Raw genomic sequence first — 56,224 nt, 5'->3', positions numbered from 1 at the left:
TCCTCACCGGCTGTTCGGGCGGCGGTGACGACGCTGCGGAGCCGTCGTCGTCGCAGGCCATGGCGTCACCGACGACCACACCCGCCCGCACCGCGGCCCCTGGTCAGGTCGGCGTCTCACCGGCCGGGGTGACGACGGCCGTCGGCGCCCCGGCGGAGTCCACCGAAGACGAGTACTTCCAGGCCTGCAACACGGCCCGGCTGTGGATGGCCGAACGCGGCGGCGACCTCAAAGCCCAGCTCGAGCCGTATCTCGCCGACCTACAGAAGTCCGATGCGCCGGGGCCGGGCACCTTCGGCGAGCCGTGGTCGAAGCTGAACCCTGCGCGTCAGGCCGCCGTGATCGTCGCCGCCGAGGCCGCCGCCGACGAACTCTGCGGCTGAGTTCGAATCACGCTGCGCGAAACGGGCGGACAATGGCCCCATGAGCAAACGCGTCGCTCTGGTACTGGGTAGTGGCGGCGCCCGCGGTTACGCGCACATCGGCGTCATCGAGGAACTGCGGGCACGCGACTACGAGATCGTCGGCATCTCGGGGTCGTCGATGGGCGCGCTGGTCGGCGGTCTGCAGGCGGCCGGCAAGCTCAACCAGTACTCGGAGTGGGCGAAATCCCTGACCCAGCGCGCGGTCCTGCGCCTGCTGGACCCTTCGCTCACCGCGCCCGGCGTGCTGCGCGCCGAGAAGATCCTCGACGCGGTCCGCGAGATGCTCGGTGAGGTCTGCATCGAAGACCTGCCGGTGCCGTACACCGCGGTCACGACGGATCTGATCGCCGGCCGATCGGTGTGGCTGCAGCGCGGTCCGGTGGACGCGGCGATCCGCGCGTCGATCGCGATCCCCGGCGTCATCACGCCCCACGTCCTCGACGGACGACTGCTGGCCGACGGCGGCATCCTCGACCCGCTGCCGATGGCACCGGTCGCCGCGGTCAACGCCGACGTGACGATCGCGGTGAGCCTCGGCGGCAGCGAGTCCGGCGGCTACGAACCCGACGTCAGTGAGGGGAATTCCACGGCCGACTGGCTGGACCGCCTGCTGCGCAGCACCACTGCGCTGCTGGACACGAAGTCGGCGCGCAGCGTGCTCGACACCCCGGCGGTGCGGTCGATGTTCAACCGCTTCGGCACCACCCCGGTGGACGAGGACGGGGAGACCACCGACGAGCACACCGAAACGGACGGCAGCGCCGACCAACTCGTCGACTCCGCCAAGGAGGTCGCGGTGCCGAAACTGGGCAGCTTCGAGGTGATGAACCGCACCATCGACATCGCCCAGGCGGCGCTGGCCCGCCACACCCTCGCCGCCTATCCGCCCGACCTGCTCATCGAGGTTCCCCGGTCAGCTTGTCGCAGTTTGGATTTCCACCGCGCAGCCGAGGTCATCGAGGTGGGCAGGCAGTTGGCCATCCGGGCGCTCGACCAGTTCGAGCAGCCGCGGTGCGCCTCGCCGCCTCAGACCTGACCGGCGAGGAAGCCGGCGACGTCGGCGGCCACCCGCCGGCCCTGCGCCCGGCCGGCCTGCGCGGACGGTATCCGGCACGCCGGGTCGAGCGGATTGGCGCCGAACGCCTCCAACGCCTGGTCGTCGGCGAAGACGCCGAACGTGGGAACCGGGAAGCCGTCCACCTCGGCGACGGCGCCGCTGCCGAACGGCGACGGCGACGACCGGCCGGACGGCACCAGCACCACCGCGGCGTCACAGTCCGCGGCCACGGCCATGTTGACGGTGCTGCCGACGCCGCCGTCCATGTAGCGCCGCGACCCGATCGTCACCGGCGGCCACACGCCCGGGACGGCGCAACTGGCGGCGACGGCGTCGACCAGGCTCACGCCCGAGGTCCGGTCGAGGGTGACGAGTTCCCCGGTGGCGGTGTCGATCGCCGTGACCCGGAGCTCCCGGTCGGGCCAGTCGTGGCTGGGCAGTCGCTGTTCGATGACCGCACGGCGCACGTCCTCGGCGACGGTCGGGGTGGACAGCGCGATCTCGCCGATGCGTCGCAGCTTCTGGGCGGTCGTCGCGTCCGGATCGGTCATCGCGGCCATGAACACGCCCATGATGGTCTCGATACTCACCCCGGGGTCGATCTCGGAGGACTCCGGGGTCGACTGCCGGTCGTACAGGGCCTCGATGCCGAGGCCGCTGCCGATCTGCGCGGCCACTGTCGACCCGGCCGACGTGCCGACCAGGACATCGCTTGCCAGCAGCGCCCTCGCGGTGTCCGGCGCCTCGTCGGCGATGCCGCGCAGCACCCCGGTCTCCCACGCGATGCCCGCGATGCCGCCACCGGCCAGCACCAGTGCTCGCTTCGTCACAGGCAGGCAGTGTGCCACGCATCGCACCGCCCTACCCTGTACGGGTGTCTCGCGTGCTCAGTGTCAACGTCGCCCGGCCGCGGCCGAACCCGGCTCGGGCCGGGAAGGTCACCGGTATCGACAAGGTGCCGACGGACGACGCTGTCCACGTGCGGGCGCCCGGCCCGCTGCGCACGGGGCTCGGCAGCGGTCTGCCGGGCGACGTGATCGGCAACCTGAAGCTGCACGGCGGTGATGACCAGGCGGTGTACGCCTATGCGCGCGAAGACCTCGACCACTGGCAGGCCGCGCTCGGAAGGCCGTTGATGGACGGCAACTTCGGCGAGAACCTCACCACCTCCGGCGTCGACGTCACCGGCGCGGTGATCGGCGAGCGGTGGCGGGTGGGTGGCGACGGTCTGCTCCTCGAGGTCACCTCGCCGCGGACGCCGTGCCGGACCTTCGCCGCGTTCCTCGGCATCCGGGGGTGGATCAGGACCTTCACCGAGGCCGCCGTTCCCGGCGCCTATCTGCGGGTGATCGAACCCGGCTCCGTGCGGGCGGGCGACGGCATCGAGGTGATCGAGCGGCCGGACAGTGAGGTCACGGTCGGTCTGGTGTTCCGCGCGATGTTCGGCGAACCGGACCTGCTGGCCCGGCTGCACGACGTCGACGCGCTTCCCGACGACATCAGGAAGCGCGCGGCCCGCGTCTGACTCAGCGCAGCGCTCCGGCCGCCCGTCCGCTGATCAACGGCAGATCGAGGTAGGTGGCGATGCCGGGAGCGGCGGCGCACACGGCGGTCACGGAGTTCACGCAGTGCGCGGCGGTCGCCACGATGCCGTTGTTGCTCTCCAGGCCCGCTTCGACACTGTCGGGTTGAAAACCCTTGACCGTCACCGTGAAATCCGGATTGCCGCGGACCTCCATCTCGTAGCGCTCCCCCGCCTCGCCGAACTCCCACGCGGGATCGAGGTTCTCCTCGCCCATCAGCCAGTTGACCGTCACACGGACGACGACCTCCCCGTCGACGGTCGCCTCCCAGTGGAACCGCCGCGCCGCGACCTGCCCGGGTTCGATGGCGCCGATCGGCGACTCGATCGCGGCAGTGGCGACGGCGATCTCCTGCGACGAGCGGATCACCGGGTCCGCCCGGAATCCCATCTTGTCGACGACCATGCGCACGGACTGGATGAACCCGCCGTCGAGCAGTTTCTGCATCGGCCCCGACAACGCCTTCTCCGGGGTGTCGCCGAAGCCCATCACGTAGCGCACCACGTCGGGGGCGTCGTAGGTGCGCAGGTCCGAGAACTCCTCGGCGCGGACGAACGTCACGCCCGTCGACATGATCGACATGACGAGCGGGAACTTCTCGCTGATCCCGCCGGGGGCGATCCCGGTTCCGTGCAGGGTGACGCCGCCCTCGATGGCGGCGGCGCGCAGCGGTGCGGCCTCCTTCTCCCCGGGGTAGAACCAGCCGACGGGGGTGACCACGTTCTTGCCCGATCGCAGCAGGGCGGCGACCTCCTTCGGGTCGGGCAGCAGCGGCGAGTAGATGACCGCGTCGGCGTCGAGAGCGAGGATGTCCTCGACACTGTCGGTGGCGGTGACCCCGACCGGGTCCGTCCCGATCAGCTCACCGACGTCCTTGCCCGCCTTGGCTTCCGAGTGCACCCAACAGCCGACGAGTTCGAGGTCCGGGTGCTCGAGGACACCGTTGATCGCGGCGACGCCCACGCCTCCGGTCGCCCACTGCACCACTCGTAACGCCATGGAACCTCCTCTTGACCCCGGAACTAGAACGCGTTCTATTGTGGTCTACACCACTTTCTGCCATCAGCGAAGGGAACGCCATGAAGGGCAACCGCGTGTTCGTCGTCGGGGTCGGGATGACGAAGTTCGAGAAGCCCGGCCGCAGGGAGGGTTGGGACTACCCGCAGATGGCGAAGGAGTCGGGCACCAAGGCGCTCGCCGACGCCGGCATCGAGTACTCGCAGGTGGAGCACGGCTTCGTCGGATACTGCTCGGGTGACTCCACCTCGGGTCAGCGGGCGCTCTACGAACTCGGCATGACCGGCATCCCGGTGGTCAACGTCAACAACAACTGCTCCACCGGGTCGACGGCGCTGTACCTGGCCGCTCAGACGATCCGCGGTGGCTTGGCCGACTGCACCATCGCGCTCGGCTTCGAGAAGATGCAGCCCGGATCGCTGGGGGGCGGGGCGAGCGACCGGGAGTCGCCGATGGGCCGCCACGTCAAGGCGATGGCCGAGATCGACGAGTTCGCGATGCCGGTGGCGCCGTGGATGTTCGGGGCGGCCGGCCGCGAGCACATGCGTCAGCACGGCAGCACCGCCGAGCATTTCGCGAAGATCGGCCACAAGAACCACAAGCATTCGGTCAACAACCCGTACGCCCAGTTCCAGGACGCGTACACCCTCGACGACATCCTGGGCGCGCGGATGATCTCCGACCCGCTGACCAAGCTGCAGTGCTCACCCACCTCGGACGGCTCCGGTGCGGCGATCCTGGCCGGCGAGGCGTTCGTCGACAAGCACGGACTCGCCGGGCAGGCGGTGGAGATCGTCGGCCAGTCGATGACCACCGACTTCGAGAGCACCTTCGACGGCAGCGCCAAGAACCTCATCGGCTACGACATGAATGTCAAGGCGGCTCAACAGGTCTACGAACAGTCGGGTCTCGGCCCCGGCGACTTCCAGGTGATCGAACTGCACGACTGCTTCTCGGCCAACGAACTGCTGCTGTACGAGGCGCTGGGCCTGTGCGGTGAGGGCGAGGCGCCCAAGCTGATCGACAACGAGGACACCACCTACGGCGGGCGGTGGGTGGTCAACCCGTCGGGCGGCCTGATCTCCAAGGGCCACCCGCTCGGCGCGACCGGTCTGGCGCAGTGCGCCGAGCTGACGTGGCAGCTGCGCGGCACGGCCGACAAGCGCCAGGTCGACAACGTCACCGCGGCGCTGCAGCACAACATCGGCCTGGGTGGTGCGGCGGTGGTCACCGCCTACCAGCGCGCCGACCGCTGAAACTGCGTCAGTTCGAACCGGCCGTGCCCCGATTCCGTCATCAGGGCAGGTCCGCCACGAGTCGGGGAAGCTTTCCCTTCCCACGAGCGATGTAGTGGGTGGACAATGAAACGGATCTGATCGGAGATCGGCCATGCGAACGAAGTGGGCAATCGTCACCGCGGCCGCGGCGGTGTGCGGGGTCATCGCGGCGCCGGCGGGCGTTGCCTCCGCGCAGGAGTCGGCACAGGACACCATCAACCGGTTGCAGCGGGAGGGATACACGGTCAACATCGACCGTGTCGGCAGCGCCCCACTGAGCGAATGTGTGGTGGCCAACATCCGTAATCCCCGCACCGTCACGTCGTTCAACCCGATCGACCGCATCGGCCTCGACGACGACATCACCGTGTTCGACCCGGTGGTCGTCAGCCGGTCGGTGTCGGTCACGCTGAACTGCGCGGGCTGAGACGCCGGAAGACCCGACCGGGAGCGGACACCGGTCGGGTCGTTCCGGGCGCGCGCTATGCCGGCGCGGGGACGCGCTCCTCGGCGCGCCGCTCCTCGACGGGGTGGTCGTCGACCATGGTGAGCTCGTCGAAGGGATCCTCACCGCGCAGCACCGCGTCCACCCGGTCCTTGTCGATGGTCCTGGTCCAGGAACCGACCAGGATGGTGGCCACCGCGTTGCCCGAGAAGTTGGTCACCGCACGGGCTTCCGACATGAACCGGTCGATGCCGACGATCAGGCCGACGCCGTCGAGCAGGTCGGGACGGTGGCTCTGCAGGCCTGCGGCGAGCGTCGCCAGCCCCGCACCGGTCACCCCCGCCGCGCCCTTGGAGGCGACGATCATGAACACCAGCAGCCCGATCTGCTCGGTCAGGGCGAGCGGATCACCCAGCGCGCCTGCGATGAACAGCGATGCCATGGTCAGGTAGATCGCCGTGCCGTCGAGGTTGAACGAGTACCCGGTCGGTACGACGACGCCGACGGTGCTGCGCTCCACTCCGAGGTGCTCCATCTTCGCGATGAGCCGTGGCAACGCCGACTCCGACGACGACGTGGAAACGATCAGCAGGTATTCGCGGGCCAGGTAGCGGACGAGCTTGAAGATCGAGACCCCGGCGACCGCCCGCATCAGCACACCGAGCACGCCGAAGACGAACACCGCGCAGGTCACGTAGAAGCCGAGCATCAGCGTGAGCAGTTGCGTGACTGCCGCCCAACCGGTTTGGCCGACGACGTTGGCGATCGCGCCGAATGCGCCGATGGGCGCCAGCCAGAGGATCATCACCAGGACCTTGAACACGAGCTTCTGCAGGTGCTCGACGCCGCGCAGGATCGGCTCACCCGGACGGCCCATCGCCTGCAGTGCGAAACCCACCAGCAGCGCGACGAACAACGCCTGCAGCACACTGCCCGCGGTCAGCGCCGACACCAGGGTGTCGGGGATGATGCCCTGCACGAAGTCCATCAGTCCCCCGGACTCGTGGGCCTTCTCGGCCAGTTCGACACCCTTGCCCGCCGCGCTCTCCGACAGGTTCATGCCGGTCCCCGGGTGCAGGATGTTGCCGACCACCAGGCCGATCGCGAGCGCGAAGGTGGACATCGCCAGGAAGTACGCGAATGCCAGCCCGCCGACCTTGCCGACGGTGGCCGCCTTGCGCACCGATCCGATGCCCAGCACGATCGTGCAGAAGATCACCGGCGCGATCATCATCTTGATCAGGTCGACGAACATGGTGCCGAGCACGCCGACGCTCTTGCCCACACCCGGTGCCAGGATGCCGACCGCCACGCCGGCCACCACGGCCACGATGACGGCGATGTAGAGCCAGTGCGTGCGGTCGCGCCGGGGCGTGCGGGTCTCGGGTGGTGGGTCCAGGGCGGCGGTCATGATTTCCTCCAGGTCGACATCGGGTGCGGTCTGCAAGTAGGTTCGGCCACGACGTGAGCCAGGTCACGTTTTAGTTCATTTCGTTCAGGCGGAGGTGGCGGTGACCCGTCCGTGGCCCCGGTGGATCGGCCGCTCGCGGCCCACATCGCTCGCTGGGCAGGCGATCGCCCTGCAGATCGTCGTGATCGCCGTCATCGTGCTCGCCGGCAGCACGCTGGCGCTGATCGACGCGCGGCGCGACGGCGACGAGGCCGCCCGCCAGCAGGTCGTCGGTATCGCCACCGCGCTCGCCGACTCGCCGTCGACCGCGCAGGCCATCGAATCCGGAAGTGCGACAGCGGTTCTGCAACCGGTCACCGAAGCGGTCCGCACGCAGACCGACATCGCGTTCATCACGATCATGGCGCCGGACGGCGTCCGGTTCACCCACACCGATCCGCAGCAGATCGGCGGCCGCTACCTCGGCACCACGGCACCCGCCCTGCGCGGTGAGACGTTCAGCGAGTTCTACACCGGAACGCTGGGCCCCTCGATCCGCGCCGTCGCACCGGTGCGCGACGACGGCGGACGCATCGTCGGCCTGGTGTCGGCGGGGATCACCCAGCAGACGCTGGCGCAGCGCTGGCGCGCGCAGGTGCCCACGATCGCCGCGGTGACGCTTGCGGCGGTGGCGATCTCGTCACTCGGCACATGGCTGATCCGGCGACGCCTCATGCGCCAGACGCACGGTCTGCGGCCCGACGAACTGCGCGTGATGTACGAACACCACGACGCGATCCTGCATTCGGTGTCCGAGGGGCTGATCGTGCTCGACCGCGACGGGGTGGCACTGGTCAACGACGAGGCCCGCCGTCTGCTCGGGTTACCGCCGGGGCCCATCGACACCACCGCGCTGCCCCGGTTCCTGCAGACCTCCGATCCCGGGGTTCGGGACGAGGTGCACGTGACCGACGAACGGGTGCTGGTGGTCAACCGCTCCAAGGTGGCCGGCTCCGATTCGGAGGTGGTGACGATCCGTGACCGCACCGAATTGCAGGGCGCGCTCGGCGAACTCAGCTCACTGCAGGTTCTCGCCGACTCGCTGCGCGCGCAGGCGCACGAGGCGGCCAACAAGCTGCACACCGTCGTCACCATGGTGGAGATGGGCCGTTCCGAGGACGCGGTGCGCTTTGCGACCCACGAACTCGAGTTGTCGCAGCGCCTCGTCGATCGGCTGTCGGAGGCCGTCGCCGAACCCGCCCTGGTGGCGTTGCTGCTGGGTAAGACGGCGCAGGCCGACGAACGGGGTATCGCGCTGACCGTCACCGAGGACACCCATCTGCCGTCGCACAGCGACGCTCTGTCGGGCCAGGAGATGGTCACCGTGCTGGGCAACCTCGTCGACAATGCGATGGACGCCTGCGATCGCGACGACCCGTGGGTGGAGGTGACGGTCAACCAGAACGAGGAGCGGTTGCTGATGCGGGTGGCCGACAGCGGTGCGGGGATGGACGCGGACACGTTCGCGCGGGCCATGCAGCGCGGGTACTCGACCAAATCGGGAGACGGGCAGGCGCATCACGGGCTGGGGCTGGCGCTGGTCGCACAGGTGGCGGCCCGGCACGGCGGTACGGTCACCGCCGACGTCACCTACGGTTCGGTGGTGACCGTGACGGTGCCGGTGGGGGCCTCGTGAGCGCACCGCCGATCTCGGTGCTCATCGTCGAGGACGATCCGTTGATCGCGGAGGCGCATCAGAGCTACCTGTCCCGGTTGGCCGGATTCGCCACGGCGGCGGTCGCGCACACCGCCCGTGACGCGATGCGCGCGGCGTCCGGTGCGGCCGCGGGTGCGCACCCCATCGATCTGGTGCTGCTCGACCTGGGCCTGCCCGACGCGACCGGCATCTCGCTGGCGTCGGCGCTGTCGGGATTGCGCCCGGCACCGGACATCATCGCGATCACCTCGGAGCGCGACCTGGAGATGGTGCGCGCGGCGGTGTCCCACGGCGCACTGGCGTATCTGCTCAAACCGTTCACGTTCGCCGCGTTCCGGGATCGGTTGGAGCGGTACCGGCGCTATCGCGAGGCGCTGCACGCGGGCATCGATGCGGCCAGCCAGGCCGAGGTGGACCGCGCGCTGGCCGAACTGCGGGGTTCCGCCGAACGTGCCGCGACACCCAAGGGCACGGCGCCCGGCACGAACGACGAGATCGCCAGGGCGGTGCGCGATTCCGACGAGGGGCTCACGGCCGACCAGGTCGCCACGCAGGTGGGCGTCTCCCGTGTCACGGCGTGGCGCTATCTCGAGCGGCTGGCCGACGACGGCACCGTCACCCGCCTCACCGACTACGGCAGGGCCGGCCGCCCGAAGACCCGCTACCAGTGGCGCTGACCGCTAGACGGCGGGCGTCAGCTCCCGCAGGTCCGGCCGGGCGATCGGATCGGTCGCGGCGGTCGCGGCGAACTGCGGGCGCGTGCGCGGTGCGGCCGACGGCACGGCCAGCGAGCTCATCACCCCGGCGAAGTCGGCCACAAACAGCCGGCGGCCGTCGTCGCGCACGGCCACGCAGGCCATGGTGGCGTCGCCGGTGATCTCGTCGATGACCTCGCTGGTCATCGCGTCGAACACGGCGACCCGGTCGTAGTCGACGACGTACACGCGGGCCTTGTCGGCGCTGACGGTCAACTGCGTGGGCGCACCGCCGATCGCGACCGAGTCGATGACCATGTTGGATCCGAGGTCGACGACGTCGATGCTGCCGCCGTGGCGACGGTCGGAACGCAGCACGTACGCCAGACCGTCGCGGCCGAGGGCGAGGTCGCGGATCGGCGAGAGCAGCCGCAGCCGCCTGACCACCCGTGCGGTCTCGGTGTCGATCGTCAGCAGCGCGCTGCCCGCCAGGCCGGTCGTGGCCGCGTAGAGCCGTCGTCCCGTGGCGTCGACCCGCACGGCGTCCACCGTGGTGCCGGGCCGGTAGGCGATGCCGATGGTGCCGAAGCGTTCCGCCGCGGTGTCGAGCACGGCGACGTCGACGTCGTGGTCGCCGGTGCGGCCGATGTAGAGCCGCTTGCCGTCGGGCGTGATGGTCATCGCCGTCGCGGTGAAGGCCAGCGGGTAGCGCGCGATGACGGCGCCCGCCCGCGTGTCGACCACGGTGACCGCATCGTCGTGCAGCGACGACGTGGTGACGTAGGCACGATCCTCGGCCACGGCGACGAGGCCGGGGTCACCGCCCACCGGAATCACCTTCGCGGAGCCGAGGGTGTCGGCGTCGATCACCGAGATCGAACGGTCCGTGGGGTTGGTCGTCACCACGAAGCCGGATGCGCTGTCGACGGCGATGTCGCCGACGGGTCCGCGTGGCAACACCGCGGCGTCGAGCACCGCGACCTGCGGGTCGTGTGCGGTCAGACCCGTCGTCGTCGCCTTCGGGGCGGCCACGGGCGTTTTCTTACGCGTGAAGATATTTGCCATGGTTCTCGGCACCTCCGCCGGCATGACGTGCACCGGCCGTTGAATTCAGTCGTTCATCGCGCCAGGACGGCGCGGTCCGAGCCGAGTCTAGCGACGGCGCAACCCACCGAATCCCGGCGATTTCGTCCTCTGTCCACCCGGCTTGCGCAGACTCTCAGAGCACGCTTAGGAAACTCTTCGTTACTGCGCTGTGACCTTTTCGTGGCGAATTGCATAGGATCGGTGACCTGCAGGTTAACGCGTTCGGCAAAACTCTCATGATCAAACATCCCGATGCCCGAAATCACGGTTTCTTACCTTTTCCGCCGAAAATGAGCGGCAGATCACACCGGGACACCCCAGCAAATTCGTCGCTGGCGCCCCGCTGGACGGCCCCGCCCCCGGCGCGCACCCGCGACGTGCCACGGCTGCCTCCGCGCCCGGTCACCGGGTATTCGCTGGCGAGACGGGCTACCGGATCTTCGCACCGCACCGCCGCGGAGCCGGCGGGTCGATCTCGAGGTGTCCGCCGGACCGCCGGTCTACTTGCGGCACATGTCCGGCGAGTCGCCGCGGACCGGTGCGCCGACGGGCACCGTGTAGGTGGCGACGACCCCGGCGTCGTGCGGTGCGGTGTTGGCCACCCGGTGCGCGAGGCCGGCCGGGATGAACACGGCCTGCCCGGCCCTGTACGGCACGACGGCGCAGTCGGCGGCGGTCTGCAACTCGACCGTCCCGTCGGTGATCACCGAATGCTCCGGACCGGGATGGGTGTGCCAGCCACTGCTCGAGCCGGGCCGCATCTGCAGATCCTGCACGAGCAGCGTGCTCTGCTGACCGGGCGCCGTGGTTATCGACACCGACTGTCCCGTGTCCCCCTTCGCGATGTCGGTACGCACCACGTCACCTTCCGGTGGTGTGGCGGCGGCCGAGCCGGGCAGCGCCGCCAGGCCGATCACCGCGGCGAATACCACACCCCAACTCCGACGTCCGTCCATCACTTCCCCCTTCGGCGGTCAGGCTCCGGGCAGCGCGGGCACCGGTGACACGCCGGCCGGCGGGACGGCCGGTGGAACGGCCGGCGCCGGGAGCACCGGGGCGGCGGGCGGGGGTGGCGGCGGAGCGACCCCCACCCCGAGCACCCGCAGCAGGTCCGGTTTCATCGCCTGCAACTGCGAACCCCAGTATCCCCAACTGTGGGTGCCCTTCGGAGGGAAGTTGAACACCGCGTTGTGCCCACCGGCGGCCAGGTACTTCTGCTGGAACTCCTTGTTGGTCGACAGCGTGATGTTCTCCAGGTATCCCGCGCTGAAGTTGCCGCCGAAGTCGGTGCCGGTGTCGAGATCCGAGGCCACGCCGCCGCCGCAGTAGACCCACAGCGCGGTGCCGTTCGCGGCCAGCCTGCCGACGTTGACCATGGGATCGTTTCGGCGCCAGGCGACGTCGCTGGTGGGCCCCCACATGTTCTTCGGGTTGAAGCCGCCGGCATCCCTCATCGCGAAACCGATCAACGTGGGCCACAACCCGGCGGACGGGTTGAGATAGCCCGACAGCGAGCTCGCGAAGATGAACTGAGCCGGATACCAGGTCGCCAGGTTCAACGCCGCTCCACCCGACATCGACAGTCCCACAACGGCATTGCCGCGCGGGTCCTGACCCCGGTTGGCCGCCAGCCAGCCCGGCAGCTCCTGGGTCAAAAAGGTCTCCCACTTGTAGGTCACCGGCCCGGCGTTGCTCGCGGCGGGCTCGTACCAGTCGGCGTAGAAGCTCGACTGCCCGCCGACCGGCATCACGACCGACACGCCGGACTCGTGGAACCACTCGAACGCCGCGGTGTTGATGTCCCAGCCGTTGGCGTCCTCCTGGGCGCGCAGCCCGTCGAGCAGATACACCGAATGCGGTCCGCCGCCCTGGAATTGGACGCGAATCGGGCGTCCCATCGCCGGTGAGGGCACCTCGAGGGTCTCGATGGGCAAACCGTCGCGGGAGTACGCGGTCGCGGCCGGCGCCGTCGTCAACGACACCGACAGCAGTGCGGTGAGCAGCACCGCACCCAAGACCCGTGTCCATCTCCTGCCGTCGAATCGCTGTGCCACCGCTTCTCCATCTCGTCTCCGGACGTCGGCGACGCTAACAGCGGCCCGGCGACGCATCGCCGGTGAAGCGCGGGCCTTGACCCGCTTGTTATCAGACCTTGCGGAGACTGTGAGGTTGCGGTTCGACGGTGCCGGTGAGGCCGAGGTCGCCCAGCGCCTCGGTGACGACCTCGCGCAGTGCGTCTTTCGCGTTGCGTCCGCCGGGCCGCCAGGCCGCCACCGTGACCGACACCAGCCCACCCAGCCGGCAGGAGCCGACGAACAGCAGGCCGCCCGATTTGTCCAGAATGGTCGTGGTGATCTTCGGTTCGACGATGCGCGGCGCCATGAAGGCGGCGTCCGTACCGTCCGGCCGGTTCACCACGGGGTTCAGGTCACCGAGGTTCGAGCATCCGATCGGGGCGCCCCGTTCGACGATCATCGACTCGAGCCTGCGGACGAGCAGTCGAGGTGTGAGCGGCGTCAGCGGAAGCGGTTCGAGCAACTCGTTGGGCTTCTCCCGCAGCGCGGCGAATTCGCGTTTCATGGTGGCGCGCAGTTCGGTGAGATCGGTGGTGACCCGCACCGGGTCCGCCTTCATCCGCGCCTCGGTCAGGGCGTTGCCCCGGGTGTCGCCTGCGACGCGTTCGCTGACGGGATAGGACAGTGTCACCAGACCGGCGTCGTCGGTGCGGCCCAGCAGGTGTCCGAGGCGTGCGGCGAAACCGGCCAGCAACGAATTACTGTTGCCGCCCAACTCTTTTGCGCGGGCATCCCACTGGTCGGTGTCGACCAGCGTCACCACGCACGGCGCCACCACCGTGCGTGTCTCACCGGTAACCGTCTGCGCGCGCGCCGAGGACATCGACGACGCCAGGTCGTCGCGCTGCGACCGGGCCACCCGCACGGTGGCGGCCACCGCCCGCCCCATGTCGGGGAGGGCCCGGACCGCCTGTCGGGCGTCCTCGGCGATCGCCTGCCTCCGGCTGCGCGACGACGGTGGCGGGTATCCGAGGTCGCGCCGCACACCGGTGGCCGCATCGGAGACCGCCTCGCAGATGGCCAACCCGTCCCCGGTGGTGTGTGACACCACCAGGCTGACTGCCGCACCCCCGCCGACCAGCGGTTGGACCCCGAGGTGCCACTGCGGTCCGAACTCGGGGTCGATGGGCATGGCGGCCCGCTCGTCGGCCCACGTCCACACGTCGTGGCGCGGCCGGTCGTCGGCGGCGATGTCGAGGTCGACGGGTCCGGTGGACGCCACCCAGCGATGCCTGCCGAACGGCAGCGGCGAACGTTCGACACGGCGGCCCAGCAGACCGTGGCCCAGGTTGCGGTGGAACCGGCGGAGGCCTTCGATGTCGACGGGGCTGTCGTAGACCCAGGTGAACTGGATGAGAGGCCCCCGGCCGAGCGCCCGCAGCCCGAGAAACGATGCCTGGTCGATGTAGGCGAGCGTGTTGTCCACCCACGTCACTCTAATCACGGCGGCCCGCGGGTCATCGGACATCACCCGATGACGCGCCAATCAGGTTGTGGCGCTTGGCCTCAGGACGAGGCCGACTTCGCAGGAGCCGCGGTGCGGATCAGGCTGCACCGCCACGGAGTACCGGCGGCCCGCTCGAGCCGCGTTGGCGTCGACGACCTCCTGGATCAGTCCCTGTTGGATACCGCGCACGACCTCGGGGGAGTCGACGGCGATCTCGGCCAGCGGGCAGGCGCAGATCTGGATGGTCACCTCCCCGAACGCGTCGGTGACCGAACGGATCTGGAAGCCGAGCTGGCCCAGTGCGCCCACGACGACGTCGACGACGGAGTCCTCGCCGGCGACCTCGGTGAGCCGGACCCGACGGGCGAGATCCGCGCCGATGCGCACGGCCCGCTCCTCCCGCTCGCCGGGGGTGCCGCCCAGGTGGGTGGCGAACAGAGCGACGATGTCGGCGTAGTCGAGCCTCGGCGCCAGTTCGTAGGTGAGGCGCGGACGTCCGACGCCTCCGCTGCGCGCCCCTCCCCCGCGGCGGATCGCCCCCTGACGCTCGAGAGTGGTCAGGTGGAACCGCGCTGTGGTGACGTGGATGTCGAGGGCGTCGGCCACCCGTCTGGCGTCCACCGGCCCGCCGGCGCTGCGCACCAGGCTGAGGACCCGCTGCCGCTGCAGACCGGCGGCGCGCTCCGACGCCGACTCAGTCGACGGTCTGTCGACGCCGCTGCCGGGCAATCGCTCTCCTCGGTCGCTCACCAGGAATGCCGGTGACATCCTCCCACGCCGGGCACAGTCCCATCAGGGCAGGAAGGTCACCAGGATCGAACTCGGCCGCACCGCGACCACGGCGTGCGGGACGTTGCGATCGACGAACACCAGCCCGCCCGCGCCGAGCGAATCGGTGCGTCCCTCACAGGTGACCTCGATCTCGCCCGAGAGGACGTGAACGTAGATCGGGTGCGCGGTCGCGTGTTCGGACAGCGCGGCCCCTTCGGCGAGCGCGATGTTGACCGCGCGGACGTCGCCGGCCTGGTGGACCACCTTGCTGGCGGTCGACCGGCCCTCCTCCTGCGGTGGGGGCAGGTGTTCCGCGCCGCCTGCGTAGACAACGTCGTAGGTCATGGCCGGCCGGCCTTCGGCTTGACGGCGATCACGCCGACAGCGGTCAGGTGGTCGCGGTAGTTCGTGAAGGTGCGCCTCATCGACAGGACCCGCTTGCGCGCGGCGCCCCGGGTGATGAGGTTGCCGACGATGCGCAGGACGCCGAGGAACCCCTCGTCGGCGAGTACACGAGCGGGTTGCAGCAGCGCCATCGGCGCCCGGTCCACGGTGATCACCCGGAAGCCGGAGGCGGTGAGCAGATCCGTCCACTCCTGGACCGTCAGCGGGCGGGCGTTGACCTTGATGGACCGGGCGAGGTCGCGCCGGATGGCGTCTTTGGTCTCGACGGCGAGCGTGTCGGGGGTCAGGCCGAGTTCGTGGATCGCGTACCGACCGCCGGGCCGCAGGATCCGGAACGCCTCGTCGAGGATCGCCTTCTTCGCCTTCCCGCCCTGCATCGTCAGCATCGCCTCACCGATCACGACGTCGGCGCTGTCGTCGCCGAGCCCGGTCGCGGCCGCATCCGCCACCACGACCCGGCCGCCGGCGGGGGCGACGACCGCCTCGACCGTCGACATGGAGGCGGCGTTGTCGTCGACGCCGACGTAGGACTTCGGATTCGACGCGACGATGTCGCGGGCGGTCCGACCCAGCCCGGGACCGAGTTCCACCACGTCGGCGCCGGTGATCTTCGCGGCGGCCAGCACGCGCGAGGTCAGTTCCAGACCGCCTGGGCGCAGCACCCTCTTGCCCAGCCGCGCCAACAGCCAGTGCCCAGGGACGTCGGCGTCGGAACGCTGGGCCAGGGGTAGCGAACTCTTGTCCGTCATCGATTGACCACTTTCTTGTCGGGCAGCCCGGGGGCCACGGGGACGAACAGCGTCCACAGCCACGGGGTTTCGGCGGTGCTCACGGCTTCGGCCCGCACCGCGTCCGGGGCCTGGGTGGCCACGAGCAGGTGGATCTGGGCGCTCAACTCCTCGAGCGTCGGCACCGGAGAGGTGAGCGCGAACCCGGGTTGCGCGTGCGCCGGCTGCGCCACCGCGGCCATCACGGTCAGCGTGGCCACCGTCGCCGCGATCACCCGAAAAAACGCTCTCACCTGCGGCTCCTGCATTTGAAGGAAGATTGTCCTCCGAATGGTAGGGGTGGCCCCAGGGGTCGACAAGACCTACGTCCGCGCCTCAGCGGGGGTTCGCGCGCAACCGTGTGGGGTGATCACGGCACCCGGCCGGGCCGTCAGTCGTGCTCCCCCAACCGGACGACCAGCGGTTCGAGGTCGGCGAGCTGTTCACTCATCCGCTGCAGGGTTTCCGTGACCGGCGGCCTGCCGCGGTGTTCGTCGCAGGCTTTCTGCCAACCCAGCCGCCACATGCGCGCGGCCAGCAGATCCCCCGCGTACGGGCAGTCGATGGTGTGGGGAAATGCCGCCTGCCCCTCGCGATAGATGCGCACAAGTCGGTGACTCATGGAACGGACGCTAACGCCGTCCTGTGACATCACGTCTGCAGTCGCCGCCCGCGGACGGTCTCCAGCGCCAGGTAGGTGGTTGCCGCGGCGATACCGCCGGCCAGCCACGACAGGTCGACGCCGCCGAGGGCGGTCGCGATCGGTCCCTGCAGCAGCGGCGTCATGCCGTACATGAACATCCAGGTGAACAGGATGCCGACGCCGAGCGCCAACAGTGCCGTCGGCCGCACCGTCGGAAGGAGCCCCGCGCCGGGCGGAGCCAGGAGCGCCTCGGGGTCGACCTGCCGCCGCGCGATCACGAACCAGTGCACGAGGACCACCGCGGCCCACGGCGCCACCCAGCCGACGATGCCGATCAGCCAGCTGTCGATCATCAGCGCGAAGTCGCCGTTGTACACGAAGAGCACGACCCCGGCCATGGCGACGGCGCCGATGACGAGGTTGAGGATCCGGCGGTCGATGTGGATGTCGAGCGCCTGGGTCGAGACCGTGCACGTGTAGATGTTCAGGATGTTCGTGGCCAGCGGTCCGTGCACGACGAGCAGCAGGACCGGGATGGCCAGTACGCCGTAGGCGTCGACGATGATCTCACCCGGGTCCGCGGACGAGCTGAGCGTCGCCAGCGTCGCGCCGAGGGCGCCCAGCCAGACCACCGGGATGAACTGGCCCAGCGCACTGGCCGCGAACAGTTTGCGTGCGGGCACGGTGGTGGACACGAATCGCGAATAGTCGGCCGCGTAGCCGAACCAGGTGACACCCCAACCGATTCCGATGGCCGTCATCACCGCGGACAGGGCCGCGATGTGCTCTCCGGTGGTCAGCGTCGCGTCACCGGCGTACCCCCACTCGACGTCGAGGCCGAACCAGGCGACCGCCGTCATCGCGACCAGGATCGCCACGGTGGGCGGCACGGTCCAGCGTTCGAACGCCGCGATCACCCGGTAGCCGAACCAGGCGATCACCACCTGGATCACCATGATGGTGGCGCCCACCGCGATCCGCGGACCGTGGGCGGTGCTCTCAGGATCGACGATGCCGATGCGGCCGAGCAGCGCCATCACCAGGTCGAGCACGATCCAGGTGTTCACCGCGCACCACCCCATGCACACGATCGCCTGCACGGCGGCGGGTACGTAGGCGCCGCGGCGTCCGAAGATGGCGCGCGACAACACCATTCCGGTCACCCCGGTGCGCTGCCCGATCACGACGAAGATGCCGAACAGCGACATCCCGATCAGGTTGCCGACCGCGAGCACCGCGATCGTCTCCCACAGGCCCAGGCCCATCGTGACGCCGAGGGCGCCGAGCACCCAGTTGATCGGCGCGATGTTGGCACCGGCCCAGATCCAGAACTGCCCGCGTACATCGGTCGTCCTGCCGGACTCCGGGATGACGGTGAGGTCGGATTCGAGGCGCTCGGTGACCTCGGGGGTCGGCTCGCCGGTGGCGACAGCGGACATGGCGGTTCCTGTTCTCCGATGAGAGGCCAGCCGCGCCGTTGCGGTGTCCATCCTTCAGCGATGTGGTGACGATCCTCGATAGTTTTACATCGCCCGTTCACTTTCCGCTCACCATCACGCAGCGCGCTGTCGGTTCGGATGCTGCAATGGGCGCATGCCGAAAACACCGACGGGCGTGCTGCGGCTCGCAACCGCCGCGGTCCTGGCCGCGGTGGTGGCGGCACCGGTCGCTTCCGCCCAGCCCGAGCCGACGGCACCGGCGGATTTCGTCTCGCTCGGCGACGTCGATCCGTCGATCCTGTTGGACATCCGCTACGTCACACCGCACAACTTCACCGGCGCCCCGGTCGACGGGTACCGGGCTCCGCTGTGCCTGCTCACCCGCCCGGCGGCCGACGCGCTGCGGCGTGCACAGCAGGAGTTCACGGCGCAGGGCTACTCGCTGAAGGTCTACGACTGCTACCGGCCGCAGCGCGCCGTCGACCAGTTCGTCGCCTGGGCGAACGACCTGCCCGATCAGCGGATGAAGGCGGAGTTCTACCCGCGTGTGGACAAGACGCGGCTGTTCGCCGACGGTTACATCGCCGACAACTCGGGGCACAGCCGGGGCAGCACCGTCGACCTCACGCTCGTCGCGCTGCCCGCGCGAGAGCAGCTGCCGTTCCTGCCGGGACAGCCACTGGTCGACTGTGCCGCACCGGTCTCGCAGCGCTTCGGAGACAACACGATCGACATGGGCACCGGCTACGACTGCTTCGACACCCTGGCGCACACGCTCGATCCGCGGGTGCAGGGTGAGCAGTTGAAGAACCGGCTGCTGCTGAAGGAGGGGCTCGAGGAGCAGGGGCTGGTGAACTACGAGAAGGAGTGGTGGCACTTCACGTTCAAGCCGCAGACGTATCCGGACACCTACTTCGACTTCCCCGTCGACCCGTCCTCGCTGACGGGTTAGGCCACCGGCAGGAGCACCGACCGCGTCGGCTGCCACAGCGACACCGGGATGATCGCCGGCCGCGAGGTCGCCACCGGGGTGCCGAGGACGGTGGCGGTGGCGCGGCCCTTGCGGGTCGGGATCTCGACACGCGAGCCGGGTAGCCCGTAGATGCCGGTGCAGTCGGCGCCGGTGCAGGTCCCGGTGTCGGCGTCGATGCGGCCGGCGAACATGTCGTTGATCCAGCCGGCCATCAGATGCTGTGCGGCAGGCGGGTTCTGGGGTTCGGGGAACCCGGCGACGAGGTAGGCGGACAGCTGGATGACGGGGTTGCCGCCGAGCATCGAATCCATGTGCACGCCGCCGTTGAGTTCGACACCGTGGAACTTCCCGGCCCGGCCCGCATTCAAGGCCTGGGTGATGTTGCTGGTCGAGTTCAGGTAGTTGGTCGGCGCGTGCAGTTCGAGGAACGGGACGTAGGTGCCGGTGGCGTCCAACGCCTGCAGCGAGTTCCCCACGATGTCGGTGCGCGGCGGGACACCGTCGAGGGAGATCACACCGGCGAGGTGGTTGGCTTCCCCGTTGGCGGTGACGAACCGGGCGTAGTGACCCGAGGCCCCGGCCACCAGGCCGCCGCCGAGGGAGTGGCCGACCAGGACGAAGTCCTGCGGGAGGGTGGCGGTGGCGCCGTAGCGGGTGGTGTAGCCGGCGGCCACGGCGCTCGCGTTGAGCGCCTCGCGGTCGCCGGTGAACAGTTCGGCGACGGCGCGGTACATGGGGTCGCCCCCGAGCCAGAAGTCGTCGGTCCGAAACGGGTTCGAGGTCAGCGTGGGTGCGACCACGACACTGTTGGTGCGCTCGGCGAGGTAGGCGGCGGTGTGGCTGTACATGGTGCCGTTGGCGAGGAACCCGTGCTGCAGATAGATGATGCGCGTGGGCGGTTCGTCGGTGTCGGGGAAGTACCAGTCGGCGCTCACCCGGCGGCCGTCGGCGATCTCCAGCGTCGACGTGCGGACGGTCACGGTGCTGCCCGGCGGCAGTTGCGGCGGCCCGGTGATCACCTTCGTGACGGCGCCGAGGAAGTCGAAGACGACGGAGCCGAACGCCTTGACCACCGGCGGCAGCTGATCTATGAACCCGAACGGTGACGGCAGCGGGGACGGCAGCGCCGGGACGGTCAGTGGTGCGACGAAATCGTGTGCAGGAGCATCAAATTCGTCCTGCCGACCCACCCTCGCCGCGGCGGAGTCCGCTTCGAACATCGCGGTCGCTGTCGGCTCGAGTTCGTCCGCCACGGCGACGTCGTCGACGGGTAAGTTCCCGACGGGCTCGTTCTCGACGGGCTCGTTCTCGACGGGCTCGTTCTCGACGACGGGGTTCGTGTCCGTCGGCTCGTCGGCGGGTTTCTCGTCGCGCGGTTCTGCATCGACCGGTTCTTCGCCAACCGGTTCTTCGTCAACCGGTACTTCGTCGACCGGTTCTTCGTCAACCGGTTCTTCGTCAACCGGTTCTTCGTCGACCGGTTCTTCGTCGACAGGCCGCTCGTCGAGCGTCTCTTCGTCTTCGGCTTCTTCAGCTTCGGGCTCGGGGTCGTCGTCGAGGGTGGTCGTGTCGTCGGCGGCATCCGGGCCGGGATTCGTCTGCTCGGAACTCGAGGCGGGGGACGGACCAGGACCGTCGGCCTCCGTCTCGGCGGCGGCAGCCCCCGCGCCGGCCAGCGCAGCCGCCGACACACCCGCGGTGACCACACCGATCCCCAGCCAGATCGGAATGCGCTCCATCCTCAACCCCCGTCTCGCGGCGTCCGCCGAGACGGATGGTGGCACAGGTCAGCGTGGTGGAGGGGCGGTTTCGCGGGGTGGGCGGCGCCGGATCAGCGACCGCCGTCGCAGCAGGCCTCTCCGCGCCAGGCCTCGCGGCCTTCCTTGACCGCCACGGCGGCGATCACCAGCGCGGCGACCGGGTCGGCCCACGACCACCCGAAGGCGCTGTTGAGCACCAGTCCCGCCAGCAGGACCGCCGACAGATACGTGCACAGCAGCGTCTGCTTGGAGTCGGCGACGGCCGAGACCGAACCCAGTTCGCGACCCGCTCGCCGCTGGGCCCAGGACAACACCGGCATGATCGCCAGGCTCACGGCGGCCAGCACGATGCCGACCGTCGAGTGCCGCGCTTCACCGATGCCGAACAGTGCGCGAACGGAGTCCACCGTCACGAACGCCGCCAGCCCGAAGAAGGAGAACGCGATGACGCGCAGGGCGAGCTTCTCGCGCGCTTCGGGATCACGGCCGGCGAACTGCCAGGCCACTGCCGCGGCGGACGACACCTCGATGACCGAATCCAGCCCGAACCCGATCAGCGCCGACGACGACACCCGCGCACCCTCGGTGAGCGCGACAATCGCCTCGACGACGTTGTACGAGATGGTCGCCGCGACGAACCACCGGATGCGCCGCGCCAGGAGGTCGCGCCGGTGTGCCGTCAGAATCCGATCGGCAGGCATCAGCAGCACTCGCACCCGTTGCCGTCGTCCCCGGCGCAGCAGCAGTTCGGGTCGACGGCCAGCACCAGTCCCATCAGATCGTTGAGCGCGGCGCCGATCCGCCCGTCGGCCAACTCGTAACGGGTGCGCCGCCCTTCCGGCACCGCGGTCACCAGACCGCAACCGCGAAGGCAGGCCAGATGATTCGACAGGATCTGGCGGCTGACGCCGAGCCGATCGGCCAGTTCCGAGGGGTAGGCCGACGATCGGTTGAGCTCGAGCATGATCCGCGTTCGAGTGATGTCCGACAGCGCATGCCCGAAGCGCGCCAGGGAGTCGGTGTGGGTCAGCGTCGGCATGCGCCGACAGTACATCCGAATCTGTACAGTTGTCACCCTCCGCACACCCGCACGCCGTGGGAGTTCGGGCCGCGTCACATGTGGGTATGCCGGAGCAGAGCGAACGGGTCCGACGAGGAGGCGCGCAATGGTGGGTCTGGGTGTGGTGTTGCTGATCTTGGCCGCTGTGGCCGTACTGGTCGGCCTGGTCTTCTACGGCAACGGTGTGGGGACGGTCCCCGACCAGCCCATGCGTGACGCGACCGCCACCCGGCGGGGCGTCTCCCGGATCGCGTGGTCGGATCTCTTCTCGACGATGAAGACCTCGGTCAAGGGAGCCACCGATTCCGATGCCGACCGGCGTCAGCGGTCGGCCTCGATGGGGGCGTTCCTCGTCCTCGTCGGTTTGATCCTGGTGGTCCTCGCGATCGTCTCGTTCCTCACCGCCATGCTGTGACCACCGGTTGACCGGGTCAGCCGTTGGCCGGAGGGTTCGGGTTCTCCGGGCTGGGGCTGACGGTCGTCGTCGTCGGCGGTGTCGTCTCGGTGACCGTGGTGGTGGCGGTGGTGGTCGGACTGGGGCTCGTGGTCGGCGGCGGAGTCGTCGTCTCGGTGACCGTGGCGGGCGGGACGGGCGCGACCGTGGTGGTGACCGTCGACGTGGAGGTCGACGTCGACACCGACGTCTCGGTGCTCGCCGGGCTGATCACGCCGCAGGCGATGCGGGTGTCGGCGCCTTCGGTCGAACCGGGCATGTCGGAGCCCTGGTGGAGGAGGATCGACGAGCCGTCGGGGCCTTTGAGCTGCTCCTCGGTGAACGCGTCGGTGGTGGCGACGAGCTTGCCCGCCCCGTCGGAGCGCACCAGCAGGGGCGGCAGGTCGCCGCTGGCCGGCATGCCGGTCCTGCCCTCGGCCTGGAAGTGCTCACCGGCCGAGGCGAAGTCCCCCGTCGGTCCGCCGTTGGGTGCGGGCGAGTTCGGCTCGCACCGGCCGAACTGGTGGATGTGCAAACCGTGGAAGCCCGGCGACAGGGTGCCGTCGCCGACGGTTTCCACAGTCACGGTGGCGAATCCGCCGGCGAAGTCGATGGTGGCGTCGGCGACCGCGTTGCCGTCGGTCGTCTTGATCTGGGTGGTCAGTGCCGCCGGGGCGGCCCCTGACGTGGTGGAGGTGGACTCACCCTCCCCCGATTCGTTTCCGCAAGCGGTCAGGACGGCGGCGGGCGCGGCGAGCAAAGCGATGGCGACGGTGACATGCTTGTTCATGGTCGGTCTTCTACCCTTGCGACGACGCAAAGAAACCGCCGATGGGCTCGATCCGCGCCGGCGACACCAGCGCCAGGTTCATGGCCGCAGCCGTTGCGGGGCCGACGATGCCGTCGACCTTGAGTCCGTGAGTCCGCCGCTGGAACTCCCTGACGGCAGCCTCGGTCTGCGGGCCGTAGATGCCGTCGGCCGCCAGATGTCCCGCGTACGCGGAGTAGTTCGCCTTGAGCAGGCGCTGCAGCCGCGCCACCTGAGGTCCCCGGGATCCGCGGGTGAGCAGGACGTCGGCGTACTGACCGACCGGAACGGGCGGTCTCGGCGTCGGCGCCGGATGGGGGATGCTGCCGATGCGGGCCTGGATGTCGGCCCGGAGAATGGTCATGTCGATGGCGCCCGGATCCCATTTGCCTTGCGCGCGGCCGGCGTACTCCTTGTGTCCTATTGTGCGACTCGAATTCTGCGCGAGCCGCCGATTGATCGCGGCACAGCACCGGACGAGCGCGTCGTACTGGGCGTCGGGCCAATTCGTGCGGTGCGGCGCCGTTGGGCTGGTTCCGCTGTTGGCGCACTCGATTCCCACGGTGTGCCAGTTGCCCATGTTGGTCGGCAGCCATGGGTACATTCCGACGCCCGCATGCCACGCGACTCCGGCCGCCACCACGGTCACGGTGCCGTCCCGTGCGATGTGCAGCTGCGACAACGGCCCACGGAGGTCGGGCCTGCCGTCGGCGATGGAGGCGGCGCTGGCGGTGTCGGATCCGGTGTGATGGACCATCACGCCACGGATGTCCTTCATGTCACCGTGGCCGCGATCGCGCCAACCGGGATACTCCACGAGCCGAACCCCCTCGGCGCGCAGCACGTCTGCGAGCCAGACCGGGTCACCGGTCCACGGTCGTGCCTCGGCCACGGGATTCCTCTCGCCTCCGCCGGTACCAGTGCTCGACTCCAGCGTAGGCCGGTCGAGGAGGCCGGGCCGTTCCTCGTGATCACCAAATGGGTTGCCTCGGAACGCTACCGCGCATGACGGGCAAGTCGTAACGTTCATAGTGCCGGCGCGTCCTTCGACCGAAGGAGCGAACACATGGTCAGAACACACACGGTCGCCGCGGGAGAGACGCTGTCGGCACTGGCACTGCGCTTCTACAACGATGTGGAGCTGTACCGGCTGATCGCCACCGCCAGCGGGATCGCCGATCCTGATGTCATCAGCGTGGGGCGACGGCTGATCATGCCCGACTACACGAAATACACGGTGGTCGCCGGTGACACGTTGTCAGGGCTGGCATCGCGTTACTACGGCGATGCCTCACTGAACTCGCTGATCGCCGGCGCCAGCGGAATCACCGAGACCGGCACCATCAAGGTGGGTCAGCGGCTCATCATCCCCGACATCGCCAGATACTCAGTGGCCGAGGGCGACACGCTGGAGGCGTTGGCGTCACGGTTCTACGGCGACGCGTCGTTTCATCCGCTGATCGCCACCGTCAACCGCATCGCCGATGCCGATGTCATCGACGTCGGACAGCGCCTGGTCGTCTTCGTCGGACGCAGCGACGGCTTCGGCCTGCGGATCGTGGACCGCAACGAGAACGACCCCCGTCTGTGGTACTACCGATTCCAGACCGCGGCGATCGGGTGGAATCCCGGTGTCAACGTTCTGCTGCCCGACGACTACCGCACCAGCGGGCGCACCTATCCCGTCCTCTACCTGTTCCACGGCGGGGCCGCCGACTTCCGTCAGTTCGACTTCTTGGGCATCCGTCAACTCACCGCAGGAAGGCCGATCATCGTCGTGATGCCCGACGGCGGGCAGGCGGGCTGGTACTCGAACCCGGTCACCTCCTTCGTCGGTCCGAGGAATTGGGAGACCTTTCACATCGCCCAACTGCTGCCGTGGATCGCGGCCAACTTCCGGACGTACGCCGACTACGACGGCCGTGCGGTGTGTGGGTTCTCGATGGGTGGCTTCGGTGCGCTGAAGTACGCGGCCAAGTACTTCGGCCACTTCGCCTCGGTGAGCAGCCACTCGGGACCGGCGAGCCTGCGCCGTGACTTCGGCCTGGTGGTGCACTGGGCGAACATCACTTCCGCGGTGCTGGACCTGGCGGGTGGGACGGTCTACGGCGCACCGTTCTGGGATCAGGCCAGGGTGACCGCCGACAATCCGGTCGAGCGGATCGACAGCTACCGGAACAAACGAGTGTTCATGGTCGCCGGCACCAGCCCGGACCCGCTCAACTGGTTCGACAGCGTGAACGAGACCCAGGTGCTCGCCGGCCAGCGGGAGTTCGGCCAACGCCTGAGGGCGGCCGGGATCCCGTACGAGTCACGAGAGGCGCCCGGCGGGCACGTCTTCCGGCCGGACGTCTTCCGCGTCGACCTCGACGGCATCATCGCCCGGCTGCGGCGCGCCGCGCTCTAGCAACCTACGGAAATCGCATTCTCGAATTCGATACGCGATTTTCGACAAATGCTGGGTGCCTTCTCCGCCTCGGAGAGTACGTTTCCCTCATGCAGACGGTCCGCAGTTTCTGCCGGATCTGCACCTCGGTGTGCGGCATCCTCGTCGACGTCGACGGTGACCAGGTCGTCCGAGTTCACGGCGATCAAGATCATCCGTTCTCCCGCGGCTACACCTGCGGGAAGGGCCGGGCGCTGCCCTTGTTGCATCATCATCCGGACCGGCTCGAGCGGCCACAGATGCGGATCGACGGCACACTGCAGGACACCCCATGGGAGGTGTGCCTCGACGACCTCGGCGCGCGGCTCAAAGACATCATCGACCGGCACGGGCCGGAGTCGGTGGCCTTCTATTTCAGCACCATGGAGAGCGCCGGCTTCCGGATGGCCGAAGCGCTGCACGCAGCCATCGGCACGCCCGCGAAGTTCAGCCCGCTGACCATCGACGGCACCGCCAAACCGCTGGTCTCCGATCTTGTCGGCGGGTTCATGGGCCTGTCCGGGCGCACCGATTTCGACCACGCGGACTTCCTGATGCTCGTCGGCGTCAACCCGGTCGTGTCCCACGGCCACGCGATCTCCATGCCCAACCCGACCGGGACGGTGCGTGCGATCGCCAAGCGCGGTCAGGTGTGGGTGATCGACCCGCGCCGCACCGAGACCGCCCGGCTGGCCACCGGCCACCTCGCGCCGCGGCCGAGCACCGATCACGCCGTGCTGGCGTACCTGGTGCGCGAGATCCTGCGGGACGGCATGAAGCCCGACGTGCCGGTGCAGGGACTGGACGATCTCGCGGCGGCGGTCGAGCCGTTCACTCTCGAGCACACCGCGCACCTCGCCGACGTCGACGCGGACGAGTTGACCCGGCTCGTCGCGGCGGTACGCGCCGCCGACTGTGTGGCGATCGAGACCGGCACCGGTGTCACGATGACCGCCGACCGGGCCAACGTCACGCAGTGGCTGGCCTGGGTGCTGATGATCCTCACCGGCGCGATGAACCGGCCCGGCGGCACCTGGTTCCACCCCGGATTCGCCTATCAGCTCGAGGCTTTCGGCGATCTTCTGCCGGTCACGCCGATCGAGGGCGCATTCGGACCCGGCCCACGGAGCCGGCCCGAGGCCCAGGCCTTCATCAACGAGTGGCCGTGCGCCGTCCTGCCCGACGAGATCGCCGCGGGCAACATCCGCGCGCTCATCAACGTCGGCGGCAGCCTGGTGACCAGCTTCCCCGAGACCGGCAAGCTGGTGCCCGCGCTGCAGTCGCTGGAGGTGTTCGCCACCACCGAGATCGTCAACAACGAGACGACGCAGTTGGCGACGCACGTGCTGCCCACCAAGGATCCGTTGGAGCGTCCCGACATCACGATCCACGACATCCTCAGCGCACGGGTGTCGGTGCAGTACACCCCGGCGGTGGTGGAACCGGTCGGCGAACGACGCTCGATGTGGTGGGTGTTCGCCGAGATCGGCAGGCGCCTCGGCTACGACCTCGGGAGCCTCGGCGACCCCGCGACCAGCACCGACGATGACGTGCTGAGCGTCCTGCTCGCCGGTGCACGCTCGAAGTACGACGAGGTCGCCGCGACCGGCTATGCCGATGCGGGCCGCGAGCTTCCTGCGGCATGGGTCGACGCGCACATCGACCGGATGGGCGGCTGGCGGCTCGCCCCGCCGCTGCTGGTCGATCAGCTTCGCGCGCTGGACCCGCCGCCGCCGTTGGTGATGGTGCCGCGCAGGCAGCGCAAGAAGCTCAACGGCCAACTCGATTTCCTCGGGGAGCCACCCGAGATCCTGATCAACCCCGACGACGGGGCCGCCGCGGGTGTCGTCACCGGCGCGCCGGTCACGGTGCGCAGCGCCAACGGGGAGATCACCGGTGTCGCGAAGCTCGACCAGTCGATGCGGCGCGGCGCGGTGTCCATTCCCCACGGACATCACGTCGCCAACGTCAACCGGCTCACCAGCAAGGACGACATCGACGTCGTGACCGGCATGGTCCGCTACTCCGGGATCGCGGTCAGCCTGCATCCGGCCTGACCGCAGCGCGTCTCGCGGGGCGACATCGCGGGGCGGTCACATCGCGGTGTCGAGTTGGCTGTCCGATGGACGGATCGCGATCCGCTGTTAGGGTCGGGGCCATCGTGCGGTGCAACGACGCAGTTCTTCAGAAGCGATGGCGCCCAGCCGTCGCGCTGATGCTCGCGCTCTGGCTCGTCGCGGTCGGATTCGACTGGACCCCGCCCAGGGCCGACGAGCCGCACCATGGACCGCACGCCCTGGCTGCCGGTCTGCACGGCGACCCCGCCGTGGTGGCTGACCACGCGCACCTGGAGAACGGCTCGACACCCGTCTCTCCCGACACGTTCGCCGACGCGGTGCGGCCGCGCGCCACCGTGGCCTTGATGGCGCTCGGCCTGCTCACCGCGATGGTCGTCGTCGCCGTGTTCTACCGGGGGACGACGCTGGCCCCCATCCGCGGCCCACCCCGCAGCCTCGCCGCACCCCTGACCGGTCGGGTCCTGCTGACCCGGCTCTGCATCTCGCGCCGCTGATCAGGCAGCGCCGGCCCGTGCTCCCCATGAGCCCGGCCGGCCGAGGCTGCCCCCCGTCAGCGCTGCGCGGCACGCCGTCGCGGCTCGAACCGAAGCGACGCACGCTATGAACCCTGTCCTGTCCCTACGCCCATTCACCCTGTCCCCGTCCCGGCAGCGCCATCTCGGCCGCTATGAACGCCCGGGCACGATGGTCGGCGACACCCCGGTGCTACGCATCGGAGCACCCTTCACCCCAGACGAACGCGGGTTCTGGGCCAAACTCGAAGGCTTCAACCCCGGCGGGATGAAGGACCGGCCCGCCATGCACATGGTCGAACGCGGTCGAGCCAGGGGCGCCCTGCGGCCGGGTGCCAGGATCGTCGAATCCACCAGCGGAACGCTCGGACTCGGGCTGGCACTGGCGGGGACGGCGTACGGACATCCCGTCACCCTGGTCACCGACCCCGGCATGGAACCCATCATCCAGCGGATGCTGACGGCGTTCGGCGCTCGCATCGACCTGGTCACCGAACCGCACCCCGTCGGGGGCTGGCAACGGGCGCGTCAGGAACGTGTGCAGCAGATTCTGTCTTCCGATCCGCACGCCTGGTATCCCGACCAGTACAACAACCCCGACAACGTCGAGGCCTACCGGCCGCTGGCACTCGAGTTGCAGGCGCAGCTCGGCCGCATCGACGTTCTCGTGTGCTCGGTGGGCACCGGCGGCCACTCGGCCGGTGTGGCCCGGGTACTGCGCGAGTCCAATCCCGGCCTACGGTTGATCGGCGTGGACACGATCGGGTCGACGATCTTCGGTCAACCCGCCAGCACGCGCCTGATGCGCGGCCTCGGGTCGAGCATCTACCCGGGCAACGTGGACTACGCGGCGTTCAGCGAGGTGCACTGGGTCGCTCCCGCGGAGGCCGTGTGGGCGTGCCGCACGCTGGCCGCCACGCACTACAGCAGCGGCGGGTGGAGCGTCGGAGCGGTCGCACTGGTGGCCGGGTGGGCTGCCCGCACCCTTCCGGCCACGACGACGGTCGCCGCGATCTTCCCGGACGGGCCGCAGCGCTACTTCGACACCGTCTACAACGACGAGTACTGCCGCGACCATGACCTGCTCGATGCCCCGCCGCCCGCCGAGCCCGCGGTGATCGGCCATCCGCGGGAGCAGGTGGTGTCGTCGTGGACGCGCTGCACCGATGTCGTCGACCCGATGGCGGTGGCGCGGTGACGGGCGTCCTGACGCAGTTCCGCAGCTTCGGCTGGCCCAGCCGGATGCTGATGATCAACCAGTTCGGCATCAACCTCGGCTTCTACATGCTGATGCCGTATCTGGCCGGTTACCTGGCCGGCCCGCTGGGTCTGGCCGCGTGGGCGGTGGGCCTGGTGCTGGGGGTGCGCAACTTCTCCCAGCAGGGCATGTTCATCGTGGGGGGCACCCTGGCCGACCGGCTCGGCTACAAACCGCTGATCGTGGCCGGGTGCCTCCTGCGGACCGCGGGTTTCGGCCTGCTGATCTTCGCCGAGTCGTTACCGGCGGTGTTGATCGCCTCAGCGGCAACGGGATTCGCCGGGGCGTTGTTCAACCCAGCCGTCCGCGCATACCTCGCCGCCGATGCGGGTCCGCGACGTGTCGAAGCGTTCGCGATGTTCAACATCTTCTACCAGGCCGGCATTCTGGCCGGTCCCCTGGTCGGCTTGGCGCTGATGGTTCTCGACTTCCGCACGGCGGCTGCGGCGGCGGCCGCGGTCTTCGCCGCGTTGACCGTCGCCCAGCTCTTCGCCTTACCCCAGCACCGCGCCACCACACCGACCGAGAAGGGTTCGGTGCTGGCGGACTGGCGTGTGGTGCTGGCCAATCGGTCGTTCCTGCTGTTCGCGGCGGCGATGATCGGCTCGTACGTGCTGTCGTTCCAGGTGTACCTGGCGCTGCCGCTGCAGGCCGGATTGCTCGCTCCGGACGACGAGACCCGCATCGTGGCAGGGGTGTTCGTGATCTCCGGTCTGGTGGCGGTCTTCGGCCAACTGCGCATCACGCGGTGGTTCAGCGCCCGGTGGGGGGCGGGCCGTTCTCTCGCGGTGGGACTGGTGATCCTCGCGGCGGCATTCGTGCCGCTGGTGGTGGTACCGGACGGTCGCTTCGGGGAGGGTGTCGCGATCGCCGCGCTACTGGTGGCCGCGGGCGTGCTGGCGGTCGGGTCGGCGGCGGTGTTCCCGTTCGAGATGGACACCGTCGTCTCACTGGCGAACGACCGGCTGGTCGGCACGCACTACGGCTTCTACAACACCATCGTCGGGATCGGAATCCTCGCCGGGAACCTCGCCACCGGAACCCTGATGCAGGCCGCTCGCGACGCCGGTATGGCGGCGCTGACGTGGGTGGGGCTGGCCGTGATCGGATTGGCGTCGGCAGCCGCGCTGTACCGGCTCGACCGGACGGGTCGGCTTCGCCCGAGGACGATGACCGCTGTCTAGACGCCGGTGAGCGGCCGGCCGTCGGCCTGCCACGCCCGCATACCGCCGCGCAGTTCGATGACGTCGGTGTAGCCGAGATCGCGCAAGGTCGCGGCCGCGGTGGTGCTCATGGGCCCGGACCGGCAGTAGACGGCCAGCGGGGTGGACCGGTCGGCCGGGAGGCGGTCGGCCTGGTCGGCGATCTGGTCGAACGGTATCGACAGGTCGGTACCGGCGATGTCGCCTTCGAAGGGCACGTGCACGTTGACGGTCAGCCGCCCGGGTTCGGCGACGGCGTCCGCGAATTCGGCGGGATCCACCAGTTGGGCGACGGAGGCCTCAGCGGTGCTCGACGGCGGGGTGGGTGCGTCGGTTCCGCACGCCGACACGGTCATCACACCGCATGCCGTCGCCACCGCACCGAGCATCACCAACCGTCGTCCGGGCCGACGAGTCTTCTGATCCTGCACGGTCTTCAACGTACCCCTTCAGCGTCTCGCCTCGGGCTGCATGCGCTCGCGCAGGGAGTCGTAGATGGGTGGTGACCGGGTCAGTTCGGCGACCAGTACCGCCGCGGCGGTGGCGGCCAGCATCGGGATGGCGACGGCCGTGGTGGCCGTCATCTCGATGACGACGACGATGCCCGTCACGGGTGCGCGCACCGTTGCCCCGAAGAATGCGGCCATGCCCACCAGCGCCATCGGAATGCTCAGCGCGGCAATGTCTCCGGGCAACAGCGGGTCGGCCACTCCGGCGAAGAGCAGCCCCCACAGTGCGCCGACCGCCAGCAAGGGGGCGAACAGTCCACCCGGCACCGCGGCCGCGTACGACAGCGGTCCGGCGATGAAGCGCACCAGCAGATATCCGACCACCACCGGGAGCACGATCTCGTGCCCGCCGAGGACCAGCTGCGTCAAGGTGTCACCGCCCCCGACGGCTTGCGGGTAGACGAACATCGCGAGGCCGATGACGGCCCCGATCATCGCGGCCTTGGCGATCGGCGGTATCCGCCGTATCCCGCCGACGTGGTCGAGGAACCACAGCACCAGTCGGTTGTAGGCCGCACCGAGGCATCCGGTCAGGAGCCCGAAGACCACGAACAGGGGTAGCCACGCCAGCGCGGGGGTGTCGACCGACGTGACGAAGAAGTCCGGTTCGTTGCCGAGAATGAACCGCATACAGCCGACGGCGGTGGCGGCCGCGAGAAGCGTGGTCAGCACGGTCTGCAGGCGGAACGACTTGGTCACCTCTTCGAGTGCGAACAGGGTGCCGCCGATCGGCGCGTTGAAGGCGACCGCGAGACCGGCGCCGCCGACGGCCGTCTGCATCATCCGGATGTCGGCGTCGGGAAGTCGGGCGCGGCGGCCCGCCTCGGCGCCGATGGCCGCGCCCATGTGCACCGTCGGACCTTCGCGCCCGAGCACCAGTCCGGACCCGATGGACAGCACACCGCCGATGAACTTCGCGGGCAACAGGATCAGCAGCGGCGCGCGGGCGTCGCCGCGGTAGACGGCTTCGACATGCTGGATCCCACTGCCGGCGGCCAGGGGCACCCAGCGCACGATCAGCGCCGCCAGCGTCGCGCCGAGTGCGGCGGCGGCCATGGGCGCCAGCCATCCCGGACCCGACAGGTCGTGGGCCCAGTCGACGAAGTCGATCCGCAGCCGGTCGGCGGCCTGCAGACACCAGCGGAAGGCGCCACCGATGAAACCGATCGCCACACCGGCGACGACCGCCGTCGCGCAGAGGAGGACCCACCCGCGCCCGGATTCAGCGGGCTGGTCGCGATCGACGGCCGGATCGGTCATGGCGCACCAGTCTCGCAGATCGGTGTCCGGCCCAGCAGCATTTGGAACACGACCCGCAACTCGACGCGCCTCGATTGCCGGCCGATGCCGCCGCGCGCCCCCGAAACCGAAGGCAGGGTCCCGATTTCCCCTGTCAGGGTTCGCGGCTCAGGTGGTCCACGTGTTCCGTACCGCCTACTCGTGGGCGGTCGTCGTGCCTCACGGCGACCGCGAAATCGGCGATCAGCGAAGTCACTTCGTCGGCCCGTTCGATCTGCGGAAAGTGGCTGCTGCCCGGCAGGATCGCCTGTCGAGATCTGGGCACATGGCTGCTGACCAGATCCAGCCAGGGCGATGCCACGCCCGGCGCCAGCGAGACCCGCTCGCGGGCGGTGTCCATGGTCGTGCTCTGGATGGCCAGGAGGGGAACGTCGACCGCGTCGAGGGCGCCCTCCACATCGCCCGCGTCCCAGCGAGCCAGGTCCGTCAGCAAGGGTCTGCCCAGCGCCGCGGGGAAACACAGCGCACGGTCGACGATCGCTTGCCTGATCGCGGGCTCACTCGACGGTACGAACATCGACTCGAAGAAACTCCGCATGAATCGCAGGTAGCCGTCACCGACGAGTTCGTCGGCCATGGACTGACCGGCGGCCTCGGAGTCCCCGGCGCCGATACGGCTGCCGTCCACAAGCACCAGACCCGCCACGGCCTGGGGTCGCGCCCGGGTCGCAGCGAGCACCACCCGGCATCCCATGCTGTGGCCGACCAAGATCGCAGGCGGCACATCGAGCGCGGCCAGGGCCTGGGCGACCGCGGTGCCGTAGGCCTCGATGGTGCACTCGGCAGGTGTTCCGGGGCTGAGGCCGTGGCCGGGCAGGTCGCACGCCACGACCGTCATTCTGGGCTTCAGCGTCCGGACCTGTGCGTGCCAGTCCGTCCGGTCACAGGCCAACCCGTGCACGAAGAACAACGGAGGATCCCCGGTGCCGGCCCTGGTGATGTGCATGCTCGAGCCCCTCCCGGGCCGCCATTGCGGTGAACCAGGATCGTGTCACGTCAGCTTCCGGCGCGGCGAGAAAACATGTATCGCGGATGGACCGGATTTTCGGTGCGTGCGCTGGTCGTACTAGCCCGCGCAGTTCAGCGACACCGATATCGACCGGGACACGACGACCGGAACCAGGCGGCCGTGATCGTCACCGTCACCGCCGAAGCCGAAGGGTCCGTCACGATGTTCGACCCGCGCCAACTCGGTGACGGTCTGCGGATTACGGACGCTGGTGACGACACACTCCTCGAGTGGAGCGCTGCCGACCCGGTCGATGTTGACGGTGTAGCCCGCGGCCTCGAGCGCTGCGATGGTCTCGAGCGCTGTTTCGGCGTGCGCGGGGATCGCCGGCGCGACCAGCACAGCACCGACGGAGAGCAACACAGGGGCCAACATCGATGTTGGGCGCATATCTTCGATCCGTTCTACGAAACCCCGCCATCGATTTATCGCCGCGACGGATCGGTTCGTTTCCCGTCGGTGACCGGTTGCCGGCGGTCTACGTCTCGTCGGCGACCCCGTGGCGGCTCTGGTGGGCGCCGGGGGCGTCCGAGTCGCCATGTTGATCATCGAGCTGCTCTTGCATCTCGCGCTGCTCGTCGGTTGCCTGGGTGGCGTCGAGGGGCTTGGCGGGCGGATCGTTTCGCTGAACCATGCCTCAGAGTCACCCGATAGGACGACGGCCAAACCGCTTCAGCCGGCCTGACCGGACTGCGCGGCCTGAAGTGCTCGAGCGCCGTGGTCACGGGTCACGCGCAGTTCAGCGAGACGGTGATGGTGCGCTTGACCACCACCGGGACGAGCGCTCTGTCGTCGTCGCGGCCCTCCACCAGGGTCAGGCGCTTCTGCTCCCGCGGCCGGCCGATCTCGGTGATCCGGCACTCCTCGAGCGGTGCGCTACCGATGCGGTTGAGCCTGACGTCGAAGCCGGTGGCCTCCAACTGGTGGATCGTGGCGGCCGCCGAGTCGGCCCGGGCCGGCGGCGCCGGGCCGAGCAGGATGGCTCCTACGGCGGCGGCTCCGGCGAACGTGGAGAGCGCGATGGCCTGCAGGACGGGCGCGTGGGTGGCGATGAAGTTCATGGTGGAAACCCTTCTGTGCGTTCCGATTCCGAAGAACCGCAGTCATCTGACTGACACCGATCGTCTCGCAGTCGCATCCGCGGAACTTGGAGGTTGTGTGGAGAACACGTGGAGATCGTCGGCGGGACCGCGCACATGTGCGCGGCGGCGGTTTCCCGTGGGGCGGGCTGCGGGCCGTGATCGCCCGTTTCGTTTTCCATTGCTGGGTCGCGGTCACACTGCTGATCGCAGCCTTGACGGTGGTCAGCGCCGTCGATGACCCGCGGGTGTTGCCGGGCGGATAGTGAACCCTTCCCTCGCGCGGGGTGAAATCTGGCCTCGCCGACATTACGAATCGTCAACCGGCAAAGCACGATTACCTGACTTCGCACGTCGCGGTGGAAACCATCGCGAGACCACGGCGCCGTTGCGTTGCACACAGACTAGGAGGACATGACATGAGCGCAATGATTTCCGGGCCAGTGCGTGCCCGGCGATTTCTAGTCGGATCGGCTGTCGTGGCTGGAGCAGCGGTTGCTGTCGCCTTTCCGGCGGTGGCCGTCGCCGAACCTGTCTGGGACATCGGCGAATACGACTCCTGCACGAGGACGCTGGGCGGTATCGACGGCAGCGAGAGCGAACCGATCGCACAGGAGATCGAGAACCAGAAATGGTGCTGCTATAAGTCCGGCGGTGTTTGGACCGAGAAGCAGGGCTGCGTCGCTCCGCCCGCTCAAGGCGCGGGCCCAACGCTGACTCCGGGTGGGTCGAAAGTCGATCTGCCGACCGTGCGGGTCCAGCCCCCCATCAATGCACCGCAGAGGACGCCGATGGTCGATCTGAACACGCCAGAAGTGCGCCCGGCGCTGAGCTGAGAAACGATCTGCCGGCCGGTGCGGTGCCCGACGCTCTCGCGGGCCTTGCCGCTACCGGGGAGCAGCTGACTACTCGCTACGACACTTCGGTTTTGGGCACCAAGGTCCGCCTGTCGAGCGCGTCGCGAATCGCGTCTAGCTTCACCGCTTCTGACTCGGGTCTCGACGAACTCGGATACGTCCAAATGGATTCCGCGGAGCCGAATTGCCCTTCCGGATCATCACTGAACGCCTTCAACGCCCACATCATCGAAACCGGCACCAAGTCCTACCGACTACGCACCAGCAAAACGATCAATCGCAACAAACCCACCACCCGAAACGCGGTGGGGCCACAATCGACGACTGTGGGGGCCAAACCACTTGACGAAACGCACGCTCGCGGTACTTGGAGGCTGTGTGGAGAACACGTAGAGATCACGGGCACAGGCAACCGGGCGGAGGACGATCCACCAAGGCGCAAACATGCTGTGTCACATCGCGATTGCCGACGGTGTCCTAACTGGCAGCAGACAGCCGTCGACGACGATCGCGATCGAGGCTGGGGCAACCGAATCTCGAGAGGCCGCTTGCCCGGGCCGGCGGGGGCCGTTCCTAGACGCGTGTTGTGTCGATGGCGGCGCTCATCGCCGTCCGCGACTCGGCGCGTTGGCCGAGGGTGGTCGCCGTGAGCATGAACAGCGTGCGTCCGTCGGCACCGCCCACTTCGCATGCGATCGCGTGGCGACCTGGGGTGTCGATGGTGGCCGTCACCTCGCCACCCGCGATCACGCGGACGAACCGGTCGAACGCCGGGCTGGCCACCCAGACGCCGTCGTCTTCATCGATGGCGATGCCGTCGGGAAAATCCTCGAGTTCGGCCCACACTCGGCGGTTTCTCAACGAGCCGTCGCTCGCCAAGTCGAAACCGGTGATGCACTGCCCGATGCTCTCCGCAACCAGCAGCGTCGATCCGTCGGCCGTGATCACCATGCCGTTGGCGAATCGGAGGTTGTCGGCCACTTCGCGCACCGAGCCGTCCGGGTCGACGCGCAGCAGCGCGGCGGTCGCCGGATCTCCGCCTCCGGCGTAGTCGTAGCCGAACTGGCCGACGAAGGCGTGACCGTGGCGGTCGACGCACATGTCGTTGATCTCATGGGACGCGAATGGGCTGAGGTCGGCGTGCACGGTGAGATCCGAACCGTCGAAGCGCATCACGCGACGACCCACCATCGAACAGATCAGCATCGAGCCATCAGGTAGCCAGCCCAGCCCGGAAGGCTGCTCGATTTCCACCAGGGTGGACACTTCACCGTCTTCGCCCACGCGCAGCACGGCGTCAGCGTGCATGTCAGAGACGTACAGCGCGCCGTCGTGCCAACGCGGGCCCTCGAGAAATGCGCGACCCGTGACCAGGGGATTGAGGTCAGCCATGAGTGGGATCCTAAGACCTCATGGATTTCGTCCTCGGCCGCGTGTCGAGACGTCACCCGAGACATCGACGTCGAGTACGACCACACGCGGTGACGCTCACCCTGAGCGGGAGGCGACGGGCGCGGCCGTTGAGGTCGCTGCCACGCGGGTGGACTTCATGGGCGCCTTTCGCACTACGTTCTGCCGTGCCCCAGTCGGACTCGAACCGACACTGTGCGGACTTGAGCCGCTTTCTCGGCTCCAAGCGCGGTGCGGTGCAGAGGTCAACCCGCAGAGCCCACATTCGTCAGCAGCACGGCTGCCTCGTTGTAGGGAAACGCTCGGTAGAGGAGGCGAGAACGCGGTATGACCAGGGCCGCGGCCTCGGCCTTGCTTACCACCCGTGGGTTGACGAGCGCGACAGCCCGTCCACGCTTGCGTAGCACCGTCGGCCCGCCGGCCAGCACGTTCTTCAACCAGTCCGTCTGTAGGCCGTAGCCGATGAGGATGGCGTACCCATCATGGGTCTTGAATACCAGAAGGGGCGTTCGATATCGCTTACCCGACTTCCGCCCGACGTGCTCGAGCGTTCCGAGGTTCGGAAGCCACGGTGTGATCGTGCGAGCCGCCGGATTGGTGACTCGCTTGTTGAACTCTGCGATTCGGCGAGGCACGCGCATTCTCGGAGTCTAGGTATTGTCGACGTTCCTCGCTGACGAGGTGCTGACGCACGGAGCTGCCAACAACAGCGACCGCTCGAATGTTCGAGCCGCAATCGGCCCCTACCTGCAAGAACTCCGGTGCCCCCAGTCGGACTCGAACCGACACTTGGCGGATTTTAAGTCCGCTGCCTCTGCCAATTGGGCTATGGGGGCTTTGCAGCTCAGAGCATACTTCAGGCCGTTTCGGCCTTTTTCTGACGTCCCGAGTACCGCAGTGATACCGCAGTACTGTCGATGGCCTTGCCCAGCGCATCGGCGACACCGCTCAGATCATCGTTGAGCAAGTGACCGTAGCGGTCGAGCGTCATCGCCGCCGTCGCGTGTCCAAGTAGCCGTTGCACGACCTTGACGTTAGCGCCTGCGCTGATCGCCAGCGACGCCGTGGTGTGCCTTAGGCCATGGGGTACCAGCCCCTCGATCCCGACTTCGGCGCACGCATTGTCGAACGCCCACCGGTACTCGCCGAGCGGCAAGAACCCGCCTTTGCGGCTCGGGAACACCAGTGCATTCGGATCGGTAGGCAATTCAGCGTGAAGCCGCTTCCACACAGGTTCGGGTACCGGCACGTGGCGATCCCGCTTCGTCTTGGTCGTTGACTCGACGATGCCCTTACCGGTGACCGCGGTCGCGGACGATCGCACCGTGAGCACGCGGTCACCCACATGCCGGCGCCTCAGTGCTACGGCTTCGCCGAACCTCAGCCCGCAGTAGCCGAGGACCAGCGTCAGCGTCTCGAACCGATCGGCAGCCTTGGCCAGCATCAACAGCTCGGCATGACTCAGATACCGCCGCTCACGCTCGGCTTGTTCGGGAAGATCCTCATCCCGCTTTATCTCCAGAGCGACGTTCTTCGCGACCTTGCCGGTTCGTTGCGCGTATTTGAGGACAGCGCCGACGAGCTGGTGCGCCTGGGTGATCCGGCTTGCCGACAGACCCGCGCCTCGTTGCCCACCATCGACAGACAGAGCGCCCAGCCAGGTCGAGTACGACTCGTAGTCGAGCCGTTTCAGCGGGACGTCTTCCCACTTGGGCAACACCACCGTGTCGAGCAACGAGCGATACCCTGCAACGGTTTTCGGCTTCCGATGCTGTTTGGTGGTGAACCACTGCTCGGCGACCGTGCCGAACGTTTCGGCACTCTTGCGGGGATCGACATACTCACCGCGCTGAACGTCCGCAGTGAGACCGTTCAGATAGGCCTGTGCATCCGGCTTGCGCTGGAAGCTCTTGGTGCGCTCGGCTCCGGTGGCATCAACCCACCTGACGCGCCAGCGCGACACCTTGCCGTACACCGCGGATCTCTCGGTGCGCATCGTTCCGTCCGGATCTTTGACGCGCTTGTGCCAGCGGTCGTCGATACCCGCTCGCTCGTTCCGGGTGATCACGAATCGAACATACCGCAGTAATCCGCGTCATCCGTCCGCTTTGCGATCCATCGTTCTTCGACCTTCGGCCTACTCAATCCGAAGCAGCATGACCGGAAATACTTTTCGGTCAATGTGGCTGTGGTGGTGGACACGGCGCCATAGCCGCAGTCACTGTTGGCTCAGCCAAACCAACCGTAATTCAGGAGGAATCTGATGGAATTGCTAGGAGCCAAGGAAGTCTCGGACCTGACCGGTGTCCCGGTTGGGACGCTGAGGTACTGGCGTCATTCGGACATCGGTCCAGCGAGCTTCACCTTGGGCCGCCGGGTCGTTTATCGACGCGATGAGGTTCTGCGATGGATCTCCCAGCGGGAGAGCACAACCCGGCGCGGAGGCGGCGACGCCGCGTGACGCCGACGAATGAGAAAGACCTCGGGGTCTAGCCGAGGCCTTTCGTTCGAACCACCCGATTACCCAAAACGGAAGTTCCCCATGAGACTAACCCGTCATGCCGGCCTGCGGAAGCACCACAGGCTTGATTGCCTATGAGCAGCAACGCAGATAATGACAAGAAATCCGTCGCCGCACGCCTGGTCACTATGGCCCAAGAACGCTATCTCCTCGGAGTTTCCGAAGACGGCAAGCCCTTCGGCGCCGAACGCAGCCGGCCCCATCTGGCGATACTACTGCGCGCAGGAAAAGCTGGCCTGCGCGCCGAGCTCGCCTCCCGGTACTTCAATGACACCGGGACCGTTGCCGGCGGCCAGGCCCTCACCGACGCCACGCTGGTCCTCGAAGGCTTGGCCGCCAACCAGCCCCCGGAGAAACTGCACCTGCGCATCGCCGACCACCACGGCACGAGCTACATCGACACCGGCCGACAAGACGGAAAGGTCATCCGCATCGGCCAGGGTCGATGGACAGTCGCCGACTCAGCTCCGGTTCGGTTCTTGCGGACAGCGCTGACCGCCGAGATGCCTCTCCCACCCGCCAACGGTGACGTCAACAAGCTATGGAACTTCGTTAACGTTGCCGTCGAGGACCAACCCGTGTTGCTTGCAGTGCTCATCGCTGCGCTCGTCCAGTGCGATGTCCCGCACCCTGTGTTGGCGCTGTTCGCCGAGCAAGGCAGCGCCAAAACCACGACGACGCGCATGCTGGTCGATCTCATCGACCCCTCCTCTATTGAAGTGCGCCAGGCGCCCCGCGACGCCGACTCGTGGGTGACCGCTGCCTCCGGTTCCTGGGTAGTGGCCCTGGACAATTTGTCCGCGATCCCACCGTGGTTGTCGGACTCGCTGTGTCGAGCTGCGACAGGCGACGGCAACGTCAAACGCGCGCTCTACACCGATGCGGACCTCGCAGTGATCAAGTTCCGCCGCTGCATCATCGTTAACGGCATCGACGTCGGCGCAATACGTCCCGACCTCGCCGAACGCATGGCAATGGTTGATCTGCGACGCATCGAACGCCACATGCGACAGTCTGAGGCCACTCTGCGACAACAGTGGCGCACGGCTCTACCAGGCATTTTAAGCGGGCTCCTCAACCTGGCCGCCACCGTTCATCAACGCCTCGAAACCATCGTGGTCGATGATGCGCCACGCATGGCGGACTTTGGTCGCGTGCTGGCGGCCGTCGACGAACTTTTGTCGACTCATGGCTTACGCCGCTACATGTCCCGCGCAGATCAGCTCGCGGAGGACAGCTTGTCCGGCGATCTCTTCATCGAACAGCTGCGCCACCACATATTAGAACCGCTGCGCGGACAGTCCGGTGTCGACCTGCTCGCCCTCTTCACCCCGACAGGCGATCACTGGCGACGCCCCAAGGAATGGCCCAAGAACGGCCGCGATGTGACAAGCCTGCTCCGTAGACACGCGCCGGCGCTGCGAAACCTGGGATGGGCGATCGAGAACGACGGAGCCCGCAACCACCGCAACGTCCTGCTGTGGACCATCTATCCACCACACAAAGATGTGGCTGCCCATCAAGCCTCGCAGCCCTCGCGTCCCTCGCTGCTACGGCCCAGTCCCCCCGCAGCGCCCGCCCGAGAGAACCCGACCACTTCTAGCGCCGACGAGCGCCGCGACGACCTCTCCGCATAACGGCACCCCGCGGTCCAGATTCGACGAGCTGTCGGTGCCTGCAGGCAGTATCAGGAGCAGCCGAGAGGGAGCAGCTGCGATGAGCCTTGATGACGACCTGGAGAACTTGGCCACTGCCGCGGTCAGCGATTGGCCCGAGATCGTATTCTCCGGCCGGCTTGATGCGGCGATCCGCGACCTATACCGGACGCATCTGCGGTTCCCGCCATCCTGGACCCCGGACGAGCGCGATGAGTTCATCGAGGAACGCGCCGACACCGAAGCCCAACGATTGGCCACCCGGTTCGACGACGCCATCGACGTCATGATCGACGATTTCGGCCGGCAGAACGGGTACTTGCCTCATCATGAGTACGCATCAACGATGATCACCAAAGCACGAAAGGACGCCGTTTACGAGTTGGAGGCCAGCATCGAGTACCTAGCCGATGACCTCGCTCAGACGGTTACGCACACCGCTGGCCGTACCGTCGCGAGCATGACCGGGCGCAGTCCCGCCGCACGACGTCCCCATAGAAATGGCCCTCGCCGAATCAGCTGACTTCTCACCAACTACGGCGCGGATGAACGGCATTGGACAGGTCACGGGCAGCCGTCAGCGTGGCACGATCAAGTTTCTTGAGCCGAGCCTGCTCTGCCAAGCGAGTAAGCAACCCGCGTAAAGCCTCGCCATCGTCCAGGACCCTGTTGGCGGCATCCACCGGTGCGACGGGCCGGTGCGGCTCGGGTGTTCCCGCAGATTGCTTCTGCGATGCAGCGGCTTTCGGGACTTCGATCACGCGAATCGGCGCCCCGTATCGCTGTGCGGCGATACGGGCCGCCGATGCGTCCCGACGACACGTATCCGAGCAATACAGCCGGCGTCGGCCACGTCTAGGAGTGGCGTCCTCATCGAGCATCACCGCATCGCAGCGGACACACCGAGTCGGATCGTAGGCACCGCCCTCGCTCTCATTTCTTTCAACACCATCACAGATCGGATCATCGTTGACTGCAGCGCCTTCGGGTACGACATCAGCAGCTCTCGAACGTGCTGCCGGGGAGATTGCCGAATCATGTCCACCCTCGCCCCCGGCCCGGCGCAGCTGTGCCTGAATCTCACGGACATCGACACCGACAAGCTCAGCGATCTGCGCGAAGGTCAGACCACGACCACGCATCTGCCCGACCAGCGCCTGCAGACCACGAAAGTGACCGGCCCTGCGCTTTACGGCATCAGCACGGATGTTCTCCGCCGCCTGGTCAAAACGCTTGCGCTCCCATGAATCAACAGCACCGACTCTGTGCAGCATTGCACGGATCGACTCGGCATCAGACGCATTGGCGCGATCCCGCCGAGCCCGCGAAGCATTCTTCTTGCGCTGCAGTTCGACCGCCCGATACCGGGCCTTCAGCTTCTCGTTCGCTCCCATGCCTGCAACCTACGAACCGACGGACGAAATAGTCCACCACCACAGCCACATTCGCCTACAACCCAGATTCGTGTGCGTTCGCCAACAGGCACAGCCCCGAGGCCTATGTAGCCACCGGTCAAGGCGCGTACGACACAGCCAGCCGAAGCTCATCGACTTCCAGGCCCGTTAGGTGGGCGATGTCGGCCAACGATTGTCCGGAATCAACCATCTGCTTCACCTGCTTGCTGTACGTGCACAGAGACATGGTGAGTTCCGCCGAAGCCTCAACGCGCTCATGGTCATCGATGTCATCGCCAGCCGCCGAGAGAGTCTCGAGCTTCCACACTTGCACCTCGGCAACGCCAGCCAGTGCACGTGTGAGGATCACGCCATCGGCCATATTGGCCAACTCCCGTTCGGCGTCGGCATTGTCGGTACGCGTTTTTCTATCCACGGCCGAACGATAGGACCCCGCTCCTGTCGGCGGCCACCACCACAGCCATATTCGCCCAAAGTAAAGCGAGCCAACGACAGGCTCCCCGAGGGCTACTCAACCGCACGTGATCCCGACGTGCCGTTTCCGAGGGCGTGTTGCCGCCTTCACGCACGGCCAAGCGGCAACGGCCAGACAGGCACACACCTCTTGCACTCCGGGGCCAGCACGATCATTCAACGACGGACGATATTCGGGTAAAGATCCTCGGCGCGGACACCCCGCGCCCCAAGCAGTGCGAGACCGCGGATGGGAGGAGTTGCCTGCGAGACACCTCACGGACGTAGGGGGAAGAGTTCTCAACGCGGGAAACGGCGGTCCGAACGCTGGGGTGGTGCACTCACTTTGCCGGCACGAATCGTCACGCGGATGCCCATGGAATCTGCGCACACGGCCTCGCCGATGACGGCGCCGAACGGCCCTTCGATGCCATCGCCGACGCGATTTGCGAGAAGGCGAAAAGAGCCCGAAGACCAGCCGGCTGGACGCTGTGATTTCGTTGTGCCTAGCGAGCTAAGCGCGCGGGGCGGCCCGTCTTCTTGGTGGCGATCTTCGACTCTTTGGCGTCGCTATCGGTCTTGCGGTGGGCGGCGAGGAAGTCATCGACGATGTTCGCGCAGTCATTGTGAGTGATGGTGCGAAGCCCGGTCATTCGGGCGAAGGCGAGTGGTCCGACGAGTTGGCAGAGCGCCAGTTCCCGGTCGAAGTCGTCGAGTTCGGCTTGTGCTCTCGGGCTGGTGAGTATGGCGTCAAATGGTTGACGGTACTGGTCAACGACTCGGGCCCGTAGCGCCCCGGATGTGTGGCGCTCATCCGCTTCGTTAGTGGAGCCGGTGGGCCCCAATGAGAGCCACGCGAGTGTCGTGACATGCAGCGGTGCGTCGTTGAAGAGTGCGGCTTGGCGGCTGAGCAATTCGATCAGCTGCTCACGGAGGGGTCCGCTGGTCGGTGCCGGAGTGGTCACTTGCGGAAGTAGGCGTTCGAACGTGGCTGCGAGCAGATGCGACGAACTGTGGAAGTGGCGGTACAGCGTGGTTCGGGCCACTTTGGATGCTTTGGTGACGGCATCGATAGTGACCGCTTCCACCCCACCGGTGCTCAGTAGCGTTGCCGCAGCATCCAGCAGCCGGGTGCGTGACCGGATGCGCCGCGGGTCCACGTCATCGTCAGGGACTGGCGCTGACTGACTGTTGCTCACTCATTCACCTCGGGCGGTCGATTTTCACGCGATGTTGTCCTGGCAGTCTAGCAGTGTGGTACTAACGGTAGCGCAGCGAAACCGATCGTATTGGGGGGTGATGGTGCCCAAAAGCGTGTTGCCGCCGGAGCGGCTGCCCTCGCACACCACGACCTGCATGGGTTGCGGCCCGGACAACCCTCACGGACTGCGGCTAGTGGTGCATCGCAGCGGCGACGCGGTGTACACCGATGTGAGGTTCGACGAGCGGCATATCGGGGCCCCGGGCCTGGCTCACGGCGGGGCAGTGGCCGCCGCATGTGATGACGTCCTGGGCTTCACGTTGTGGATCGCCGGCACCCCGGCGGTGACCCGCACCCTGACGGTCGAATATTTGCGGCCGGTGCCGCTGCATCAGACCCACCGGATTACTGCCCACATCGTCTCTCGTGAAGGGCGGGCGCTGCATGTCACGGCGACAGGCACGGGTGAGGGTGGGATCGCCCGCTTCACCGCCAGTGCAGTGTTCATTGTCGTCAGCCCTGAGCACTTCGCCGCACACGGCGATGTCAGCGCTTTCGGCGATCTTCTGGAGCAGTTCTCGCGCCGCGGCGGTCTGGACCCGGGGCCGTCATGACTTTCCCTCAGGCGCGCAGCCGCGGGAAAACCCTGCCTTCGGAAGCGAACTCGGTCGCTGCAGAGAAGCGGGCCGCTAACGCGTCGCGTTCACGCGCCTCCGCACGGCGCCGGGAAACGATTCTGGATGCAGCTTTGGCCGTGGCCGCGGCCGGTGGTTACGAGGCGGTTCAGATGCGGACGGTTGCCGAGCGGGTCGGCATCGCCGTCGGCACGCTTTACCGCTATTTCCCGGCGAAAACCCACTTGCTGGTAGCAGCGCTGACGCGCGAGTTCCGTCGACTCGACTCGGCCGGCGACTGGGCGGGTGGTGAGGGCACACCGCTGGAACGGCTCGAACGGCTCACCGCACATCTGCATGACCGCTGGCAGCGCGACCCATGGCTGACGACGGCCATGACACGGGCCTTCGCCGTCGCAGACACCCGCGCCGCCGCGGAACTCGACCGCGCGGCCGATGAGATCCAGATCCTGCTAGCCCGCACGCTCAGGGGCGGCGAACCCACCCCCGCCGATCTGCACGTCGCTGGGGTCATCTCCGACATCTGGTTGGCCAACCTCGTGGCCTTCAGCGGCGACCGCGCGACAGCCGCCGACACCCGCGAGCGCATTGACCGAGCCACCAGGCGCGTCGTGACCAACGCTGCTCGGCCCACCGCCAACCGATAACGATACTACTGGTATCGCAGCGCTACTTAGCGTACTCTTTGGGGATACGGCTCAACGATGCGTCGAAAAGAGACTGCCATGTACACCCAATGGATCGAAAACCTTGTCGTACAACGCCTCTCGCTGCATGGCGGCCTGGTTCTGGATTTCGATGACTACAACGAAATCGTCATCTCCTGCCCCCTGCTATTGACCCTTCCGGCCGTCGGCACCTACCCCATCGAGGCGGTGCGCATTGACCCCCTCAGGATCGCGACCCACGAACGCCCACTGCTGAACCTCGCCGGCGCAGTGTGCACCCAGGCCTGTTCTAGCGACGATGGAGGACTACACCTGAGCTTCTCGCGCGGACATCGCATCGATGTCGATCCCGACACTGAACAGACAGCGTGGGAGCTCTATGGCATGCGCCACGGCTACATGGCCTGCCTACCTCAAGGACGGGTTCGCGTGGTCCGCCATGACCTCCCCGACACCGACGACGCCAACATCGTCAACAGCGCCACGCAATCATCGGCGGGGTCGGCGCGGCAGAGCCACTGATGCGGCCGCGGACGCGGCGACGGGTCGACGTGGGCGGCAATGCGTGGATCAGGTTGAACGTGGACCGGACTGCCCTGGCGACATCGAGGCGGGCGAGCATTCCCCGATGATGCTGTCGAGGTTTTGCTGCACGCGTTCCGCAGCGATGCCGACCGATGGTGAATACAGCATGATGTGGTCGAGGACGCCGTCGTAGCGTCTCAGTTGTTCACGGACTTCGTGTGCCGTCCCGGCGACGCCCATGGTGTCGATCATCTCGTCGGACACCGCGGCGAACATCGCCGGGAAATCGCGCTGGGCGAATGCTTCCCGGATGGTTCGGCCTTCGCTGGCGAATCCGTTCACATCGAGTACCGTCTCGTAGGATTTGACCGAGGAGTAGAACGCAATCTGCTGCGCCAGTTCGCGCCTGGCGACCTCGGCGTCGTCGTGGATGGCGCACATCACCATGGAAATGATTTCCACGTCATTGGGGTCGCGGCCGGTGTGCGCGGCACCCCGGGCGATAGCGGGCCGGACGATCTCCTCGACGTAGGTGGTGGTGAACAGGGGATGTCCGGCCAGGCCGTCGGCCACCCGCCCGGCCGCCTCGCACATCCGGGGCCGGACACCGGCAGTGACGATCGGGATCGGCCGGCTGGGGGGTCCCACGTCGCCGGTCGGGGTGAGATTCATTCTGTAGAAACGGCCCTCGTGATGGATCGGCCCTTCATGCAGGTTCCAGATCCGGCGCAGCAGCATCACGAGTTCTTCCATCCGCAGCGCGGGCGCGGAGGTGTCGGGCACGCCGTGCCAGTCGCTCATCATCCGTTTGGTGCCGTTGCCGATTCCGAGTACCAGCCGTCCGTTGGAGAGTTCGTCGAGATCACGCGCCTCGGTGGCCAGCACCAGGGGGCTTCGGCCGACGCCGTAGAGAATGGAGGAACCGATCCGGCAGTTCTGTGTGCTGTTGGCCATCGCGGCCATGGAGATCGATCCGGACCGGGAGTAGAACTCCGAGGCCCATACGGCGTCGAACCCGGCCGCGTCGGCGGCCTGGGCGGTCTGGGCCAGTGACTTCAAATCCGCGCCGAGAACCGACAGGCCGTAGGTGCTCATGACTGGTCTCCTGTGCGCGGGCGCAGGCCGTCGAACATGACGGCGCTGAGGGTGCTGGCGACCACCGTCTCGTCGAGGTGGTTCTCGGTGACCAGGTACATGAGTGCATTGATGGTGACCGCGCCGAACAGCGCAATGGACGTCGATCGTGCATCGGGCTGGGCGACGAGGGATCCGTCGCGGGCTCCTTCGATGAGCAGAGTTTCAACGGGTTGTTGGTAGGCGGTATTGATCATCTCGGCGATGGCAGGCATGCGGGCCGCTCGTCCCAGTTCGCCGATGAGTGCCCGGCATACCGCTGGCCGCTGCGCCATTGCCCGCAGTTGTGCGCGGATGACAAGTGCGAGGCGTTCGGCACCGGAGCCGTCGGTGTGCACGATCGCGGTCACGGCATCGGAGATGTCCTTGAGGAGGTCTTCGAGCAGGAAGGCAAGGATGTCCTCTTTGCCGGCGAAGTAGTAGTACAGCGTCGCTTTCGGCACACCGGTCACCGCGGCGACGTCTTCGATCTTGGAGTCGTTGAGCCCCTTCTCGGCGAACAAGTCCGCCGCGGCGGGAAGCCGGTCAGAGATCTGACGTGGAATCTTGCGCATTTGCCCCACCTGTCCCGTTCGGCCGGTTTAGACTGCCAGTCTAAACCGTCGTTACTTTGGTGGTAGGAGGTCTTGTGGTCTCGGTGCAGATTCGTTACGACCCGTTCGACGCCTCGATCCTCAACGACCCCTATCCGACGTATCGGTTATTGCGTGACGCGGCTCCGGTGTACCGCGCCGAGGAATCCCATACCTGGGTGTTGAGCCGCCACGCCGATGTCCAGGCCGCAGCACTGGATCACGGCACGTACTCCTCGGTGGACGGCATCTTCCCCACCCCGCCGGGATCGGACTTCATCGGTTCGTTCCTGCCGATGATGATCGTGATGGACCCTCCGCGCCACGACCAGTTGCGTGCCCTGGTCAGCCGGGCGTTCACTCCCCGGCGGGTGGCCGGGCTGCAGGGCGCCATCACACAGATGGCCGCGGAGTTGTTCGAGCGCCTCGACGAGGGTTCCGGATCGGCGGACTTCGTGACCGACTTCGCCGCGATCCTGCCCGCCGCGGTGATCGCCGATCTGCTGGGCGTTCCCGCCACCGATCGTGATCAGTTCCGATTGTGGTCGAGCCAACTGGTCCAGGTCGACGTCAACCACGGACAAACCACCGACGCACTGACCGCCGCCGCCGCGATCTACGCCTACTTCACCGACTTCCTCGCCGACCGCCGCAAGAACCCCCGCGAGGACCTGATGTCGGCGTTGGCCAACGCCACAGTCGACGGGATCGGACTGACCGACGAGGAAGTCCTCGGCTTCTGCGCGCTGCTGCTCGTCGCGGGCTACGAGACCACCACCAATCTGCTGGGGAACTCCGCGGTCGTGCTGGCCCAGCATCGGCAAACCCGCCGACGCCTAGCCGCCGATCGAACACTGTTGGGGCCTGCGGTGGAAGAGTTGCTGCGTTACGACTCACCTGCACAGGGACTTTCACGAACCCTGACCCGCGACGTCACCCTGCACGACACGACGATGCGTCAAGGTGAGAAGGTGCTGCTGTTGTTCGGGTCGGCCAACCGCGACGAGCGTGCCTTCCCCGATCCGGACGTGTTCGACATCGAGCGCACCAGTGAGCACCAGGTCGCCTTCGGTCGCGGCATTCACTTCTGTCTGGGTGCGGCGCTGGCGCGGATGGAGGCCCGCATCGCTCTGGATGCATTGTTGGACCGGGTGCCTGACTGGGAGGTCGATCTTGAATCGGCGCGGCGGCTGCGGTCCGGGCCGATCCGGGGCTACACATCGCTGCCCATCACTTGGACCACACCGGTCTAGCCCGTGCCCCTCTTCGACGACGCGTCGTGTGCTTCACCGCGACGGCCAGGTTCATCGCCGTCGATGTCGAGCACTCCGCCGCGCCGTCGACCTCGGCGCATTCGGCGACATGCTCAAACGATTCGCAGGCTCGAACGGTGATTGAACCCATGGCCGGACAGGAGAAAGGGGCATGGTGGTGGCAATGACATTCGCGCACTTCGATGAGCAGATCGCCGACCAGCTGCTCAGATCGGCGACCACAGCCGGTGGACTGTCGACGTTCCTGAACTTTCGGCACACCGAACTCGCCGCCGGTCGGCTGGTGGCAGAGATGGAAACCCGCGCCGAACTGCTCACACCCTTTGGCACCCTGCACGGCGGATGTCTATCGGCGATGGTCGACCACTGTCTCGGAGTCGTGTTCTACCCCGTCATTCCGGCCGGATCATGGGTCGCCACCACCGAATTCAAGCTGAACCTGCTGCGACCCGTGTCCACCGGTGTGTGTGTCGCCGTCACCGACATCGTGTCACTGGGCAAGCGCAGCGGAGTAGCGCGCATCGACATCAGCAACGGCGACAAAGCCGTCTGCGTAGCCCAGGGCACGGTCACGATCGTGAACGCCGCGGGCAACGCACAATGAAGGCGCTTGTAGCCGGTCGCACACTTCGGGCGGACTCCGATCTCGCCAGGAATTTGTCATGACCTCCGCCGTGCAGCATCGGGTCCGAACCCAGGACGGGATCACCCTGGCCGCCGACTGCTACGACCACGATGACGCCCGTCCCGTCGTGCTGCTCCTGCACGGCGGCGGCCAGAACCGGCACGCGTGGAGCACTTCAGCGCGTCGCCTCCACGCATGCGGATACACAGTCGTCGCCTACGACACCCGCGGTCACGGCGACAGCGACTGGGACCCCGCCGGCAGGTACGACCTCGAGCGACTCGCGACCGATCTGCTCGCCGTGCGTGAGCACTTCAGCGCGGATATCGCCCCTGCCGTCGTAGGTGCATCCCTTGGGGGCATGACCGTGCTCGGCACGCATCTGTTGACATCCGGGGCGTTGTGGGCGGCGGTTGTCCTGGTCGACGTCACCCCGCGGCTTGAATTCCAGGGCGCTCGTCGCGTAGTGACGTTCATGGCCGCACATCCCGACGGCTTTGGCACCCTCACCGACGCCGCCGAGGTGATCGCCGCGTACAACCCCCATCGCTCGCGCCCGGCCAACGTCGACGGCCTGCGCAAGGTGCTACGGCAGCGTCACGACGGCCGCTGGATCTGGCGGTGGGACCCGGCATTCATTCACTCCAACTTCGACTTCCTCCGCGACGAATCGACCACGGGAACGGAGCAATTCGACGCGATCAGCCACCTGCTGATCGACGGAGCCCGACGGGTCAGCGCCCCAACACTTCTCGTAAGGGGCCTGTTGTCCGACGTGGTCTCCCAAGCCACCGTCGACGAGTTCCAGCAACTGGTTCCCCACGCCGAGACCGTCGACGTATCCGGTACCGGACACATGATCGCCGGCGACGACAACGACGCCTTCAGCTCCGCCGTCACCGAGTTCCTCGGCCGAAGCATCCTCCAGCCCCCGCCGTGATCGGGCAGCGTCGAGCGGCCAGTAAAAGTGGGCCCCACCAAGGTTATTGAAACGCTGCCTATGACTAAGAGGAGGCCCTCACAACGCCTTTCGGCACGCCGAATAGACCGCGACAGGCTCTGGTCGAGCTAGACGCTGCTACGCACTTGTTGGCCACCATCGGCGTCGAAGAGTTCCTTGGTCCAGCGTTCGAGGATTTCTGCGCTGTCCCAGTCGTCGGGATGAAATCCGCCGCGGGTGTAGGAACGAAAGCGCTCAATTGCTGCTGAGCTGAATAGCGGGTTATGCCGGAAGGCTCGAAGGCTGCGCAGCAACCGCACCGGGTTGTAGGCGGCACGGTCACCGGCCAGAGAGCGGGTGGTCTGGATGACCAACTCGCTGAACAAGAGGAGGCTGGCGATCCGCATCCCCCAGACCCTGGTGCGTTCGCTTCCACCGACCGTCTCATAGACATCGAAAGCGACGGCCTTGTGCTCGCATTCTTCCAGTGCGTGCCAGAGCAGAATAGGCCGCACTTCGGTGTAGCCGATGAGTTCTTGAGCTTCGTCGCTGGTGAGAATGATTTCGGCGAATGTCGCCGTATAGTGCTCCAGGGCGGCCGTCACAGCCAGGCGCATCGTGGGAGAAAAACGCTTCTCAAGTCGGCCAACCAACTTCTTGATATGCCGATCGATCCCCTCGGTGGGATAGCCCATCGCTTGGAGCCGATCGTTGAGCAGCTGATGCTGGTGTCGGTGGGTGGCCTCTTGTGCAATGAATCCCTTGACCGCCTCCTTGAGGTCAGCGTCGCTGATGTGGTCCCGGTACTCGCGGACTGACCGGATGAAGAAGTCTTCCCCTTCGGGGAACGTGGCCGACAAGGTGGACACAAAGTGGCTCATCACCAAGTCGCCATCGACGAAGTGCTGCCGACTGGTCCCGGCAGGCATGTCGAATCGAACACGGCGGGGCTTCGGGACGACCCGCGTGGTGGGCCGTGTGGACGAATCGTCGCTCATGTTGTTCTCCCGTTCGTCAAAGGCACGCTGGCAATCTGACTCTAAGCCTTGTCAGAATTAGATGGCAAGCTATCCACGTGGTTTCGGCGCGGGTGTATAGCGGGATGTCCGCCGAGGAGCGTCACCGGAACCGGCGCACCCGTCTCATCGAGGCCGCAACCGAGTTGATCGGCACGCGCGGTGTTGCCGCCGCCACTGTGACTGCCGTCTGCGCTGAATCAGGTGTCACGTCACGCTACTTCTACCAGCACTTCTCCGGCCGAGACGCCCTCCTGCGGGCTGTCTACCAGCAGCTCTATGCCACCTTCCAGGAGGTGATAGTCGACGCGATCCCCGATGCCGGCGAGCCACCGGAGGTGCTGGCGTACGCGCCGATCCGCAGGCTGGTCAGCATGATCGACAACGACCCTCGGCTGGGTCGGATCCTGTTCGTGGAATCTGCAACCGAGCCGCTGCTCCGAGAGCTACGCAGCGAACTGATGGCGGGTTTCACCGACCTCGTCTTGCGCGAAGCCAGACTCCACCTCGACATCGCCGACTCCGCCGTTGGGGTTGCCCATTTGGCTTCGACCTTGGGCGTGGGAGGGCTATTCGAAGTCTTGCGCCGCCGACTCGACGGAGAACTCGAGTTCACCACCGATGAACTCGTTCAGCACTGCGCAGGTTTCCTGGGCAGCCTCGGCAATTACGTGCTGCTGCAGAACTCGGACCAGTCGGCCACAACCGAAGCCCGACCCCACAGGTAGCGGCCCGCGGCCCCGCTACGCGATGTGGCCGTCCGTGCATTCGATGTCAACGTCGAGGACCAGCAACAGCAAGGCCCTGAACGACATCCAAGGCCAGTGTCGTCGACTGAACAGCGTCGGCCTTGGCTTCCAGAAGCCAATTGAGTGTTCGACCATTCCTCTGCCTACTGTGACCGCGGCCGCGGGCCTACTCGATAGCGGCCGCCACCACGTGCACTACATGCGGTAGCGTAGCGATACCGACAGTATCGCTACCATTCGCGACCAGTGGAGGTCTAGTGACCGACGGCACTGCAGATTCCCCAAGCCAGGCCACGCGTTCTGGTCGGCGCGCCAACGGATCCCCCGACCCGGCCGACACTCGCGAGTACAGCGAACGGTTGGCAGCGCTAGCCCGATTCACCCTCCGGCACAAAGCGCTGGTCATCGGGGTATGGCTGGGCGCCGCGGTGGTTCTCGCGCTGCTGTTTCCCCAGCTGGAAACCGTGGTGCGCCAACAGTCGGTGGACCTCATTCCTCGCGATGCGCCGTCCTTGCAGACGGTTGACCGCATGAGCGCCGCGTTCGGCGAAGAAGGCTCGAAAACCATGGTGTTTGTCGCCATGGAAGACCCCAATGGCTTGACTCCGACTGCACGGCAGCGCTACGGCGAACTCGTGAGCCGGTTGCAGACCGAAGGCGACCACGTCCTGCTGGTGCAGGACCTACTGGCCGATCCGATTACCGAAGCCCAGGCGGTCAGCGTCGACCGCAAAGCCTGGTACCTGCCCGTCGGCGTCGCCGGCACCCTCGGAGACCCCACGGCCGCAGAATCCGTCAACGCGGTGCGCGACATCGCCGCGGAGGTGTTCACCGGCTCGACCACGACCGTGCAAGTGACGGGACCACCGGCGACCTTCAGCGACATGATCGCCTCGGCCGAGCACGACCTGCTGCTGATCTCAATCGCTACCGCGGGCGTGATCGCCCTGATCCTGCTGATCGTCTACCGGTCGGTGTTCACCGCGCTGTTACCGCTGCTGGTAATCGGGTTGAGCCTGGCGGTCGGGCGCGGCGTGCTGTCCGCCCTCGGCGAGATGGGCATGCCGGTCTCCCAGTTCACCGTCGCCTTCATGACGGCGATCCTGCTCGGCGCCGGAACCGACTACACCGTGTTCCTGATCAGCCGATACCACGAGCAGCGCCGCGCCCAAGTACCCGCCGATCAGGCCATCATCCACGCCACCGCCAGCATCGGGCGTGTCATCCTCGCCTCCGCCGCCACCGTCGCACTCGCGTTCCTGGCCATGGTCTTCGCGCGGCTCAGCGTCTTCGCCGCCCTAGGCCCCGCGTGCGCCATCGCCGTGCTGTTCGGATTTCTGGCCACCGTCACCCTGCTGCCACCCGTGCTGTCGCTAGCCGCCAAACGCGGCATCGGTGAACCCAAACCCGACCGCACCCGCCGCTACTGGAACAGCGTCGCCGTCGCCGTGGTCCGCCGTCCCGTGCCACTACTGATCGTCAGCCTGGTCATCCTGCTCGCCCTATCAGCAGCCGCTGCAACCATCAAAATCAGCTACGACGACCGCAAGGGACAACCAGACACCACGGCCAGCAACCAGGGCTACCACCTGCTGGACCGCCACTTCCGCAAAGACGTCGTCATCAGCGAATTCCTCGTCGTGGAAAACCCGACCGACATGCGGACCGGGAAAGGACTGGCCGACCTCGACGAGATGGCCTCCCGCGTCTCCCAGATCCCCGGCGTCACCAAAGTTTCCGGAGTCACCCGCCCCACCGGAGAGCGCCTCGACCAAGCAGAACTGGCCTGGCAGAACGGCCAGATCGGCGACAAAATGGCCGGCGCGGTCGCCGAGGGCAACTCACGCAAAGACGACCTCGCCAAACTCACCGGCGGCGCCGACCAGCTCGCCGACGGCCTCGCCCAACTCGACAGCACCGTGCGCACCGCCCTCACACCACTGGCCGGAATCCTCACCCAAGCCCAATCCGCAGGAACTCAGGTCAACCAATTCCGGCCACTGCTGCAACAGCTTTCCGCCACTGCCCCCGCCGTCGACCAAGCCATCCAATCCGGCCCAGGACTACGACCGCTGGCCAACCAAGCCCAAAACGCAATCACCCAGCTCGACCCACTCGTCGGCGCCCTCAACACCTCACCGTGGTGTGCCACCACCCCGCAATGCGCCCAAATCCGCGACCAGGTGAAGATCCTGGTCACTCTGCGCGACAGCGGATTCTTCACCCAGATCGCCGACCTCGGGGACCGCTACGATCCCGCCACCAATGCCACAGTCGGTGGCACCCTCGCCAACGTCGAGAACGCAGTCGCCTCGCTGGACAAGGCATTCGGAGCCCTCGGTGACCCCGCCGACCTGGCCACCAACCTCCGCCGATTGCAGGACGGAATCGGACAGCTGGCCTCCGGCGCCCAAGCACTCGCCACCGGCGTCCGCACCCTCGCCGACAGCAACATCGAAATGCTGTCCGGCATGAGCCAGATTGCCACCCAACTGCAAAACTCTTCACGCGCAGCGGCCGACTCCGACTCCTCGAGCGGTTTCTACCTGCCCGCCAACGCATTCGAGAACCGGCAATTCACCGACGTCGCCGAACAATTCCTCTCACCGGACGGCAAAACAGCGCGGTTCATGATCGAAAGCAGCCACGACCCATACAGCGTTGAGGCGATGGACCTCGCCAGCCGCATCACCGACACCGCCAACACCGCACGACCCAACACGTCACTCGCCGACGCCACCGTGTCCGTCGCCGGCTTCCCCGCCGTCAACTCCGATATCCAACGACTCCTATGGGCCGACTTCGCACAACTGGCCATCGCCACCATAATCATCGTCGGCGTCATCCTGGTCCTACTGCTGCGCGCACTCCTGGCACCCCTCTACCTACTAGGCACCGTCGTGCTGAACTACCTCGCCTCGCTCGGCATCGGCGTTGTGGTCTTCCAATGGGGACTGGGCCACGAAATCGCCTGGCCCGTACCGCTGCTGGCGTTCATCATCCTCGTCGCCGTCGGCGCCGACTACAACATGCTGCTCGTCTCACGGCTCCGCGAAGAATCCGGAACCAACATCCGCGTCGGCGTCCTGCGCACCGTGGCAAACACCGGAGCCGTCATCACCTCCGCTGGCCTGATATTCGCCGCCAGCATGTTCGGCCTCATGGTCGGCTCAGTCGCCATCATGATCCAAGCCGGCCTCATCATCGGCTTCGGGCTGCTGCTCGACACCTTCCTCGTGCGCACCCTCACCGTGCCCGCCATCGCCACACTCCTACGCGAAGCCAGCTGGTGGCCCACCAAAGCAACAAACCCGCGACGTGGTCAGACCAACGCAGGAGGCATGAAGGACGCACCTCACGTGCTGGTCCAGGAGAGGTGAGAAGCGAACAGAGCAATACCCGGCGCTACATGCCGACCAGCGTGAGGGCGTATTCACCCCGAATGAATACGACCCCTGCGCCAGTAAGATCCGTCGGCTATCGACGGACGAAGTTCGGAAACACCTTCACAACGGCGTAGTAGTTTCGCGGCAAGAGCCGCGAGGTTGGCGAGGGATGGACCGGTTGAAAATCTTCTCGCGACACCCAGTTCCCCGCAGGTCGAAACACCTCAAACGGGCTACTCGTGGTTGTCGTCATCGCCCGGGTGGGTTAAGTCGCGCTGATCCCATGGCAACCGACCGGGTTCTCTGAAGTGCTCGGCCAGATTATCGAGCTCGCCCTGCCGTGCATTCGCAGCATCCAGCGCCGCATCCAGCTTGGCTAAACGCTCACGGAGCCGTACTAAGTGCTCCGTCTCGAATCGCTCGTTCGCGGACTTGACGGCTGCATCGAACCCCTCGATGACGAGCGGTGTTGACGACGGTCGAAAACTAGGCCAGAAGCGACGGTTGAAAAGTAGGCCACGTGGTCGTGGTTATTGTGCCGTGT

The 56,224-nt window shown here is 67.2% G+C and carries 59 protein-coding genes and 1 tRNA gene (1 of these 60 cut by a window edge); 26 read left to right on the top strand and 34 right to left on the bottom strand.

Going from position 1 to position 56,224, the window contains the following annotated elements:
- Together AU195_RS15305 and AU195_RS15300 are read left to right on the top strand one after the other, a co-directional pair.
- Positions 1-383 carry the 3' portion of a lipoprotein LpqV gene (locus AU195_RS15305; RefSeq protein WP_059159906.1) on the top strand. It extends 55 nt beyond the left edge of the window, so 383 of the gene's 438 nt are visible here — the last part of the coding sequence; its start codon lies off the left edge, out of view; its stop codon occupies positions 381-383.
- A 40-nt stretch (positions 384-423) separates the two neighbouring features.
- Positions 424-1,461, top strand: a complete 1,038-nt coding sequence (locus AU195_RS15300) for a patatin-like phospholipase family protein (protein ID WP_059159905.1) — start codon at positions 424-426, stop codon at positions 1,459-1,461.
- Here AU195_RS15300 and AU195_RS15295 read toward each other — a convergent pair.
- A complete protein-coding gene (locus tag AU195_RS15295; RefSeq protein ID WP_172800595.1) occupies positions 1,452-2,318 on the bottom strand; it encodes a patatin-like phospholipase family protein in 867 nt (288 codons plus the stop codon). The two genes, AU195_RS15300 and AU195_RS15295, sit on opposite strands and share 10 nt — an antisense overlap.
- 38 nt (positions 2,319-2,356) lie before the next feature.
- On the opposite strand from AU195_RS15295, the gene AU195_RS15290 reads away from it, so the two are divergent.
- Positions 2,357-3,007 (top strand): MOSC domain-containing protein, encoded by a 651-nt coding sequence (locus AU195_RS15290; RefSeq protein ID WP_059159903.1) that lies wholly within the window; start codon positions 2,357-2,359, stop codon positions 3,005-3,007.
- Position 3,008: 1 nt separating this feature from the next.
- Here the strand turns inward: AU195_RS15290 and AU195_RS15285 are convergent, their stop codons facing one another.
- Complete coding sequence (locus AU195_RS15285) at positions 3,009-4,064, bottom strand: NAD(P)H-dependent amine dehydrogenase family protein (protein WP_059159902.1); 1,056 nt, start codon at positions 4,062-4,064, stop codon at positions 3,009-3,011.
- 80 nt (positions 4,065-4,144) lie between these two features.
- On the opposite strand from AU195_RS15285, the gene AU195_RS15280 reads away from it, so the two are divergent.
- Both AU195_RS15280 and AU195_RS15275 read left to right on the top strand, forming a co-directional pair.
- Positions 4,145-5,338 carry a lipid-transfer protein gene (locus AU195_RS15280; RefSeq protein WP_059159901.1) on the top strand — a complete coding sequence of 398 codons (1,194 nt, stop codon included), beginning with the start codon at positions 4,145-4,147 and terminating at the stop codon, positions 5,336-5,338.
- Between the two features lie 133 nt (positions 5,339-5,471).
- Entirely contained in the window at positions 5,472-5,786 is a 315-nt protein-coding gene (locus AU195_RS15275) for a glycoside hydrolase family 12 protein (protein ID WP_059159900.1), read from the top strand.
- 55 nt (positions 5,787-5,841) lie between these two features.
- Here AU195_RS15275 and AU195_RS15270 read toward each other — a convergent pair whose 3' ends face one another.
- Positions 5,842-7,215, bottom strand: a complete 1,374-nt coding sequence (locus AU195_RS15270) for a cation:dicarboxylate symporter family transporter (protein ID WP_059159918.1) — start codon at positions 7,213-7,215, stop codon at positions 5,842-5,844.
- Positions 7,216-7,309: 94 nt separating this feature from the next.
- Between AU195_RS15270 and AU195_RS15265 the strand changes: the two genes are divergently transcribed.
- Together AU195_RS15265 and AU195_RS15260 are read left to right on the top strand one after the other, a co-directional pair.
- Positions 7,310-8,890, top strand: a complete 1,581-nt coding sequence (locus AU195_RS15265; RefSeq protein ID WP_059159899.1) for a sensor histidine kinase — start codon at positions 7,310-7,312, stop codon at positions 8,888-8,890.
- The gene (locus tag AU195_RS15260; protein WP_059159898.1) at positions 8,887-9,588 is read left to right on the top strand and encodes a response regulator; all 702 of its coding nucleotides are present in this window, start codon (positions 8,887-8,889) and stop codon (positions 9,586-9,588) included. Before AU195_RS15265 ends, AU195_RS15260 begins: the two co-directional genes overlap by 4 nt.
- A gap of 3 nt (positions 9,589-9,591) precedes the next feature.
- Here the strand turns inward: AU195_RS15260 and AU195_RS15255 are convergent, their stop codons facing one another.
- From AU195_RS15255 to AU195_RS15210, 10 genes are all read right to left on the bottom strand, one after another.
- Positions 9,592-10,671: an MmpL3/TtfA transport complex stabilizer gene (locus tag AU195_RS15255; protein ID WP_059159917.1), complete on the bottom strand. Its 1,080-nt coding sequence runs from the start codon at positions 10,669-10,671 to the stop codon at positions 9,592-9,594.
- Between the two features lie 521 nt (positions 10,672-11,192).
- On the bottom strand, positions 11,193-11,648 hold the full coding sequence (locus tag AU195_RS15250) for a cupin domain-containing protein (protein ID WP_059159897.1): 456 nt from the start codon (positions 11,646-11,648) through the stop codon (positions 11,193-11,195).
- A gap of 18 nt (positions 11,649-11,666) precedes the next feature.
- Positions 11,667-12,746: an esterase family protein gene (locus AU195_RS15245; RefSeq protein WP_059159896.1), complete on the bottom strand. Its 1,080-nt coding sequence runs from the start codon at positions 12,744-12,746 to the stop codon at positions 11,667-11,669.
- A gap of 91 nt (positions 12,747-12,837) precedes the next feature.
- A complete protein-coding gene (locus tag AU195_RS15240; RefSeq protein WP_286149266.1) occupies positions 12,838-14,193 on the bottom strand; it encodes a hypothetical protein in 1,356 nt (451 codons plus the stop codon).
- A gap of 60 nt (positions 14,194-14,253) precedes the next feature.
- Complete coding sequence (locus tag AU195_RS15235) at positions 14,254-14,943, bottom strand: FaeA/PapI family transcriptional regulator (RefSeq protein ID WP_059159895.1); 690 nt, start codon at positions 14,941-14,943, stop codon at positions 14,254-14,256.
- A 63-nt stretch (positions 14,944-15,006) separates the two neighbouring features.
- Entirely contained in the window at positions 15,007-15,330 is a 324-nt protein-coding gene (locus AU195_RS15230) for a cupin domain-containing protein (protein ID WP_059159894.1), read from the bottom strand.
- Positions 15,327-16,139 (bottom strand): class I SAM-dependent methyltransferase, encoded by an 813-nt coding sequence (locus AU195_RS15225; RefSeq protein ID WP_059159893.1) that lies wholly within the window; start codon positions 16,137-16,139, stop codon positions 15,327-15,329. The genes AU195_RS15230 and AU195_RS15225 overlap by 4 nt, the downstream gene beginning before the upstream one ends.
- Positions 16,136-16,411, bottom strand: coding sequence for a hypothetical protein (locus tag AU195_RS15220; RefSeq protein ID WP_157531143.1), 276 nt, complete (start codon positions 16,409-16,411; stop codon positions 16,136-16,138). Before AU195_RS15220 ends, AU195_RS15225 begins: the two co-directional genes overlap by 4 nt.
- Before the next feature lie 137 nt (positions 16,412-16,548).
- On the bottom strand, positions 16,549-16,779 hold the full coding sequence (locus tag AU195_RS15215; RefSeq protein WP_286149265.1) for a ribosome modulation factor: 231 nt from the start codon (positions 16,777-16,779) through the stop codon (positions 16,549-16,551).
- Between the two features lie 29 nt (positions 16,780-16,808).
- Positions 16,809-18,239 (bottom strand): cytosine permease, encoded by a 1,431-nt coding sequence (locus AU195_RS15210; RefSeq protein ID WP_059159890.1) that lies wholly within the window; start codon positions 18,237-18,239, stop codon positions 16,809-16,811.
- A 154-nt stretch (positions 18,240-18,393) separates the two neighbouring features.
- Between AU195_RS15210 and AU195_RS15205 the strand changes: the two genes are divergently transcribed.
- Positions 18,394-19,191: a M15 family metallopeptidase gene (locus AU195_RS15205; protein ID WP_059159889.1), complete on the top strand. Its 798-nt coding sequence runs from the start codon at positions 18,394-18,396 to the stop codon at positions 19,189-19,191.
- On the opposite strand, the gene AU195_RS15200 is transcribed toward AU195_RS15205, so the two are convergent.
- The 3 genes from AU195_RS15200 to AU195_RS15190 all read right to left on the bottom strand — a co-directional run bounded on the left by AU195_RS15200 (position 19,188) and on the right by AU195_RS15190 (position 22,011).
- Positions 19,188-20,951, bottom strand: coding sequence for an alpha/beta hydrolase family protein (locus AU195_RS15200; protein WP_059159888.1), 1,764 nt, complete (start codon positions 20,949-20,951; stop codon positions 19,188-19,190). The two genes, AU195_RS15205 and AU195_RS15200, sit on opposite strands and share 4 nt — an antisense overlap.
- Before the next feature lie 92 nt (positions 20,952-21,043).
- Complete coding sequence (locus tag AU195_RS15195) at positions 21,044-21,673, bottom strand: cation efflux transmembrane domain-containing protein (RefSeq protein ID WP_059159915.1); 630 nt, start codon at positions 21,671-21,673, stop codon at positions 21,044-21,046.
- On the bottom strand, positions 21,673-22,011 hold the full coding sequence (locus AU195_RS15190) for an ArsR/SmtB family transcription factor (protein ID WP_059159887.1): 339 nt from the start codon (positions 22,009-22,011) through the stop codon (positions 21,673-21,675). The genes AU195_RS15195 and AU195_RS15190 overlap by 1 nt, the downstream gene beginning before the upstream one ends.
- Before the next feature lie 127 nt (positions 22,012-22,138).
- Here AU195_RS15190 and AU195_RS15185 point away from each other — a divergent pair, with 127 nt between their 5' ends.
- On the top strand, positions 22,139-22,447 hold the full coding sequence (locus tag AU195_RS15185) for a hypothetical protein (protein ID WP_059159886.1): 309 nt from the start codon (positions 22,139-22,141) through the stop codon (positions 22,445-22,447).
- Positions 22,448-22,463: 16 nt separating this feature from the next.
- Here the strand turns inward: AU195_RS15185 and AU195_RS15180 are convergent, their stop codons facing one another.
- Together AU195_RS15180 and AU195_RS15175 are read right to left on the bottom strand one after the other, a co-directional pair.
- Positions 22,464-23,255: a superoxide dismutase family protein gene (locus AU195_RS15180; protein WP_172800594.1), complete on the bottom strand. Its 792-nt coding sequence runs from the start codon at positions 23,253-23,255 to the stop codon at positions 22,464-22,466.
- A gap of 10 nt (positions 23,256-23,265) precedes the next feature.
- On the bottom strand, positions 23,266-24,165 hold the full coding sequence (locus AU195_RS15175) for a peptidoglycan recognition protein family protein (RefSeq protein WP_059159885.1): 900 nt from the start codon (positions 24,163-24,165) through the stop codon (positions 23,266-23,268).
- A gap of 174 nt (positions 24,166-24,339) precedes the next feature.
- Here AU195_RS15175 and AU195_RS15170 point away from each other — a divergent pair, with 174 nt between their 5' ends.
- The 5 genes from AU195_RS15170 to AU195_RS15150 all read left to right on the top strand — a co-directional run bounded on the left by AU195_RS15170 (position 24,340) and on the right by AU195_RS15150 (position 30,730).
- Entirely contained in the window at positions 24,340-25,680 is a 1,341-nt protein-coding gene (locus tag AU195_RS15170; protein WP_059159884.1) for an alpha/beta hydrolase-fold protein, read from the top strand.
- 89 nt (positions 25,681-25,769) lie between these two features.
- Entirely contained in the window at positions 25,770-27,755 is a 1,986-nt protein-coding gene (locus tag AU195_RS15165) for a molybdopterin-containing oxidoreductase family protein (protein ID WP_059159883.1), read from the top strand.
- Positions 27,756-27,820: 65 nt separating this feature from the next.
- The gene (lpqS, locus tag AU195_RS15160; RefSeq protein WP_502687346.1) at positions 27,821-28,270 is read left to right on the top strand and encodes a putative copper homeostasis (lipo)protein LpqS; all 450 of its coding nucleotides are present in this window, start codon (positions 27,821-27,823) and stop codon (positions 28,268-28,270) included.
- Positions 28,271-28,376: 106 nt separating this feature from the next.
- On the top strand, positions 28,377-29,486 hold the full coding sequence (locus tag AU195_RS15155) for a PLP-dependent cysteine synthase family protein (RefSeq protein ID WP_059159882.1): 1,110 nt from the start codon (positions 28,377-28,379) through the stop codon (positions 29,484-29,486).
- On the top strand, positions 29,483-30,730 hold the full coding sequence (locus tag AU195_RS15150) for an MFS transporter (protein ID WP_059159881.1): 1,248 nt from the start codon (positions 29,483-29,485) through the stop codon (positions 30,728-30,730). Before AU195_RS15155 ends, AU195_RS15150 begins: the two co-directional genes overlap by 4 nt.
- Here the strand turns inward: AU195_RS15150 and AU195_RS15145 are convergent.
- The 6 genes from AU195_RS15145 to AU195_RS15125 form a co-directional block, all read right to left on the bottom strand.
- Positions 30,727-31,179 carry a rhodanese-like domain-containing protein gene (locus tag AU195_RS15145; RefSeq protein ID WP_286149264.1) on the bottom strand — a complete coding sequence of 151 codons (453 nt, stop codon included), beginning with the start codon at positions 31,177-31,179 and terminating at the stop codon, positions 30,727-30,729. The two genes, AU195_RS15150 and AU195_RS15145, sit on opposite strands and share 4 nt — an antisense overlap.
- Before the next feature lie 18 nt (positions 31,180-31,197).
- Entirely contained in the window at positions 31,198-32,517 is a 1,320-nt protein-coding gene (locus AU195_RS15140) for a ClC family H(+)/Cl(-) exchange transporter (RefSeq protein ID WP_059159879.1), read from the bottom strand.
- Between the two features lie 133 nt (positions 32,518-32,650).
- Positions 32,651-33,502, bottom strand: coding sequence for an alpha/beta fold hydrolase (locus AU195_RS15135; protein ID WP_059159878.1), 852 nt, complete (start codon positions 33,500-33,502; stop codon positions 32,651-32,653).
- 120 nt (positions 33,503-33,622) lie between these two features.
- Positions 33,623-33,955: a hypothetical protein gene (locus tag AU195_RS15130; protein WP_059159877.1), complete on the bottom strand. Its 333-nt coding sequence runs from the start codon at positions 33,953-33,955 to the stop codon at positions 33,623-33,625.
- An 88-nt stretch (positions 33,956-34,043) separates the two neighbouring features.
- A complete protein-coding gene (locus tag AU195_RS25955; protein WP_172800593.1) occupies positions 34,044-34,199 on the bottom strand; it encodes a hypothetical protein in 156 nt (51 codons plus the stop codon).
- Positions 34,200-34,293: 94 nt separating this feature from the next.
- Positions 34,294-34,626, bottom strand: coding sequence for a hypothetical protein (locus AU195_RS15125; protein WP_059159876.1), 333 nt, complete (start codon positions 34,624-34,626; stop codon positions 34,294-34,296).
- Between the two features lie 437 nt (positions 34,627-35,063).
- On the opposite strand from AU195_RS15125, the gene AU195_RS15120 reads away from it, so the two are divergent.
- On the top strand, positions 35,064-35,480 hold the full coding sequence (locus tag AU195_RS15120) for a hypothetical protein (protein WP_157531140.1): 417 nt from the start codon (positions 35,064-35,066) through the stop codon (positions 35,478-35,480).
- A gap of 594 nt (positions 35,481-36,074) precedes the next feature.
- Here AU195_RS15120 and AU195_RS15115 read toward each other — a convergent pair.
- From AU195_RS15115 to AU195_RS15100, 4 genes are all read right to left on the bottom strand, one after another.
- Positions 36,075-36,893, bottom strand: a complete 819-nt coding sequence (locus AU195_RS15115; protein ID WP_059159874.1) for an SMP-30/gluconolactonase/LRE family protein — start codon at positions 36,891-36,893, stop codon at positions 36,075-36,077.
- Positions 36,894-37,156: 263 nt separating this feature from the next.
- Positions 37,157-37,552 (bottom strand): nitroreductase family deazaflavin-dependent oxidoreductase, encoded by a 396-nt coding sequence (locus AU195_RS15110; RefSeq protein ID WP_059159873.1) that lies wholly within the window; start codon positions 37,550-37,552, stop codon positions 37,157-37,159.
- A 121-nt stretch (positions 37,553-37,673) separates the two neighbouring features.
- Positions 37,674-37,747, bottom strand: a tRNA-Leu gene (locus tag AU195_RS15105).
- Between the two features lie 20 nt (positions 37,748-37,767).
- Complete coding sequence (locus AU195_RS15100; RefSeq protein WP_013471007.1) at positions 37,768-38,979, bottom strand: tyrosine-type recombinase/integrase; 1,212 nt, start codon at positions 38,977-38,979, stop codon at positions 37,768-37,770.
- Between the two features lie 195 nt (positions 38,980-39,174).
- On the opposite strand from AU195_RS15100, the gene AU195_RS25240 reads away from it, so the two are divergent.
- From AU195_RS25240 to AU195_RS15090, 3 genes are all read left to right on the top strand, one after another.
- A complete protein-coding gene (locus AU195_RS25240) occupies positions 39,175-39,372 on the top strand; it encodes a helix-turn-helix transcriptional regulator (RefSeq protein ID WP_013471006.1) in 198 nt (65 codons plus the stop codon).
- Between the two features lie 134 nt (positions 39,373-39,506).
- Positions 39,507-41,069: an AICE element replication initiation protein gene (locus tag AU195_RS15095; protein ID WP_013471005.1), complete on the top strand. Its 1,563-nt coding sequence runs from the start codon at positions 39,507-39,509 to the stop codon at positions 41,067-41,069.
- 79 nt (positions 41,070-41,148) lie between these two features.
- Positions 41,149-41,610 carry a hypothetical protein gene (locus AU195_RS15090; protein ID WP_013471004.1) on the top strand — a complete coding sequence of 154 codons (462 nt, stop codon included), beginning with the start codon at positions 41,149-41,151 and terminating at the stop codon, positions 41,608-41,610.
- Positions 41,611-41,614: 4 nt separating this feature from the next.
- Here AU195_RS15090 and AU195_RS25235 read toward each other — a convergent pair whose 3' ends face one another.
- From AU195_RS25235 to AU195_RS15075, 3 genes are all read right to left on the bottom strand, one after another.
- Complete coding sequence (locus tag AU195_RS25235; RefSeq protein WP_013471003.1) at positions 41,615-42,481, bottom strand: hypothetical protein; 867 nt, start codon at positions 42,479-42,481, stop codon at positions 41,615-41,617.
- 118 nt (positions 42,482-42,599) lie between these two features.
- Positions 42,600-42,917 (bottom strand): hypothetical protein, encoded by a 318-nt coding sequence (locus AU195_RS15080; protein ID WP_013471002.1) that lies wholly within the window; start codon positions 42,915-42,917, stop codon positions 42,600-42,602.
- A 544-nt stretch (positions 42,918-43,461) separates the two neighbouring features.
- Positions 43,462-44,154: a TetR/AcrR family transcriptional regulator gene (locus tag AU195_RS15075; RefSeq protein ID WP_013471001.1), complete on the bottom strand. Its 693-nt coding sequence runs from the start codon at positions 44,152-44,154 to the stop codon at positions 43,462-43,464.
- A 100-nt stretch (positions 44,155-44,254) separates the two neighbouring features.
- On the opposite strand from AU195_RS15075, the gene AU195_RS15070 reads away from it, so the two are divergent.
- The 3 genes from AU195_RS15070 (at position 44,255) to AU195_RS15060 (ending at position 45,981) form a co-directional block, all read left to right on the top strand.
- Positions 44,255-44,770 (top strand): PaaI family thioesterase, encoded by a 516-nt coding sequence (locus AU195_RS15070; protein WP_013471000.1) that lies wholly within the window; start codon positions 44,255-44,257, stop codon positions 44,768-44,770.
- A complete protein-coding gene (locus AU195_RS15065) occupies positions 44,767-45,438 on the top strand; it encodes a TetR family transcriptional regulator (RefSeq protein ID WP_013470999.1) in 672 nt (223 codons plus the stop codon). The genes AU195_RS15070 and AU195_RS15065 overlap by 4 nt, the downstream gene beginning before the upstream one ends.
- 78 nt (positions 45,439-45,516) lie before the next feature.
- Positions 45,517-45,981, top strand: coding sequence for a DUF6188 family protein (locus AU195_RS15060; protein WP_013470998.1), 465 nt, complete (start codon positions 45,517-45,519; stop codon positions 45,979-45,981).
- Between the two features lie 48 nt (positions 45,982-46,029).
- Here the strand turns inward: AU195_RS15060 and AU195_RS15055 are convergent, their stop codons facing one another.
- Complete coding sequence (locus AU195_RS15055; protein ID WP_013470997.1) at positions 46,030-47,079, bottom strand: LLM class flavin-dependent oxidoreductase; 1,050 nt, start codon at positions 47,077-47,079, stop codon at positions 46,030-46,032.
- The gene (locus AU195_RS15050; RefSeq protein ID WP_013470996.1) at positions 47,076-47,672 is read right to left on the bottom strand and encodes a TetR/AcrR family transcriptional regulator; all 597 of its coding nucleotides are present in this window, start codon (positions 47,670-47,672) and stop codon (positions 47,076-47,078) included. The genes AU195_RS15055 and AU195_RS15050 overlap by 4 nt, the downstream gene beginning before the upstream one ends.
- A gap of 74 nt (positions 47,673-47,746) precedes the next feature.
- On the opposite strand from AU195_RS15050, the gene AU195_RS15045 reads away from it, so the two are divergent.
- The 3 genes from AU195_RS15045 (at position 47,747) to AU195_RS15035 (ending at position 50,529) form a co-directional block, all read left to right on the top strand.
- Positions 47,747-48,943, top strand: a complete 1,197-nt coding sequence (locus AU195_RS15045; protein ID WP_032698085.1) for a cytochrome P450 — start codon at positions 47,747-47,749, stop codon at positions 48,941-48,943.
- A 184-nt stretch (positions 48,944-49,127) separates the two neighbouring features.
- A complete protein-coding gene (locus tag AU195_RS15040; RefSeq protein ID WP_030133884.1) occupies positions 49,128-49,568 on the top strand; it encodes a PaaI family thioesterase in 441 nt (146 codons plus the stop codon).
- A 58-nt stretch (positions 49,569-49,626) separates the two neighbouring features.
- A complete protein-coding gene (locus AU195_RS15035) occupies positions 49,627-50,529 on the top strand; it encodes an alpha/beta fold hydrolase (RefSeq protein ID WP_013470993.1) in 903 nt (300 codons plus the stop codon).
- Positions 50,530-50,657: 128 nt separating this feature from the next.
- On the opposite strand, the gene AU195_RS15030 is transcribed toward AU195_RS15035, so the two are convergent.
- Positions 50,658-51,527, bottom strand: coding sequence for a metal-dependent hydrolase (locus tag AU195_RS15030; RefSeq protein ID WP_013470992.1), 870 nt, complete (start codon positions 51,525-51,527; stop codon positions 50,658-50,660).
- Between the two features lie 77 nt (positions 51,528-51,604).
- Between AU195_RS15030 and AU195_RS15025 the strand changes: the two genes are divergently transcribed.
- Together AU195_RS15025 and AU195_RS15020 are read left to right on the top strand one after the other, a co-directional pair.
- Positions 51,605-52,273 (top strand): TetR/AcrR family transcriptional regulator, encoded by a 669-nt coding sequence (locus AU195_RS15025; protein WP_434089300.1) that lies wholly within the window; start codon positions 51,605-51,607, stop codon positions 52,271-52,273.
- A gap of 278 nt (positions 52,274-52,551) precedes the next feature.
- Positions 52,552-55,674, top strand: a complete 3,123-nt coding sequence (locus AU195_RS15020; protein WP_013470990.1) for an MMPL/RND family transporter — start codon at positions 52,552-52,554, stop codon at positions 55,672-55,674.
- Positions 55,675-56,224: the final 550 nt, after the last annotated feature.

Source organism: Mycobacterium sp. IS-1496 (assembly GCF_001499995.1).
GTDB lineage: Bacteria > Actinomycetota > Actinomycetes > Mycobacteriales > Mycobacteriaceae > Mycobacterium.
Note: the sequence above shows the minus strand (reverse complement) of the source record. Positions and strands in the feature narration are given on the sequence as shown.

Coding starts and splice junctions, on each gene's coding strand:
- AU195_RS15095 (WP_013471005.1), top strand. CDS start 39,507: ATGAGCAGCAACGCAGATAATGACAAGAAATCCGTCGCCGCACGCCTG.
- AU195_RS15210 (WP_059159890.1), bottom strand. CDS start 18,239: ATGTCCGCTGTCGCCACCGGCGAGCCGACCCCCGAGGTCACCGAGCGC.
- AU195_RS15270 (WP_059159918.1), bottom strand. CDS start 7,215: ATGACCGCCGCCCTGGACCCACCACCCGAGACCCGCACGCCCCGGCGC.
- AU195_RS15195 (WP_059159915.1), bottom strand. CDS start 21,673: ATGCCTGCCGATCGGATTCTGACGGCACACCGGCGCGACCTCCTGGCG.
- AU195_RS15300 (WP_059159905.1), top strand. CDS start 424: ATGAGCAAACGCGTCGCTCTGGTACTGGGTAGTGGCGGCGCCCGCGGT.
- AU195_RS15140 (WP_059159879.1), bottom strand. CDS start 32,517: ATGACCGATCCGGCCGTCGATCGCGACCAGCCCGCTGAATCCGGGCGC.
- AU195_RS15155 (WP_059159882.1), top strand. CDS start 28,377: ATGAACCCTGTCCTGTCCCTACGCCCATTCACCCTGTCCCCGTCCCGG.
- AU195_RS25955 (WP_172800593.1), bottom strand. CDS start 34,199: ATGGTTCAGCGAAACGATCCGCCCGCCAAGCCCCTCGACGCCACCCAG.
- AU195_RS15280 (WP_059159901.1), top strand. CDS start 4,145: ATGAAGGGCAACCGCGTGTTCGTCGTCGGGGTCGGGATGACGAAGTTC.
- AU195_RS15275 (WP_059159900.1), top strand. CDS start 5,472: ATGCGAACGAAGTGGGCAATCGTCACCGCGGCCGCGGCGGTGTGCGGG.
- AU195_RS15115 (WP_059159874.1), bottom strand. CDS start 36,893: ATGGCTGACCTCAATCCCCTGGTCACGGGTCGCGCATTTCTCGAGGGC.
- AU195_RS15030 (WP_013470992.1), bottom strand. CDS start 51,527: ATGAGCGACGATTCGTCCACACGGCCCACCACGCGGGTCGTCCCGAAG.
- AU195_RS15185 (WP_059159886.1), top strand. CDS start 22,139: ATGGTGGGTCTGGGTGTGGTGTTGCTGATCTTGGCCGCTGTGGCCGTA.
- AU195_RS15285 (WP_059159902.1), bottom strand. CDS start 4,064: ATGGCGTTACGAGTGGTGCAGTGGGCGACCGGAGGCGTGGGCGTCGCC.
- AU195_RS15110 (WP_059159873.1), bottom strand. CDS start 37,552: ATGCGCGTGCCTCGCCGAATCGCAGAGTTCAACAAGCGAGTCACCAAT.
- AU195_RS15205 (WP_059159889.1), top strand. CDS start 18,394: ATGCCGAAAACACCGACGGGCGTGCTGCGGCTCGCAACCGCCGCGGTC.
- AU195_RS15040 (WP_030133884.1), top strand. CDS start 49,128: ATGACATTCGCGCACTTCGATGAGCAGATCGCCGACCAGCTGCTCAGA.
- AU195_RS15035 (WP_013470993.1), top strand. CDS start 49,627: ATGACCTCCGCCGTGCAGCATCGGGTCCGAACCCAGGACGGGATCACC.
- AU195_RS15180 (WP_172800594.1), bottom strand. CDS start 23,255: ATGAACAAGCATGTCACCGTCGCCATCGCTTTGCTCGCCGCGCCCGCC.
- AU195_RS15165 (WP_059159883.1), top strand. CDS start 25,770: ATGCAGACGGTCCGCAGTTTCTGCCGGATCTGCACCTCGGTGTGCGGC.
- AU195_RS25240 (WP_013471006.1), top strand. CDS start 39,175: ATGGAATTGCTAGGAGCCAAGGAAGTCTCGGACCTGACCGGTGTCCCG.
- AU195_RS15215 (WP_286149265.1), bottom strand. CDS start 16,779: ATGAGTCACCGACTTGTGCGCATCTATCGCGAGGGGCAGGCGGCATTT.
- AU195_RS15170 (WP_059159884.1), top strand. CDS start 24,340: ATGGTCAGAACACACACGGTCGCCGCGGGAGAGACGCTGTCGGCACTG.
- AU195_RS15050 (WP_013470996.1), bottom strand. CDS start 47,672: ATGCGCAAGATTCCACGTCAGATCTCTGACCGGCTTCCCGCCGCGGCG.
- AU195_RS15055 (WP_013470997.1), bottom strand. CDS start 47,079: ATGAGCACCTACGGCCTGTCGGTTCTCGGCGCGGATTTGAAGTCACTG.
- AU195_RS15060 (WP_013470998.1), top strand. CDS start 45,517: ATGTACACCCAATGGATCGAAAACCTTGTCGTACAACGCCTCTCGCTG.
- AU195_RS15090 (WP_013471004.1), top strand. CDS start 41,149: ATGAGCCTTGATGACGACCTGGAGAACTTGGCCACTGCCGCGGTCAGC.
- AU195_RS15070 (WP_013471000.1), top strand. CDS start 44,255: ATGGTGCCCAAAAGCGTGTTGCCGCCGGAGCGGCTGCCCTCGCACACC.
- AU195_RS15135 (WP_059159878.1), bottom strand. CDS start 33,502: ATGCACATCACCAGGGCCGGCACCGGGGATCCTCCGTTGTTCTTCGTG.
- AU195_RS15190 (WP_059159887.1), bottom strand. CDS start 22,011: ATGCCGACGCTGACCCACACCGACTCCCTGGCGCGCTTCGGGCATGCG.
- AU195_RS25235 (WP_013471003.1), bottom strand. CDS start 42,481: ATGGGAGCGAACGAGAAGCTGAAGGCCCGGTATCGGGCGGTCGAACTG.
- AU195_RS15065 (WP_013470999.1), top strand. CDS start 44,767: ATGACTTTCCCTCAGGCGCGCAGCCGCGGGAAAACCCTGCCTTCGGAA.
- AU195_RS15230 (WP_059159894.1), bottom strand. CDS start 15,330: ATGACCTACGACGTTGTCTACGCAGGCGGCGCGGAACACCTGCCCCCA.
- AU195_RS15130 (WP_059159877.1), bottom strand. CDS start 33,955: ATGCGCCCAACATCGATGTTGGCCCCTGTGTTGCTCTCCGTCGGTGCT.
- AU195_RS15255 (WP_059159917.1), bottom strand. CDS start 10,671: ATGGCAAATATCTTCACGCGTAAGAAAACGCCCGTGGCCGCCCCGAAG.
- AU195_RS15120 (WP_157531140.1), top strand. CDS start 35,064: ATGAGCGCAATGATTTCCGGGCCAGTGCGTGCCCGGCGATTTCTAGTC.
- AU195_RS15225 (WP_059159893.1), bottom strand. CDS start 16,139: ATGACGGACAAGAGTTCGCTACCCCTGGCCCAGCGTTCCGACGCCGAC.
- AU195_RS15250 (WP_059159897.1), bottom strand. CDS start 11,648: ATGGACGGACGTCGGAGTTGGGGTGTGGTATTCGCCGCGGTGATCGGC.
- AU195_RS15125 (WP_059159876.1), bottom strand. CDS start 34,626: ATGAACTTCATCGCCACCCACGCGCCCGTCCTGCAGGCCATCGCGCTC.
- lpqS (WP_502687346.1), top strand. CDS start 27,821: ATGGACGGATCGCGATCCGCTGTTAGGGTCGGGGCCATCGTGCGGTGC.
- AU195_RS15200 (WP_059159888.1), bottom strand. CDS start 20,951: ATGGAGCGCATTCCGATCTGGCTGGGGATCGGTGTGGTCACCGCGGGT.